The following is a 54,571-nucleotide window of genomic DNA, read 5'->3' as shown; positions in this document are numbered from 1 at the left end:
GCATGGCCCAGTGGGCTGCACTGCGCCAGGTGGTCGACGAGCTCGGCCTGCAGACGCTGGCCGATGCCAGCACCGCCACCAGCAGCGGCGGGTTCGACCTGCGCAGCGACTATGCCGCCATCGACAGCGGTACCGCACCGCTGCCCGGTACCGGCGCGCTCAGCAGCTCGCCATACAGCGCTCCAGCCGCGGTCGGCAGCGGTGGCCACGCACAGCCAGTGGTTGGCGGTGAAGTGGTCTACGCAGGCTTCTGGAAGCGCGTGGCGGCCTACATGATCGACTACTTCGTGCTGGTCATCCCCGGCAGCATCATCGGGGCCATCCTCGGTGCGATCCTGGGCGCCAGCATGGGCGCGGTGGGCAGTGGCGAATCGGCCATCGAGATCGTGGCCCAGCTGGCCAGTGCCCTGATCAACCTCTGCATCGGCATGGCGTACTACACCTGGTTCCATGCCTCGAAGGGCGGCGCCACGCTGGGCAAGATGGCGGTCGGCATCAAGGTCGTCCGCGGCAACGGCGAGCGCCTGACCAAGGCCCGCGCGTTCGGTCGTTACTGGGCCATGCTGCTGAGCAGCTTCACCCTCGGCATCGGCTTCCTGATGGCGGCCTTCACCGAGCGCAAGCAGGGCCTGCACGACATGATCTGCGACACTCTGGTGGTTGACCGCTGGGCCTACACCGACCAGCCCCACCTGCAGCGCCGCGAGCTGGGCACCGTCACCGTGCTGGTACTGGTGTTGACGGCGGTACTGTCGCTGGTGGGCCTGGCGCTGCTGGTGTTCGCGGTCGGCTTCATCGCCAAGATGGCCTCCTGAACGGCCATCCTCACGGCTGGCTGCTTGACACGGGCTGGCCGGGCGTGATTCCTCTAATAAGGTGAAACCTGAACGCCCGGCACATTACCGGGCGTTCAGTTTATGGATTTGCGCGTGGCCGCTTCACTAATGCGGCCATTTGCTCCACCCTAGCGGCCCCTTCCCCACGGTTCGCCCCACAGACCCTGCTGCCATGCCCAAGCACCTGCTCATCGTCGAATCGCCGGCCAAGGCCAAGACGATCAACAAATACCTCGGCAAGGACTACACCGTCCTGGCCTCGTATGGGCATGTGCGTGACCTGATTCCGAAGGAAGGCGCGGTCGACCCGGACAACGGGTTCGCCATGCACTATGACGTGATCGACAAGAACGAGAAGCACGTCGACGCGATCGCCAAGGCCGCCAAGGGCGCCGACGACATCCTGCTGGCGACCGACCCGGATCGCGAGGGTGAAGCGATCAGCTGGCATATCGCCGAGATCCTGAAGGAACGCGGGCTGGTCAAGGACAAGCCGATGCAGCGCGTGGTGTTCACCGAGATCACCCCGCGCGCCATCAAGGAAGCCATCAGCCAGCCGCGCGCGATCGCCAGCGACCTGGTCGATGCCCAGCAGGCGCGCCGCGCGCTGGATTACCTGGTCGGTTTCAACCTGTCGCCGGTGCTGTGGCGCAAGGTCCAGCGCGGCCTGTCCGCCGGCCGCGTGCAGAGCCCGGCGCTGCGCATGATCGTCGAGCGCGAGGAAGAGATCGAAGCCTTCATCGCCCGCGAGTACTGGTCGATCGCCGCCGAGTGCGCGCACCCGTCGCAGCACTTCAACGCCAAGCTGATCAAGCTGGACGGGCAGAAGTTCGAGCAGTTCACCATCACCGATGGCGACACCGCTGAAGCGGCGCGGATGCGCATCCAGCAGGCCGCGCAGGGCACGCTGCACGTCACCGACGTGGCCAGCAAGGAGCGCAAGCGCCGCCCGGCGCCGCCGTTCACCACCTCCACCCTGCAGCAGGAAGCCTCGCGCAAGCTCGGCTTCACCACCCGCAAGACGATGCAGGTGGCGCAGAAGCTGTATGAAGGCGTGGCGATTGGTGACGAAGGCACCGTCGGCCTGATCTCGTACATGCGTACCGACTCGGTGAACCTGTCGCAGGATGCGCTGGCCGAGATCCGCGACGTGATCGCCCGTGACTACGGCATCGCCTCGCTGCCGGACCAGCCCAACACCTACCAGACCAAGTCGAAGAACGCCCAGGAAGCGCACGAAGCGGTGCGCCCGACCTCGGCCCTGCGCACCCCGGCCCAGGTCGCCCGCTTCCTCACCGACGACGAGCGCCGCCTGTACGAACTGATCTGGAAGCGTGCAGTGGCCTGCCAGATGATTCCGGCCACGCTCAACACGGTCAGCGTCGACCTGTCGGCCGGCAGCGAACACGTGTTCCGTGCCAGCGGCACCACCGTGGTCGTGCCAGGCTTCCTGGCCGTGTACGAGGAAGGCAAGGACAACAAGAGTGCCGAGGACGAGGACGAAGGCCGCAAGCTGCCGGCGATGAAGCCCGGCGACCGCGTGCCGCTGGAACGCATACAGGCCGAACAGCATTTCACCCAGCCGCCACCGCGCTACACCGAAGCGGCGCTGGTGAAGGCGCTGGAAGAGTACGGCATCGGCCGTCCCTCGACCTACGCCTCGATCATCCAGACCCTGCTGTTCCGCAAGTACGTGGAAATGGAAGGGCGCAGCTTCCGCCCGTCCGATGTGGGCCGCGCGGTGTCCAAGTTCCTGTCCAGCCACTTCACCCAGTACGTGGATTACGACTTCACCGCCAAGCTTGAAGACGAGCTCGATGCCGTCTCGCGTGGCGAAGAAGACTGGATCCCGTTGATGTCGCGCTTCTGGGAACCGTTCAAGGAACTGGTCGAAGACAAGAAGGAATCGGTCGACCGCGCGGAGGCCAGTGGCGCGCGCGAGCTCGGCACCGACCCCAAGACCGGCAAGCCGGTCAGCGTGCGGTTGGGCCGTTTCGGACCCTATGCCGCCATCGGCAGCACTGCCGAAGATGCCGAGGAGAAGCCGAAGTTCGCTTCGCTGCGCCCCGGCCAGTCGATGCACACCATTTCCCTGGAAGACGCGCTGGAGCTGTTCCTGATGCCGCGCGCACTGGGCGAGGACAACGGCGAGCCGGTCAGCGTCGGCATCGGCCGCTTCGGCCCGTTCGCCAAGCGCGGCAGCACCTATGCCTCGCTGAAGAAGGAGGACGACCCGTACACCATCGACCTGGCCCGCGCCGTGTTCCTGATCGAAGAGAAGGAAGAGATCGCGCGCAACCGGATCATCAAGGAGTTCGAGGGCAGCGACATCCAGGTGTTGAACGGCCGCTTCGGCCCGTACATCAGCGACGGCAGGATGAACGGCAAGATCCCCAAGGATCGCGAACCGGCGTCGCTGACCCTGGCTGAAGTGCAGCAGTTGATGGAAGAAACCGGCAAGCCGGTGCGCAAGGGCTTTGGTGCCAAGAAGGCCGCCGCGAAGAAAGCCCCGGCCAAGAAGGCGGCAGTGAAGAAGGAAGCGGCGCCGAAGAAGGCCGCTGCAAAGAAAGCGCCTGCCAAGAAGGCCGCGGTCAAGAAAGCAGTAAAGAAGGCCGCCGCGAAGAAGGCCCCGGCGAAGAAGGCCGTCAAGAAGGCCGCGAAGTAACTCCACGCCATACGTGGATGAGGGGTAGTGCCGGCCGCTGGCCGGCAACCCCAGAAGCATCAGATGCCGGCCAGCGGCCGGCACTACCGGGTGCCAGGGTCCACCCCTTCTGCACGCAGCAGGGGGATAATGAAGGCCCACGCCGGGCCGGTCGCCGCCATGAAAGAACTCACCCTGGACTCTGCTGTCGCCACGCTCCGCGCGGGCGGCGTGATCGCCTACCCGACCGAAGCGGTCTGGGGCCTGGGCTGTGACCCTTCGCACGAGGCGGCGGTGCACATGGTGCTGCGACTGAAACAGCGCCCGATCGAAAAAGGCATGATTCTGGTCGCGGCCGATCTGGCGCAGCTGGAAGGCTGGGTGCGCCTGCAGGCCCTGCCGGACGCACGCCAGCGCGCGGTGCTGGCCAGCTGGCCCGGCGCCAACACCTGGATCCTGCCGGCCGGACCCCGTGCCCAGCCGTGGGTCACCGGGGAGCACAGCGGCATCGCCGTGCGCATCAGCGCCCACCCGCTGGTGGCCGAACTCTGCCGTGCCTGGGGAGGCCCGCTGGTCTCCACCAGCGCCAACCTGGCCGGCGAACCACCGGCGCGCCGCCGCGAAGAACTGGATCCACGCCTGCTGCGCCTGCTTGATGGCATCCTGGATGGCGAAACCGGCGGCCTGGCCCAGCCCACCCCGATCCGCGACGCGCTCAGCGGCAACGTGCTGCGCTCCTGAGCGGCCGATTGCGCTGCCCCGGACAATCGCGCACCCTGCCGTCATGAACCTGCTGCGCACCGCTTTGGGCCTGTGCCTGCTGCTGCCATCGACGGCACCGGCGGCCGAGGATGTGCGGGTCTACCGCTGCGTCGCCAGCAACGGCGCCGTGGCCCTGCAGGACAGGCCCTGCAACAGCGGCCGCCAGGAAGTCCGCGACCTGCAGCGCCCGCGCGATCCAGCGCCGCGGGTGGTGCGCAGCGATGCGCCGCCCGCACCGCCGGACGAATCTCCGGTGATGCGTGACCGCGAGGTCCGCCACGTCTACATCCAGCCGCCGCAGCCGCTGTACGAATGCGTGCGCGACGATGGCCAGCGCTATACCAGCGACAGCAACGAGGGCAATCCGCGTTGGGTGCCGCTGTGGACCAGCGTCTGGCTGCCACACGGGCATCGGGGCCCATCGTACCCGGGTCCGCGCCCGGCCATCGGCACACCGATCGGTCCGCCCGTCGGCGAGGGTCCCGGTTACCGGCCGCCCGCCGTCGGCGTAGGCGTGCAGGTCCCGGCCGGCAGCGTGCTGGTGCGCGACAGCTGCCACGCGCTGCCGCCACAGGAGGTCTGTGCGCGCCTGCGCGACCGCCGCTGGGAACTGGACCGTCGCTACAACAGCGCATTGCAGAGCGAGCGCACCGCCATCAACAACGAACAGCGTGGCATCGACGCGCGCCTGTCACGCGACTGCCAGCGTTGAGCGCAGCCTGTACGCTGTGAGCATGAACAGACTGATCTGGTTGCTTCTGGCGCTGCTGCCCGGAAGCGCGTTGGCCGAAGAGGCCGTGATCTACCGCTGTACCTCCAGCAGTAGTGACGTCCCTACCCTGCAGCGCACGCCGTGCCCCACCGGCAGCAGGCAGCAGGTGCTGCGCGTGCCCGGCCCGGCCAACCCGCAGCCGGCTGCCGCTGCACCTGTGGCTGCGGAACCTGCACCCGCCCCCGTCGAAACACCCGCGCCGGTGCCGGCCGGGCCGGCCGTTGCCCCTGCGGCCCCAGCGAAACCACGACGCGCGGACGAAGGACGCACCATCATGGAAGCGGGAATGGTTGAACGCGAAGGTGCCAACCAGATTCTCGACAGTGCGACCCTGCGCCGTGATGCCGATGCCCGTGCCAAAGCAGGCAACGGTCCACCGAAGCCGCCGCTTCCCCCGATCTTCCAGTGCACCGACGGACAGGGCGGTGGTTATCTGCACGAGTACGAGGCATCACCTGGTCGCTGCGTACCGATGATGGTGCAGGGCCTGGGCGGGGTCACGCCGATGAACGCGGCCGGCTGCGAAGTCGTACGCGACCACTGCGAGGAACTTCCCGAAGCACAGCGATGCGGCAGCTGGCAGCAGCGCTTCCGCGATGCCCGCGGCCGTGAACGCTTCGCCGCACCGGACAACCGCGATACCGCGCGCGGTGAACGCGAGCGGCTGCAGGCGGTGTTGGAGGCCAGCAACTGCCCGGTACCGGGGTGACCGCCACCCGGTAGTGCCGGCCGCTGGCCGGCAACCACAGGATCTTCAGATGATTGCAGTTGCCGGCCAGCGGCCGGCACTACCCGCGGAAAGATCAGAACCCGTAACGCAGGAAGCCGCCATCCACCGCGATGCACTCACCGGTGACATAGCTGGCTGCCGGCAGGCACAGGAAGCCCACCGCGGCGGCCACTTCCTCCGGCTCGCCGATACGACGCATCGGCGTGCGGTTGATCACCTCCTCGTAGTAATCCGGGTCCGACAACGGACCGGAGGTCCGCCGCGTGCGGATGTACCACGGCGCCACTGCATTGACCCGGATGCCATCCTCGGCCCACTCGACGGCCAGGTTGCGGGTCATCTGGTGCATCGCGGCCTTGCTCATGCCGTAGACCACGCCGCTGCGCACATGGGTCAGGCCGGACACGCTGCCGACGTTGACGATCGACGACGATGCGTGGCGAGCCAGCAGCGGATGCGCGTAGCGCGACAGCTCGAACGCCGAGAACAGGTTGGTCTCGAAGATCTTCCGCCATTCGTCCTCTGAATACTCCGTGGCCGCCTTGGTGACGTTGCCGCCAGCGTTGTTGACCAGGATGTGCAGGCCATCACTGTGGTCTTCCACCCAGTCCAGGATCTGCCGGCGGTCCTCGTCGTCGGAGACATCGGCGGCCAGCGCGTGCACCTGCATCTGCGGATACACATCCAGCAGCTCGTCGCGCGCGGTCTCCAGCATGTCGATATCGCGCCCGACGATCATCAGGTCCGCGCCGAAGCCGGCCAGTTCGTGCGCGATGGCCAGGCCGATACCGGCGCTGGCACCGGTGATCAGGGCGGTCTGCCCGTCCAGGCGCCACCGTTGCTGGGTCATGTGTCCTCCGGGGCCGCGCCCGCTGCATTTCGATGCGGCAAGGATACGCGCTCACGGCGGCCCTCTGCCGAGGATGCGACACTGCACGTACGCCCACTGCGGAGAGCCGCCATGCGCATCCTGACCCTGTTCTCGTCCCTGCTGGCCGGCGTGCTGCTGGTGGCCTGCCAGCGGCCGCCGACGCCGGACCCGGAGAAGCCACCGGTGCCCAAAGCGATGTCGCGTGCGATGCAGGAACCGCTGGACCGCGCCAAGGGCGCGCAGAAAGCGGTGGAAGAAGCCGCCGCACGCGAACGCAAGGACGAGGCCGACGCGACGCAGTGACCTGTGGGGTCAGAGCCCTTTGCGGGGCAAAGGGATCCGACCCCACCAACGAAAACGCCCGGCCAGGGCCGGGCGTTTTCATTCGTCACCGTTGCCGATCAGAACCCGCAGAAGCAGTAGGCCAGCGCCTTCACCGGCGTGCCGTTGCCCTTCTCGCGCGCCGCGTTCTCGACAAAGCGCAGCTGCGTATCCACTTCCGGCATCGTGCGCGCCAGCACCATCCGCGCCATGCCCGAGTCGGACAGCATCCAGGCGCCGGCGCGGCTGCCGGCGAAACCGCTGACGAACTGCGCGAACGGCGTTGCCGCCTTCTCGATGTAGCGCACGCGGTAGGCATCGGCCTTGCCCAGCTTGGCACGGCTGGCGGCATCGGCCACGGCATCCTTCAGGCCACCGAAGGCATCGACCAGGCCACGTTCCTTGGCCTGCGCACCGCTCCACACGCGGCCACGCGCCACTTCGTCGACGGCCTCGACCGGCTTCTTGCGGGCGTCGGCGACGCGACCGGTGAAGTCGGCGTAACCCTTGTTGATCACCGACTGGATGACCTGGCCAACGGCCGGATCCATCGGGCGGGTGACATCGAACGCACCCGCGAAACGGGTGGTGCCGACACCATCGGTGTGCACGCCGATCTTGTCCAGCGCGCGGCTGAAGTTCGGCACCATGCCGAAGATGCCGATCGAACCGGTGATGGTCGACGGATCGGCATAGATGCGATCGGCATTCATGCTGATCCAGTAGCCACCGGAGGCGGCCAGGTCGCCCATCGACACCACCACCGGCTTGCCGGCGGCCTGCAGGGCCACCACTTCGCGGCGGATCTGCTCGGAGGCGAACACTTCACCGCCCGGCGAATCCACGCGCAGCACGACCGCCTTCACGTTCTCGTCGTCACGCGCGGCACGCAGCAGCGCCGAGGTCGATTCGCCACCGATGCGGCCGGCCGGGAGATCGCCGCCGCTGATTTCGCCGGCGGCCACAACCACCGCTACCTGCGGACGGTTGTCCACCGGGTTGCGGCGCGCATCGAGCTGGCCCAGGTAGGTGCCGAAGTCGACGTTGCGGAAACCACCGTCGGCATCGTCGTCGGCCACGCCGCGCTCGATCATCAGATCCTCGAATTCCTCGCGGGTCTTCAGCGCGGTCACCAGCTTCTGCTGCAGGGCGAACTTGGCCAGGTCGCCACCGGCGGCGGCGATGCCTTCCGGCAGCGTGTCGATGCCGGCGGCCAGCTGTGCCGGGTCCAGGCGACGCGCCTTGGCGATGTCCGCCAGATAGCGCTGCCACACGTCGTTCATCCAGAACAGGTCGGCTTCCTTGGAGGCCGGCGAGGCCGCATCGAGCACGTACGGCTCGGCCGCGGACTTGTACTCGCCCACCTTGAACAGGTGCACGTCCACGCCCAGCTTGTCCTGCAGGCCGGTGCGGAAGTACTGGCGGTAGCGGCCCAGGCCCTCGAGCACCACCGACCCCATCGGGTCCAGGTAGACCTCGTCGGCCTGTGCGGCCAGCAGGTACTGCGACTGGCCCATGCTCTCGCTGTAGGCCACCAGCTGCTTGCCGGAGGCACGCAGGTCCTGCAGCGCGGTGGCCACTTCACGCAGCGAAGCGAAGCCGGACGGCTGCAGCTTGTCCAGCTCCAGCACCACGCGCTCGATCTTCTTGTCTTCCTTGGCCGACTCGATCACCCGCAGCAGGTCGCGCAGCTGGATCTCCTCGGCGCCGTTGTCACCCACCGCCTTGGCCAGCGCGCGGCTGACCGGGTCGGCGCTGAACTGCTCGACCAGGCGGCCTTCCGGGGCGATCACCAGGGTGGTGCGGTCCTGCAGCGACTTGCTGGCACCGGCGCCCATGCCCGCCGCGATGACGAACATCACCAGCAGCAGGAACAGCAGGCCGAAGAACAGCAGGTTGAGGATCAACCGGCGGGTGAAGTTCATGACGTCCCACAGCCCGATGAAGAAACTGGCGACGGGGTTGCGACGCGCCGGGGGCAGCGGGGGCACGGGTTGATTCATGGAACGCTCCGGATGGCTTCTTGCCGTGGTACCAGCATAGCCGGTGCCGCGTGATGCGGCATCGGACACAAGTCAGGGGATCGCCCGCCATGGGTCGGCATGACGGGCGCAAAGGTCAGGACAACATCGACTGGCCGATGCGCAGGCTGCTGCGGCGCAGGCGCCAGCCCATCAGGATGGCAGCGGCGGTCAGGCCAACGATCAGGCCGATCCACATGCCCTGCGGGCCCATGCCCAGGCCCAGGCCGAGCCCGGCGCCGAGCGGCATGCCCAGGCCCCAGTACGCGAACATGGCGATGAACATCGGCACGCGGGTGTCTTTCAGGCCGCGCAACGCGCCGGCCGACAGTACCTGGATGCCATCCGGGAACTGGAAGGTGGCCGCGTACAGCAGCAGCGTCGAGGCCAGGCCGGCCACCGCCAGGTCGTTGGTGTAGACACCGACGATGGCATCGTGGCCGAACAGCAGCACCGCCGCCGACAGCGTCTGCGTGCCCATGATGATCGCGTAGCCGGCCCAGGCCGCACGCCGTACGCCGAAGCCATCGCCACGGCCAACCGCATGGCCGACGCGCACGGTGGTGGCCTCGGCCACGCCCATCGGGATCATGAAGCACAGCTGCGCCACGTTGATCGCGATCTGGTGCGCGGCCGCTTCATTCGCACCCAGACGGCCGATCAGCAGCGCCGTGACGATGAACAGGCCGCCTTCCATCAGCACGGTGATGCCGATCGGCAGGCCGGTGCGCAGCAGGTCCCAGATCGCCTTCCAGCGCGGTCCTTCGAAGTGCGAGAACAGCTGCAGGTGGGCGAAGCGCTTGGTGCGCCACAGGTAGAGGGCAAACGCCGTGGCCTGCAGCCACATCATCACCGCCGAAGCGATGCCCAGGCCTTCCGCACCCAGTTCCGGGAAACCGAGCTTGCCGTTGGCCAGCACGTAGCCCATCGGCGCCAGCACCAGCAGGCCGCCGAAGCCGAGCAGCATGGTCGGCAACGTCCAGTGCATGCCTTCGCTCAGGTAACGCATGCAGAAGTACAGGGTCAATGCGGGCCCGCCCCAGCGCACCGCGTGCAGGAACGCGGTCGCCCCCGGCACGATGTCCGGCGCGATCCCGAACGATGGCAGCAGCGGCGGCACCACCGTGAGGAAGGTGAACATGATCAGCCCCAGCCCCAGCGCCAGCCACAGTGCCTGGCGGAACAGCGGGCCGATCTCGCGCTCGCGGCCGGCGCCGTGCAGCTGCGATACCGAGGCGGTGAGGGAGATCAGGGTGCCGATCGGGATCAGCATCGGCAGCCACAACAGCGCCGTGCCGATGGTCACCGCGGCCAGGGTCGCGGTGGCGTGGTGGCCGGCAATGACGTTGTCGACGAAGGAGATCAGACCGGTGGACACATGCCCGAGCACAAGCGGCAGGGCGAGCAGACCGGTGGCGCCGACTTCCTTGCTGAAGCGCGGCGTGGAGGTTGCAGTAGACATAAGGTGCTTGACGCGAACTACGGTTGCGCGCGAAGGGCACAGGCACCGGGTTGCGGCCGGTCATCTTACGCGCGCAGCGCGCGCATTCCCATGACATGGCGTGAATGCTGGGTTCCGGCAGGCCCCGGCATCACGCGTTGCGATCGCGTTACCGGGGGAAAACGCCCGCCCTGTAGAGTCGACTGTCAGTCGACTTCCGCGCGCAGCGCGGGTTTTTCGCGGATCAGTATGAAGAGCAGTCGACCAACAGTCGACGCTACCCCTGGACGCTACGCCTTCCGGTTTACTGCCCCGCCTGGCGCTTGAGCCAAGCATCGCGCTCGGCGGCCGGCACGGCGAGGAACGCGCCTCGCACCGTGTCACGCTCCTGCGGTGGCGTGCGCTGCGCGACCAGGGTCAGCTGGGCCAGCTGCGCCGGGCTGAGCTGGCGCAGCACGGCCAGCGCGGCCTCGCGCTGTTCCGGTGGCACGAAGCCGAACAGGCCGTGCAGCTTGGGGAACTCCAGTCCCAGCTGCGGGCCCAGCCGCCAGCCCTCGCGGAAGGCCTGGTCCTGCGCCTGGAACTGCTCGCGCAGGCGCTGCTGCTGGTCCGCCGGCAGCGCATTGAACCGCGCCGCAGCCTGCCGGATGCGCTCCCGCTCGCTCTCCGGCAGGGCGCGCCAGGCCGCGTAGTCGGCACGGCGCTGACGCTGCTGCTGGGCGTCGAGCTGGGTGAACGCAGCGGGCGTCGTGTTTGTGGTGGCCGGAGCGGGAGCCGCCGGTGAACTGCCCGGCACTGGCGGCGGCAGCGGCACGCTCAAGGTCTGCGGCGCGGCGGACAGCGACAACGGCAGGGCCAGCAGCAGGCTGGCGAACAGGGTCTTATTCATCGGCGGCAGCGGTTTCCAGCGTGGCGCTGGCGGGCTCGGGCCGGCTCGGCCTGGATTGCGATTCGTCCACCGGCAACGGGCCGCCGGCGGCGGTCCAGGCATACAGATCGGCATCGGCCACCAGCGGATAGTCGCGGTCGGCCAGCATCATGGCGTCGTCGGAGGCTTGGGCCGGGGTCGCATCCGGCGTGGCATTGACCTTGCTCGGCGGAAGAGCTTCCACCGTGACCGGGCCAGCTTCGCCCACTACCCCTTCCGGCAGTGGAGCGTCGCTACCGGATGAATGTCCTTGCCAGTAGCGCCAGCCCAGTGCCGCGGCCAACAGCACCGCCACCGTCACCAGCAGGATCACCGGGCCGCGCCAGCGCGGCCTGGCATTGGGACGCCGCCGCTTGCCCTGGGCGGCCGCACGATCGTCGCGCTGCGGTGCGCGCCAGCCCGTCGCGGGAGCTTCATTGCTGGCGGCCGGCGCAGCCGGCTGCTGCAGCTGCTGCAGGCGCTTGGCCGGCAGGTCGCGGATGCGCAGCTGCACCTGTTCGGCCAGCTGGCGCCATGCCGACGCATCGGGCTGGCCGTGCGCATCACGGGGGCAGGCATCGGCCAGCAGGTGCTGGTAGCCCGCTTCGTCCTGGTCGAGCACGCGCATGGCGATACCCTCGTCCAGACTGCCGCCCACCCGCAGCAGGAGCGCCAAGCGCGGCAGCGGCCCCATTTCGCCCAGCGCGGCCAACGGCGGCAGCCACTGGCCGCCCACCGGCTCGCGCAGCGCCTGGCGCTGGCCCAGCAGGGTCCAGAAGCGGATCGGCCACTGCGCCATCGGCAGGTCGCTGGCGACCGCGGCGAAGGCGCGCATCACCGCCACCAGGGTCTGCTCGGCTCGCGCGGCATCGCCGCACTGCAGCTCAGCCACCACCAGGGCGCGGCGCTCGACGCCGCGCAGGAACGCCGACAGCGCGCCGGCCGCGGTCGAGGAAACAGGGGCGGGCACAGCCGTCATCGGTCACTCCAAAGGTCTGCCGGCATGATAGCGGCAGCCCATCGGCACCCGTAGGACTTGCGCGCGCAGGCACTTCGTGCTGCAGGTTGTGCACAGCACCACGCCCGCCTCGGGGAAAACTGCGGCATCCAGCTGAATTCACTCTGTTTCAGCAATGTTTCACACTCAAGTTGTTGATTTTGAATGACTTTGAAGTGTGGCGATTTTTTGACCAACCCAAGCGTGAGCTCGTCGCCATCGGCCTCCTGCGTTCCCGTCGACCGGTAACGCACAACGTTATCCACAGAACATGTGGATAAGACTGAATCTCCAATGGACACCGATATTTAGGTGACATTTATGATTCGACGGAGGCCCCCCGGCAGTCTCTGGCCCCTGCCATCCGCGCGCGCATGGCCCGTTACACTGGCCCGATGCTTTCACCCATTCCGACCCTGCAGGTCGCCCTGCCCGTACCGCTGCCGCGCCTGTTCGACTACCTGTCACCAGAGGGCGATGGCCCCACGGTCGCGGTCGGCTGCCGCCTGAAGGTGCCGTTCGGCAACCGCGAGCTGGTCGGCGTGGTGGTGGGGCACGGCCAGACCGATGACGGCCAGGGACTGCGCCGGGCCTTGGCCTGGTGCGACCCGCAACCGCTGCTCCAGGGCGAGCTGTGGCACAGCCTGCAGTGGCTGGCGCGCTACACCCATGCGCCACTGGGCGAGGTGCTGAGCACCGCCCTGCCGGGCCCGCTGCGCCATGGCGACGCCCTGCCCGACACCCATCACTGGGGCTGGCAGCTGACCGCCGAAGGCCGCGCCCAGCGCGAAAAACTGCGCGCCGGCAGCCGCCCCCGGCAGCTGGCCGAGCTGCTGGCCGACGCCATCGTCGATGAGGACGTGCTGGGCGAACGCATGGACGACTGGCGCACCGCCGCGCGCAGCCTGGCCAAGCGCGAGCTGGCCGAACGCGTGGCGCTGCGCGTCGCCCCGCAGCACGCGCAGCCACTGCCTGGCCCCACCCTCAACACGGAGCAGGCAGAGGCCGTGGCGGCGATCAACGCAGTCGAGGGCTTCCAACCGTTCCTGCTGGATGGCGTAACCGGCAGCGGCAAGACCGAGGTCTACCTGCAGGCCATCATCCACTGCCTAGCCCAGGGCAAGCAGGCGCTGGTGCTGGTGCCGGAAATCGGCCTCACCCCGCAGACCCTGGCACGCTTCCGCGGCCGCCTCGGCATCGCCGTGCATGCACTGCATTCGGGGTTGAACGACAACGAGCGCGCCCGGGTCTGGGCGGCGGCTTCGCGCGGCGAGGCACGGGTGATCGTCGGCACCCGCTCGGGGGTGTTCACGCCGCTGCCGCAGGCCGGCCTGCTGATCGTCGACGAGGAGCATGACGGCAGCTACAAGCAGCAGGACGGCATCCGCTACCACGCACGCGATTTCGCCCTGGTCCGGGGCAAGGCGCTGGGCGTTCCGGTTCTGCTGGGCAGCGCTACGCCTTCACTGGAGACGCTGCACAACGCCTATGCCGGGCGCTACACCCACCTGCGCCTGAAGCAGCGTGCCGGTGATGCGCGGCCACCGCGCGTGCGCATCCTTGATGTGCGCAAGCGACCATTGCATGACGGCCTCTCGGCCGACGTGCTGGCCGGCATTGGCGAGCACCTGCAGCGCGGCCAGCAGGTGCTGGTGTTCAAGAACCGCCGTGGCTATGCGCCGGTACTGCTGTGCCACGACTGCGGCTGGACCGCGCCATGCAACCGCTGCGATGCACCGATGACCGTGCATGGCGGCGGTCGTCGCCTGCAGTGCCATCACTGCGGTGCGCGGCAACCGGCGCCGCTGGCATGCCCCGCGTGCGGGAGTCTGGCGCTGCAACCGCAGGGCATCGGCACCGAGCGCCTGGAAGAACATCTCACCGCCGCCTTCGCCGACTTCCCGGTGGTGCGCATCGACCGCGGCACCACCTCGCGACGCGATGCACTGGAACAACAGCTGGCGAAACTGGGCGACCAGCCCGGCATCCTGGTCGGCACGCAGATCCTGGCCAAGGGCCACGACTTGCCCAAGCTGACCCTGGTGGTGGTGGTCGGCATCGACGAAGGCCTGTTCTCGGCCGACTTCCGCGCCAGCGAGAAACTGGCGCAGCAGCTGATCCAGGTCGCCGGTCGCGCCGGACGCGCGCGCGACCCGGGCGAAGTCTGGCTGCAGACGCATCACCCGGGGCACCCACTGCTGGAAACCCTGGTCAGCGGTGGCTACCACCCGTTCGCGCAGGCCGAGTTGAACCAGCGCCAGGCCGCAGGATTCCCGCCGTTCGCGCATCTGGCGCTGATGCGCGCCGAAGCGCAGCAGGTGGAGCATGCCAATGCATTCCTGCTGGCAGCGCGACAGCTGCTGGGCGAGCAGGACGTGGTGGAGGCCTATGGACCCATGCCGGCGCCGATGCCACGGCGCGCCGGTTATCAGCGCGCCCAGCTGCTGCTGTCTGCCGCGCAGCGGCCACCGCTGCACGGGGTGCTTTCGCAACTGGTACCGCAGCTGTATGCGCTGCCGGAAGCACGCAAGGTGCGCTGGTCGCTGGATGTGGATCCGACGGATCTTTATTGAGGGGTCAGAGCCCACCCGTCGGGTGGGATCCGACCCCGATGCCCTGGGGTCGGATCCCTTTTCGCAGAAAAGGGCTCTGACCCCCGACGCTTTCGCTTACGTCAGCGGCGACATCACGCCGCGCTGGTAGGCGGGGCGCTCGCGAAGACGGGCGTACCAGTCGGCCAGGTGCGGCAGTTCCGGTCGCTGGATCGGCAGTTCGAACCAGGCATAGATCAGCGAGCCCAGCGGGATGTCACCCATCGCGAATGTCTCGCCGGACAGCCACGGCTGCTTGGCCAGGGTGGCATCGGCCATCGCCAGGTAGTCGCCGGCGCGCACGATGGCGGCATTGATCCGCGCTTCGTCGCGGTCGGCCGGGGCGGTGCGCATGATGCCCCAGATCAGGTCGGTGTACAGCGGCGCCATGCGCGAGGTGCTCCAGTCCATCCACTTCTCGGCCTGGGCGCGTTCCATCGGGTCTTCGGCGTACAGCGTGCCCAGCGCGTAGCGCGCACTCAGGTAGCGCACGATGGCGTTCGATTCCCACAGCGGCAGGCCGTGGTCTTCGATCACCGGTACCAGGCCATTGGGATTCATCGCCTGGTATTCCGGCGTCTGCGTGCCGCCGTGGCTGCCACCGACCTCGATGGACTCGTACGGCAGGCCGATTTCCTCGGCACACCACAGCACCTTGCGGACGTTGCTGGAATTGCGACGGCCCCAGATCTTCAACATGCAGTATTCCTTGCTGGCAATGCGAGCGGCAACGATACCCCTGATCGGGCGGGGTGTGTGCATGCCGGATGCGGGATCTGGCATCCGGGGATTGCCGGCCAGCGGCCGGCACTACCGGTTCCTTGCTGGCCAGCGGCCGGCATTACCGGTTCTTTTTCGGCAGCGCGCGCACGTAGGACGACTTGCCATCCTTCTTCAGTTCGAACAGGCCGATCGCCGCCAGCAGATCGCTGAGCTTGCCGTAGCCGTAGTTGCGCGGGTCGAACGACGCCTGGTTGCCGATCTGGCTGCCGACCGGGCCGAGGTGCGACCAGCCATCCTCGCCCTCGGCCGCGGACACCGCGCGGCGCAGCATCTTCACCAGCCGCGTGTCGCTGCGCATTTCCGCACCGCTCTTGCGCGGGCGCGCATCGTCGTTGGCCACCGGCTCGTTCGAGGCCTGTTCGCTGGAGGCCTGTTCGGTATCCGGCACGCTGGCGTGGGTCTGGCCCAGTGCTTCCAGGTAGGTGAATTTCGAGCACGCGTTGACGAACGGCTCGGGTGTTTTCTTCTCGCCGAAACCGTACACCTTCACGCCATCGGTCAACAGGCGCATCACCATCGGGGTGAAGTCCGCATCGCTGGAGACGATGGCAAAGCCATCCAGGTTGCGCGCGTACAGCAGGTCCATGGCATCGATCACCATCGCCATGTCCGAGGCATTCTTGCCCTTGCTGTAGGCGAACTGCTGGATGGGACGGATCGCATACTCATGCAGCACCGCTTCCCACCCCTTCAGTCGCGGGCTCTTCCAGTTGCCATAGGCGCGGCGCACGTTGGCCACCCCATAGCGGGCCACTTCGGCCAACACCTCGTCGATCTTCGAGGCCGGCGCATTGTCGGCGTCGATCAACAGGGCGATGCGCTTTTCCGGTTCGCTCATGGACTCCTCGCGGGCGGTTGCCTGAACCCGAGTATCGCCGATCCACGCGGGCGCTGACGTGACAGGCGGCCGCCGTGCGAAGATGCCAGGCGCTTCCCCCAATGCCCCCACTGGAGTGAGTCGATGAGTCGCGAGCGCGTTCCCCACCTGGTTGTTGTCGGCGGCGGTTTTGCCGGTCTCTGGGCCACCCGTGCCCTGGCCCGCGAGCGCATACGCATCACCCTGGTCGACCGCCGCAACCATCATCTGTTCCAGCCGCTGCTGTACCAGGTGGCCACCGCCGGCCTGTCCGCGCCGGATATCGCTGCACCACTGCGCCATATCCTCGGCCACCAGCGCAACGTGGAAGTCCGCCTCGGCGAAGTGGTCGCCATCGACAAGCAGGCCCGGCAGATCCGCATGGCCGATGGCAGCACGCTGGACTACGACAGCCTGCTGCTGGCCACCGGCGCCACCCACGCCTACTTCGGCAACGACCAGTGGGCCGATGATGCGCCCGGCCTGAAGACGCTGGACGATGCGATCGCGCTGCGCCGCAAGCTGCTGCTGGCGTTCGAGCGTGCCGAAGCAGAACCGGACCCGACGAAGAAGGCCGCATGGCTGAGCTTCGCGGTGGTCGGTGGCGGTCCCACTGGTGTTGAACTGGCCGGCACCCTGGCCGAGATCGCGCGGCATACGTTGCGCAACGAATTCCGCCACATCGACCCGGCCAGCGCCAAGGTGCGGCTGGTCGAGGCCGGCCCGCGCGTGCTGTCCTCGTTCCCGGAAGTACTTTCGCTGAAAGCACGCCGCCAGCTGGAAAAGCTGGGCGTGGAAGTGCTGACCGGCACCCCGGTGAGCGACATCGACAGCCAGGGCTTCACGCTCGGTGACCAGTTCGTACCGGCCCGCACCGTGGTCTGGGCCGCCGGCGTGGCCGCTTCACCGCTGGCGCGCACGCTGGACGTGCCGCTGGACCGCGCCGGCCGCGTGCCGGTGCAACCGGACCTGACCCTGCCCGATCACCCGGAGCTGTTCGTGGCCGGTGACCTGGCCGCACTGAGCCAGGCCGACGGCAAGCCGGTACCCGGCGTGGCACCCGCTGCCAAGCAGATGGGCAAATACGTGGCCGAGGTGATCCGCGCACGCCTGCACGGCAAGCCCGAGCCCGGCCCGTTCAAGTACGCCGACTACGGCAACCTGGCCACCATCGGTCGCATGGCCGCGATCGTGCACCTGGGGCGGCTGCAGCTGTCGGGCGTGCTGGCCTGGTGGTTCTGGCTGGCCGCGCACGTGTTCTTCCTGATCGGCTTCCGCAACCGCATCGTAGTGCTGCTGAACTGGGCCGTGGCGTACTGGAGCTACCAGCGCAGCGCGCGCATCATCTTCGGTGATGACCAGGAAGACCGGCGACCCCGACGGTAGTGCCGGCCGCTGGCCGGCTGCCGCGCGGTCCGTCCCCTCTCCGCAGGAAAGGGCTCTGACTCCGTCAACATCATCCATGCATGGCGTGGATCTACCGCTTCATCGGGCCGCCGGGCGCCCGCCGTTTCGACCATGCGCGGCAGAAGTCCTCCTTCCTTGCGGTGTCGGCAATCTGCGCGGCACTCCAGTTGCGGGTAATCCAGATCGTCAGTGCCGTGCTGCTCAGATGCCAGCGCAGCATGTCGTGCCGTGGCTGCCGCCAAAGATGGCGGCGGGCAATCCAGAACGCCTCCCGTTCCACCTCTGGCACCTTCTTCTTCATCGCGTCGTCGTCGAAGAACTGCGCGGCGAAACTCCAGGGATTCATCGGCTGAAATCCTGTTCGCGGTTCACTGCTGCACGCTGCCACACCACTGGGCGCACGGTCTGCTGGCTTCGGCCAACCGCCCACCAGGGCAAGCCCGAGCAGGTACAGCAGGCCAGGCAGCAGTGCGATGCCGGCGGCCAGTACAACGATGGCGAACCCCGCGCGGCCGGCAGCGCGCATGGGTTACTGCACCTTCGGCTTGGGATACCACAACGCGTTGACGATGACCCAGCGCTGGTCGAAGCGCCCCATGTGGAAGTAATCGACGAACCACGGCGTTTCCAATCGCACCGAGGCGGCATTGCCGGTCACGTCCAGCACCGTGCAGCGGCGGTCCCATTGATCCTTCGGGGTCTTCAACGCGCCCTGCTTCGTCAACGAGACCAGTTCTTCCTTCGACATACGGCGCAGGCCCAGCCGCTCGTCGGGCGTATCGCCGAGGACCGCGCGCTTGGCCAGGTCCGGGTGCAGGGAGCGGGCGACGCGCTGCGGGTCGGCCTCCAGCTGGCCGTCGACGTAGTCATGGCAGGTGGCTTCGATGGCCGCGAGGGTGGCCGGGTCGGCAGCGGGACTGGTTGACGCGGAGAGAGCGAACAACAGGGCGACGGTGGACATCCGGGTCTCCAGCGCTGAGGGCTGGGCGATCATGGCATATGCAAGCCGCATCCACGCATGGCGTGGATCTACGGCATCAGGCCCATTTCGTCGGTGCCCAGCTGCATGTACATGAACGCAGCGGCTTCTTCAGACATGGGCTGCCCCTGCGGGAAGCTGTCCAACCAGGCGGTGATGCGCGCATGGCGCCCCGCCAGCGCATCCGTCAATGCCTGCTTTTCCGCGTCAGTGACGCGCTCCCGCATTTCATTGCGAAGCACGTCATCGCCGATCCCCCACTTTTCCGCGAACGGGATCAGATCGACCAGATCGGGAGGGACCCGGTCACGACGCAGGTGGATCGGTTCGGGTGTCCTCGGGCCATACGCAGCCAGCTCAGCAGCGGTGCCGATCTGCCCATGCTGCAGTGGCGGTGGCGACGGTGCTTGGGTGCAGGCCAGAAGGGCCGCGCAGGCAGTCAACAGCAGTATCCCGCAGTTCTTCATCGGACGGATCCATGTGTCGATGGGTGTGGCGATCATGGCATGACTGGAAGCGCCCATCCACGCATGGCGTGGATCTACTGTAGAGCCGGGTCCATGCTCGGCTTCACCATCAGGCAGCAGCAACAACAGCCGAGCGTGGGCTCGGCTTTACAGAAGCGCAGGATCCGGCGCCTGCAGCCAGGCCAGCTTGCGTTCGCGCGGCTGCTGCTTGAGCTGCCATTCGGCCCGCGAGGCGGCGGCCCGGTCCGGGTACTCGCGCACGGCCAGCACCCGCAGCGGCGGCCGGGCCCGGGTGTAGCGCGCACCCTTGCCAGCCTGGTGGGCGGCGAAACGCGCGTCCACGTCGGTGCTGATGCCAGCGTAATAGCTGCCATCGCGGCATTCGAGCAGGTACAGGAACCACGGGCGGAGGGACGGGGCCATGCCTGGATTATGCCGTGCTGCACTGCAGCGGATATACTGGCGCCCGAATGCAGGAGAGAGGCGCCGCGCTGGCGCCCGCCGAAGGCGCAGGCTCCCATGATCGCTCAGGCCGGTGGGCTGGAATCCCACCAACCATGCATTCGACTCGCCGAGCTGGAGAGAGGTCACCGGGCACGCCCGGGACGATCCGCCGAAGGGGCACGCGGCCCATGCCGCTGAACTCTCAGGCAAAAGGACAGCGGGAGCGGCACCGGTCATCGTCATCCCATCATTGCGCAGGCAGTGGCGGTAGTCGCGCATGGCCGGCCCCACCGCGCCCGGAGCCTGCCCCATGCTGCTGTCCATCATCTACCTGATCGCCATTTCCGCCGAAGCCATGACCGGCGCACTGTCCGCCGGCCGCCGCCGCATGGACCTGTTCGGCGTGGTCATGATCGCCTGCGTCACCGCCCTCGGTGGTGGTTCACTGCGCGACATCCTGCTCGGCCACTACCCGCTGGGCTGGGTGAAGCATCCCGAGTACCTGGGCTTCACCGTGTGCGCGGCGCTGATCGCCACCTGGGTCGCACGCTGGATGCACCACTTCCGCCGCACCTTCCTGGTGCTCGATGGCCTGGGCCTGATCGCCTTCACCCTGATCGGCTGCTCGATCGCGCGCGAAGCCGGCCATGCGATGCCGATCGTGCTGATCGCCGGCATGCTGACCGGCGCGTTCGGCGGCGTGCTGCGCGACATCCTCTGCAACGAGGTGCCGCTGATCTTCCAGAAGGAGCTGTACGCGATCATCGCGCTGCTGACCGGCGCGGCCTACCTGTTGCTGCTGCACTGGGGCGTGGCCGACGCCACCGCGATCCTGTGCTGCCTCGGCGGCGGCTTCGCGCTACGCCTGCTGGCGATCCACTACCGCTGGGAAATGCCGAAGTTCGTGTACCACGACGAAGTGCATTGAGGTTCGCGCGGCGGAATCCGCACCACCCCGGCGATGTACCTGGCGCTGTCGCTCATGCGCAGCGCCAGGCGCATCGCCGGTGCAGATGGGCCGGTCTCCAACTCCGACCGGCCCTGATCGCGGCCGCACCCCCGCAGGCGCTGGCCGCCATCCACACACGTGCCGCACTCAAGCGGCTTCGGACACCTTCACTTCGCGACGGGCGCGCACGGCCGCGGCCAGTCGCTCCAGCACCGTCACGGTGGTGTCCCAGTCGATGCAGCCATCGGTGATGCTCTGCCCGTAGACCAGCGGTTGGCCTTCCACCAGTTCCTGGCGACCACCGACCAGATGGCTCTCGATCATCACACCGACGATGCGCTGTTCACCGTCTTCCAACTGAACGGCGATGTCCTCGATCACCTTCGGCTGGTTGTCCGGGTTCTTCAGGCTGTTGGCATGGCTGGCGTCGATCATCAGGCGCGTCGGCAGCTTGGCCTTGGCCAGCGCCTGGCAGGCCTCGGCGACACTGCCTGCATCGTAGTTCGGCTGCTTGCCGCCGCGCAGGATCACATGGCAGTCCGGGTTGCCAGTGGTCGACACGATGGCGGTGCCGCCCTGCTTGGTGACCGACAGGAAGTGATGCGGATTGGAGGCCGCACCCACCGCGTCGGCGGCGATCTTCACGTTGCCATCGGTGCCGTTCTTGAAGCCGACCGGGCACGACAGCCCCGAGGCCAGTTCGCGGTGCACCTGGCTTTCGGTGGTGCGCGCACCAATGGCGCCCCAGGCCACCAGATCGGCGATGTATTGCGGCGAGATCACGTCGAGGAACTCGACGCCGGCCGGCAGGCCGAGCTTGTTGATGTCGCGCAGCAGGCCACGGGCGATGCGCAGGCCCTTGTCGATCCTGAAGCTGCCGTCCAGGTCCGGATCGTTGATCAGGCCCTTCCAGCCCACCGTGGTACGCGGCTTCTCGAAGTACACGCGCATCACGATTTCAAGTTCCCCGGCCAGCGCGTCACGCAGCGGCTTCAGGCGCTGGGCGTACTCGATGGCGGCCTTCGGGTCGTGGATCGAGCATGGGCCAACCACCACTGCCAGGCGGTCGTCACGGCCATGCAGGATCTGGTGCAGGGCCGCGCGCGAGGCGCTGACGGTGTCGGAGGCTTCATCGTCACACGGCAGCATCGCCAGCAGCTGGGCAGGCGGTGTCAGCGGTTCGATGGTGCGGATACGCAGGTCGTCGGTGTGCGGGGGCATTGGGGGAGGTCTCCGGAACGTTGGGGGTCCCCAGCGTGGCGGCATGAAAAAAGCCGCCAGGTTCGCTGGCGGCTTTCGGGAATGCGTCTGAAGCTTTCTTCAGGGTGAGCGCAGTCCTTCCTCCGCCAGTGGCTTCGGAAAGTAATACCAGTAAAAGCGGGTGGCGGCTGCGTTCATGGGTTGTATTGATAGCACAGCTTTTGCGCAGTGCAAAATGTTTCATCCGCAACTGGGGACGCGGTTCAGCGAGATGCGCGCCGGCCCTGCCCACGCGGCGGCAACCACGCAACGTCGCTCATTTGCCATGCACTTCCACATCCAGCAGCAGGCCCTCATGGATGTCGGCCCAGCGTTCCAGCACGCGATCCAGTTCCTGCCGGGCCTCGTCCAGCTGCTCGGGGTTGAGCAGGGAACGCGCGGTGTAGAGATCGGAAACCAAGCGCCGTAGGGCCGATTCCGGGATGGCCACCGACGGCCCCTCCAGCCCCGGCAACTGCAACGCCGGGCTGTCGCCAAGAGGGCCGAACAGCGTGACCTGGAGCGTGCTCTGCATGATCGACCTTCCTGCGGATGGACATGGGCAATGTCCTGTTTACCGCGTCTGGGTGACAGGCGCATGTGCCACCCATGCCCAGCACCGGGATCTGCCGGCGTCTGCCGCCCCGCTACAAGGCGGCCAGGTCGGCAAGGTGCTGGGCCATGCTGTCCATCGCGCCTACCGCCTGGGTGGTGGTGAAGTACTCATGCCAGCCGGTAGCGGCAATGCCGGCCATCAACGCATCGACCTCCTCGCGGCTTGCGCAGCGCCAGACCGCATAGAACTGCTCATCGCTGCCGTGCGGTACGCCCGAGGCAATGCGGCCCATCGCCAGCGGCGTGATGCGGACCGGATCGAACTGCTGCATGCCGGCGCCGATACGGGCGAAGAAGGCGTTCCGCTGCTCGGGCGGAAGTGTGGTCCAGGCAGGGGTGGCGGTGTAGAGCTCGATGAAGGTGTGCGACATGGTGGTTCTTCCTTGAGGGTTCGGGGGTTGCCGGCCAGCGGCCGGCACTACCGGAGCGAGCGCAGCGCGCGTTTGCGGATGTAGGCGTTGGCGTCGCTGTGGCGCCCATGCTGCCAACGCGTACACAGCTGGCGCAGCCACTGCGGCTGGGTCTTGCCGGCATCGTTGAGCCAGTTTCCGACCGAATCCTGCACATAGCGTTCCGGATCGTCGGCCAGTGCTTCCAGCAGCGCGGATGCATGTTCCGGGTGCTGCTTGAACAGTGCGATATGCGTGGCCCAGACACCGCGCGGACGCAGTGCTTCGCAGGCGAAGCGGCGCAGGTACGGCGATGTTTCCTGTGACCACGGTTGCAGGCAATCAAGCGCCTGCATCGGCGCGGCAACGATGTCCGTGCGTAGTGCCAGCCATGCCCATTCGCGCACACCGAAGTGGGGGTCATCGGCCAGTGTGCGCATCTGCTGCAGCTTCCCCGCCAGCGTTGCGCGGGCATCGCTGCCGATCAGGTAGCAGGCCCAGCCGCGCACGGTATCGGAGCTGTGATGCCGCCAGAGCGCAGGCGCCCCCTGCCCCGCCTCACGCAGCAGTTGCGCAGCCAGGGCCATGCGCAGCGTGATGCCCTTGCCTGAGGCGTCCCGCATGCGCTGCAGCGCCTCCGGTGCAAGCGCAGGCGCGACCACCTGCAGCAGCGCGGCAAAATCCACTGCCAGACATTCGGCCAGATGGGTGGCGGGGACGCGGCCGGTGTTGAGTGCTTGCCGGCGTTCCTCAGGAAGGGCCGTGCTCATGCTGCGGATTCCCGCCCGGCGTCCGTGTGCTGCCAGACCTTGCGCAGCAGCTGTGACAGCTGCTGCTGTTCATCAGCATCCAGGCCGTTGAACAGCCCACCGATCCATTGCGTGTGCTGCTCGAACAGCGATTCGGCCAAACGCTTTCCCGGTGCGGTCAGCACGATCTGCAGGCGGCGGCCATCCCCGTCATCGTTGCGACGCTGCAGCAGGCCTTCGCACTGCAGGCCGTCGAGCAGGCCGCTGATGGTGGCGCGGGTCACGCCGGCGCGTTCGGCCAGCACATGCGGCGGCAGTGCGCCACCGGCCCCGTGCAACAGGAACAGCACGATGAAGCGACCCTCGCTGAGCCCATGCGGTGCCAGCCGCGCGGCGCAGTCGCGATCGATCGACGAGGACAGCGAGAGCAGCTGGAAACACAGGCGCAGCGGCGCGATGTTGGCGTGACCGCGTCGCTGCGCTTCCTCGATCAGGGCATGGTGCTTGGCTTCGATCATCTCACGCACGCGATATGGTTAGGCGCCTAATCATACAGTCGAACAGCCGCTACCTGTAAACCACAGCCGATATCAGGTGAACTTTCCCAGCAGCAGGCACGCAACCAGCCCGCCGCCCTCCCGGTGCAGCAGCTGCAGTTCGCCCGCGTGCCGCCTCGCCACATTGGCGGCCACTGCCAGCCCAAGTCCCGCTCCACCGGTGGTGCGACTACGAGAACGCTCGCTGCGCTGGAACGGTTGCAGCAGGCGTACTCGGTCGCCCTCGGCGATACCTGGGCCGCGATCCATCACCTCCAGCTGGACCCCTCGCTCAACCACGGCAAGCCGCAGCTCCACCGCCCCGGCATAGCGATCGGCATTGTCGATAAGGTTGTCAAACGCGCGCCGAAGCAGCAGCGCGTCGCCGTGCCAGGGCAGACTGTCCGGCCCCTGGATGGAGATCTCGACACCGCGCAGCAACGCTGCCTGCACGCACTCCTCCAGCAGCGCGGCCAGATCCAGCGGGCGCATCTGCAACGGCTGCAGTTCACCGCGTGCGTAATCGAGCACCTGCTCGATCATCGTGTCCATGCGCTCGATGTCCGCCACCATCCGGGCCGCCTGTGGTGTGGGCGCGAACTCGGCGCGCAGTCGCAGGCCGGTCAATGGTGTGCGCAGGTCATGCGCCACTGCAGCCAGCATATGGGTCATGTCCTGGGCCTGCGCACGCAGGCGCTCTCGACCGGTGCCGATCGCGGCGGCCAGCATCTGTACCTCGCGCGGGCCATCATCCGGCAGGGGCGTGTCGGCTTGCAGGTCCACACGTGCACTGGCATCGGCCAAGCGTCGTAGTGGACGCCCCAGCCGGATCGATGCCCACGCCGCCAGCGGCGCCAGCAACACGGCACCGCCCAGCAGCGCCAGTATCACCTGTCGCCGCCAAGCTGCCAGATCACTGTGATCGCTGCCGACCACCCGCCAGCGGCCATCGGTCTGGCGCACGCCCAGTTCAAACGGCGGCCATTGCATCGCGGTCAGCAGCGCGGCCTGCGCCTTCAGTACACCGACCCGCGCCGTGCCGTCGAGCACAGCGCCGCCTTCGATGACCTGCACATCAGGCGCCTTGCCCTGCCCGCTCCAGACCAGGCGCACCTCCTTCGCCGGCAAACCCATCTGCAGCGCCGCCAACTGGGTGAGCCAGTCACTGGCACTGCCCTGTGGTGGCGCATCCTGCGTCGCCAGATGCAGGCCCAGTGGTGCCGCGGCCCGTTCCCCTCGCAGCACCTGCACGGCCTGGTCCAGCCGCATCGGTGGCGGCGCGGGCCGAGGCATCCAGCCAACCACGGCCACGCTGACCAGTGTCGCCAGCAGCAGGCTGGCCAGGGCCAGCATCGTGATCCAACGCGCGGTCGGCCACCGGCTGCTCACAGCACCTGTACCTCGGCGTGGAAGCGATAGCCTTCGCCACGCGATGTCTGCACCAGGGCTTCCGCACCGGGTGAGGCCTGCCCGAGCTTGCGGCGCAGGCGGCTGATCGCCAGGTCGACCGCGCGGTCGACGCTGTCACTCGGCTCGCCACGGCTCAGCTGCAGCAGCTGCTCGCGCCCCAGCACCCGTCCGGGGCGTTCGGCCAGCGCCAGCAACAGGCTGAATTCACCACGGCTGAGCAGCAGCTCGTTCCCATCCGGCGCCAGCAGGCGACGTTGTTCCGGCAGCAACCGCCAACCAGAAAAGCGCAGTTCACTGGCTACCTGCGCGCGCAGCTTGTCCTGCCGGCGCAGCAGCGCGCGTACCCGCGCCAGCAGCTCGCGCGGGTCGAACGGCTTGGCCAGGTAGTCGTCCGCGCCCATCTCCAGGCCGATCACCCTGTCCGGTGCGCTGCCCATCGCCGACAGCATCAGGATCGGAATGGCCCGTGCCTGCAGCCGGCGGCAGACCGACAGGCCATCCTCACCGGGCATCATCCAGTCGAGGATGATCACGTCCGGGCGATCGACCTGCAGCAGCACGTCCAGCGCCGTCGCGTCCGCTGCCACCCGTACCTGGTAGCCATGCAGCAACAGGCAATCGGCGATGGCATCACGGATGCTGGCGTCGTCATCGACAACGATGACACGGGCGGGAGTTGTCATGCAGGCAGTATCAGGCAGGTCTGTATCAGGACGGTATCAACGCCGATATTCCCGCGATACGCCGCTGCGCGCCAATGGTCACCCATGATCACTGCGGAGACTTGCCTTGCGCCTCATCCCATTCGTCCTGCTTGCTGCCCCGCTGGCTGCGCTGGCGTCCGATTCCCCCGAACACATCCTGCCGATGTGGATGCAGGGCGGTCATCCGGCCGTGGCCGTGTCGCTGGACGGGCGTGCCGAACCGCTGCGCTTCGTGGTCGACAGCGCGGCAGGCGCCACCCTGGTCGATGACCGCGTCGTGCGGCGCTACGGTCTGGGGGATGCGGATGCGGAGGTATCACAGGCCCAAGGGGCAAGTGCAGCCTCCGCGCAGCTGCAGCGCATACGCAGAACGTCCTGGCAGCTGGGCAGTTGGCAGCTGCAGGCCCAAGCCATGAAGGTCGATCTGTCGTCGTTGCCGAAGGACGATGATCCGGCCATTGACGGCTTGATCGGCAACGATCTGACCGGACGCTGGGACACCCGTTGGGACTTCGGCCGCAATCAACTGGCGCTGTGGACACCCGGCGGATTGAACCTGGAAGGACCGGGTTGCCAGCCCAATGCGCTGCCCGGACGCACTGACGGCCTGCGCCAGTTCGGTTTCATCATGCTTGGACTGGGCGCGCCCGCGGTGGACGCCATCGCCGTGGTCGACACCGGTGCCGCGCAGACCGTCCTCAACGCCGAAGCAGCCCGCGCACTGGGGCTGCGCACCGACGGCAGCGACGCACGGGTGCGGGTGCGTGAAAAGGGCACCGAAGGCCTGGGCGGCGGAAAGCAGGCAACCTGGCTGTACACCCTGCCCGGCATGGCCGGCAACGGCTGGCAGCACCCCTCGATGGAGGTCCGCATCAGCGAACTGCCAGTGTTCAAGGCGATCGGCCTGGAGGCCCGGCCGGCGCTGATCCTTGGTGCGGATGCAATGCGCGGCGGCCAGGTGGACATCGGTGCCGGCGCGTCCCGGATCTGCCTGCGCCGGCCGCAGGCCAGCTGACATCCGGCAATGACGCCAGCGGCAGCCTGGCGTAGCATCACCGTGCGCCCGACCAGGAGTTCCACGCATGTGCCGTGCTGCCCTGATGTTGCTGACGCTGTTCCCGCTGGCCGTGTTGGCTGCACCTCCCCCGGTACCCTCGCCGGCCCGCATCGATGCCGAAGCGCAGCGGTTGATGCAGGCCGCACAGGCGCGCGGCATGGCACTGGCGGTGATCGACGGCGGCAAGGTGGTGCACGTCGCCGCCTACGGCGAGCGCAATACCGCAGGCGAACCACTGCGCACCGATACGGTGATGTACGCCGCCTCGCTGACCAAGATGGCATTCGGCCATCTGGTCGCGCAGCTGGCGCAGGACCGCAGGATCGATCTGGATGGCAGCATCGCCGCAGCGCTGGACAAGCCGTTGCCGGACTATCCGCCCGAAACGAAGAAGTACGCCGACTACCGCGTGCTGGCCGATGATGCGCGCTGGCGCCAGCTCACCCCTCGCCTGCTGCTCAACCACGCCAGTGGCTTTGCCAACTTCGGGTTTCTTGAACCGGACGGCCGGCTGAAGTTCCACTTCGATCCAGGCAGCCGCTACGGCTATTCCGGCGAAGGGCTGATCCTGCTGCAGTTCGTGATCGAACGCGGACGGCTGGGCGAGGATGTGGGTGCGTTGATGCAGCAGCGGGTATTCGACCGCTTCGGCATGACCCGCACCAGCATGATGTGGCGCGGGGACTTCGCCACCAACCTGGCCGACGGCTGGACCATGGAGGGCACCGCCGAGCCGCACGATGAGCGCAGCCGCGTACGCGCGGCCGGTTCGATGGATACCACCATCGCCGACATGGCCCGTTTCGCCGCCGGCTACATGCGCGGCGATGGGCTGTCAGCGACGATGCGCAAGGAGCTGGTGCGGCCGCAGCTGCCGATCACCACCGCCAGCCAGTTCCCCACCCTGCAGCCGGAGCTGCCGAAGGCGCTGCAGCGCAAGGACCTGGCGGCCGGCCTGGGGGTGGTGACGTTCCGTGGCCCGCAAGGCGCGGGCTTCTACAAGGGCGGCCACGATGATGCAGTCGGTAATACGCTGGTGTGCGTCGAGCAGCAGCAGCGCTGCGTGGTGATCCTGGGCAACGATGTGCGCGCCGAGGCGACCTTCCCGGCGCTGGTGGCCTTCGTGCTCGGCGACATCGGCGTACCGTGGCAGTGGGAGTACGGCGCAGCGAAGGCATTCGTGAAGTAGATCCACGCGATGCGTGGATGACCTCCCTTCAACGCGCCTGCTCGAAGAACATCAGGTAGACCAGCCGCCCATTCTCCGGCCGGTCGCCGAAGGCCGGGCCGGCGGTATGCCAGAACCACGGGCGCAGCAGCACCAGGCGGTTGAAGCGCATCGGGATGCGCATGGTCATTTCCCACTGGCTGTCGTCGACGCTGTCGCGCTCGATGATGTCCCGATGCATGTCGCCGCCGTTGGCGTAGCCCAGCGCAGCCAGCTCGTGGGCGTTCAGCGCCATGCGCTCGGTGTTGGTGCGGCGATGGCGGAAGAACTCGGTACCCCCTTCGCAGTGCTCCGGGGCGCTGAGGTAGAGGATGCCGGACCAGTGCGAATGGTCGGTGTGCACCTTGGCGCGACCCACATCGCTGGCCAGGGTCAGCCGGAACTTGCCGTGCGACTGCAACGGATTGACCGGCCGCAGCGGCTCGTTGACCAACCGCGACGCGGCCTCGGACAGGCCGTCCAGCTCCAGCCGTTCGAGCGAATTACGCCCGGGGAATGCCCCCTCCTGCGCCGGATAGGTCAGGCCCAGGCCGGCCTGGCGCAGGCCGTGTGCATCGGCTGGAGAGAGGAAGTCGTCGACGACGATGAACGAGGTAGGCATGGTCTGCGAGCGTAGCGACGCGGCGCCATGGCGGCAACCGGACAACAAAAAAACCCCGCCTCGCGGCGGGGTTTTTCCTTGCATCGGGGAGACGCGCCGACCAGGGCCGGCAACGTCCGACGCGGGCGTGGACCTTAGAAGTCCATGCCGCCCATGCCACCCATGCCGCCCATGCCACCGGCGCCGCCCATGGCCGGCTCGTCCTTCTTCGGAGCTTCGGCAACCATGGCTTCGGTGGTGATCATCAGGCCAGCGATCGAGGCCGCGTTCTGCAGCGCCGAACGGGTCACCTTGGTCGGGTCCAGGATGCCGAACTGCAGCATGTCGCCGAACTCGCCGGTAGCGGCGTTGTAGCCGAAGCTGCCGGTGCCTTCCTTGACCTTGTTGATGATGACCGACGGCTCGTCACCGGCGTTGGCAACGATCTCGCGCAGCGGGGCTTCCATCGCACGCAGGGCGATCTGGATGCCGTGGTTCTGGTCTTCGTTGGCGCCCTTCAGGCCGGCCAGCGCGGTGATCGCGCGGACCAGGGCAACGCCGCCGCCCGGAACCACGCCTTCTTCAACGGCCGCACGGGTGGCGTGCAGGGCGTCGTCGACGCGATCCTTCTTTTCCTTCATTTCGATTTCGGTCGAGGCGCCGACCTTGATCACGGCAACACCGCCGGCCAGCTTGGCCACGCGTTCCTGCAGCTTCTCGCGGTCGTAATCCGAGGAGGTGTCCTGGATCTGGGTCTTGATCTGCGCCACGCGTGCATCAACGTTGGCCTTGTCGCCGACGCCGTCGATGATGGTGGTGTTCTCCTTGGAGACCTGCACCTTCTTGGCGCGGCCCAGGTCCTTGATGGTGGCCTTCTCCAGCGACAGGCCGACTTCTTCGGAGATCACGGTGCCGCCGGTCAGCACGGCCATGTCTTCCAGCATCGCCTTGCGACGATCGCCGAAGCCCGGGGCCTTGACGGCCACGACCTTGACGATGCCACGGATGGTGTTGACGACCAGGGTGGCCAGCGCTTCGCCTTCAACTTCCTCGGCCACGATCAGCAGCGGCTTGCCGGCCTTGGCGACGCCTTCCAGCACCGGCAGCAGGTCACGGACGTTGGAGATCTTCTTGTCGTGCAGCAGGATGAACGGGTCATCCAGGTCAGCGGTCTGCGACTGCTGGTTGTTGATGAAGTACGGCGACAGGTAGCCGCGGTCGAACTGCATGCCCTTGACCACGTCCAGCTCGTTGTCCAGGCCCGAGCCTTCTTCAACGGTGATGACGCCTTCCTTGCCGACTTCCTTCATCGCGTCAGCGATGATCTGGCCGATCGACTCGTCCGAGTTGGCCGAGATGGTACCGACCTGGGCGATCGCCTTGTCGTCGGCGGTCGGCTTGGAGATGTTCTTCAGCTCGGCGACGGCGGCCGAAACGGCCTTGTCGATACCGCGCTTGAGGTCCATCGGGTTCATGCCGGCGGCAACGGCCTTGGCGCCTTCGCGGATCAGGGCCTGGGCCAGCACGGTGGCGGTGGTGGTGCCGTCGCCGGCATCGTCGTTGGTGCGCGAAGCAACTTCCTTCACCATCTGCGCGCCCATGTTCTCGAACTTGTCAGCCAGTTCGATTTCCTTGGCGACGGAGACGCCGTCCTTGGTGATGGTCGGGGCGCCGAAGCTCTTTTCCAGCACGACGTTGCGGCCCTTCGGACCCAGGGTGGCCTTGACGGCATTGGCGAGAACGTTGACGCCGCGCACCATGCGCGAACGGGCGTCTTCACCGAAACGAATATCCTTGGCAGCCATTGCATTTACCTCATTGGTAGCGCCGGACGATGCCCGGCGGCTGGGAGTTTGGGATCAGGTTGAAACAGGTCGCGCCGAGGCTCAGCCGATGACGGCGAGCACGTCGTCTTCGCGCAGGACCTTGTATTCGACGCCTTCGCTCTTGTACGAGCTGCCGGCGTACTGGCCATAGATGACCTTGTCGCCGACCTTCAGCGACGGCGCGCGCACGTTGCCGTTGTCCAGCGGCTTGCCCGGGCCGACGGCCACGACCTCACCCTTGGTGGACTTTTCCTTGGCCGAGTCGGGGATGACGATGCCACCGGCGGAGATTTCGTCGGCTTCGATCGGCTTGACCACAACGCGGTCGTGCAGCGGCTTGATGCTCATAGGAGACCTCTTAAGTGATTGATTGGTCTAAAAAAGTCCGGCGATGTTAGCACTCACCCCAGGCGAGTGCCAGAACCGCACGTGAAGAAACCCGACAACGTCGGGAGCAGGGCAGAGATGGAGCCCCGCCGCCCCCTTTCAAGGGCGGAATGAAAAAATTTTTTCCACCCGCGCGCCTCGGCCAAGGCGTCGGTCCTGGACAATTTCGGTGACAAGCGTCGCACTGTCAGATATCTGACGTTCATTTACGACAAAGTGTCACTGGATCGGCCTTAGGCTCGGTCAGGCATTCCCAATCACAAGGAGTAGTCGATGCGATTGCTGTCCCCGCTTGCCGCCGCCTGCCTGCTGGCACTGGCCGCGGCGCCGGCCCAGGCCGAGGTCTTCATCAACGAACTGCACTACGACGACAGCACCGCCGCCGGTGACGTCGGCGAAGCCATCGAAGTGGTCGCTACCGCAGGTGAAGACCTGTCCGGCTACCGCCTCTACCTCTACAACGGCAGCAATCCTTCGGCCGCCACGGTCTACGCCAACAACCCGGTCCCGGCCGGCACCGCCGCCGGTTGCGGCAGCGCCAGCATCGCCGTGGTCAACTACCCGACCAACGGCATCCAGAACGGCCCCAACGACGGCATCGCCCTGGTCGACGCCAGCGGCAAGGTGGTCCAGTTCCTCAGCTACGAGGGCGCCATCACCGCCTCCGGTGGCCCTGCCGCCGGCATGACCAGCCAGAACATTCCGGTGGCCGAGACCAACAGCACGGCGCCGGGCACCTCGCTGCAGCTGACCGGCAGCGGCAGCCAGTACGCCCACTTCACCTGGGCCGAGTCGGCCAGGCAGACCTTCGGCAGCTGCAACAACGGCCAGACCTTCAGTGGCGGCGGCACTCCGGGCCCGAACACGCCGCCGTCGGTGTCCACCACCACCCCGGCGCAGGGCAGCAGCACCTTCCCGGCCGCGGCCGATCTGGAAGTGGTGTTCAGCGAGACGGTGAACCTGGCCAGCGGCGCGTTCGCGCTGAGCTGCGGTACCTCCGGCAGCGTGCCGCTGACCTTCCCGGCCAGCGGGCGCAGCGTGAAGCTGTCCACCAACACCGCGCTGGTGGCCGGTGAAGCCTGCCGCTTCGACATCCGCGCCGCGCGCATCACCGACCTGCAGGGCGCACACCCGGCGGCCGACAGCCGCATCGCCTTCACCGTGGCCAGCACCGGCGGCAATCCGGACCCGGGCAACCCGGGTGTGCCGGCCGGCTACTACTCCAAGGTCAACACCTCCAGCCCGAGCCAGCTGCGCTGCTCGCTGCACGCGACAATCAAGGGCCACACCGCCTACCCGTACAGCGGCTCGGGCACCAGTACCTGGACCATCCTGGAGATCGCAGACGAGGACCCGAACAACCCGAACCGCATCCTCGACGCGTATCGCAACCGCAGCTACGCCAAGGTGACCGATCGCGCCGGCAGCGGCAGTGGCCTGAAGTACAACCGCGAGCACACCTGGCCGAACTCGCTGGGTTTTGCCACCACCACGGGTGACAAGGGCCTGCCGTACGCGCCGTATACCGACACCCACATGCTGTACCTGACCGATGCACAGTGGAACGCCGACCGTGGCAACAAGCCGTTCGGCAAGTGCGACGCCAGCTGCGGCGAGCGCGCCACCGAGGCCAACAACGGCCAGGGTGGCGGCAGTGGTGGCTATCCGGGCAACTCCAACTGGGTGCGCACGCCGGACGGCAACACCGGCACGTTCGAGGTGTGGGGCAAGCGCAAGGGCGACATGGCGCGTGCGGTGATGTACATGGCGATCCGCTACGAGGGCGGCAAGGATGCAGCCACTGGCCAGTCCGAGCCGGACCTGGAGCTGACCGACGACCGCAGCAGGATCGTCAAGACCAGCAGCTCGCCGGCCTACATGGGCCTGCTGTCGACGCTGATCGACTGGCACCTGTCCGACCCGCCGGATGCTGCCGAGCGTGCGCGCAATGACGTGATCTACAGCTTCCAGGGCAACCGCAACCCGTTCATCGACCACCCCGAGTGGGCGACCCCTGGCCTGTTCACCTCGGCCAAGCCGGCCACCTGCCAGCTGGCCAACTGACCGCGCAACGCAGCGGTCCACGGCCGCCGCCGGGTCCTGACCCGGCGGCGGCCCTATACTCGACGGTCATGTCGACCGTCGATCCCGTCCTGCTGCTGTTGACCACCTGCCCGGACCGGGCCAGTGCCGAGCGCATCGCGCACGCGCTGGTTGGCGAGCGCCTGGCCGCGTGCGTGACCCGCCTCGATGGCGCGCAGTCGACCTACCGCTGGCAGGGCGAGGTGACCACCGACGCCGAGCTGCAGCTGCTGGTCAAGACCACCGCGAGTCGCGTCAATGACGCAATCGCCCGGATCCTCGAACTGCATCCGTATGAACTCCCGGAGTGCATCGCGGTCGAAACCCGGGCCGGCCTGCCGGCGTATCTGGATTGGATCCGGGCACAGACCCGGGAGGACACTGATTGAAGACTCTGTTTGCGCGTGGCGCCGCCCTGTGCGCCCTGTTGTGGCTCTCGCTGCCGGCGTTCGCCCTGGATGAGAAAGACCTGCTGCCGGTGGACCAGGCGTTCGCGCTGACCGCCACCGCCCCCGAACGTGGCCAGGTGCAACTGCAGTTCAAGATCGCGCCCGGCTATTACCTGTATCGCCACCGCACCAGCGTCAAGGCCGACCCGGCCTTCAATGCCGGCGCGCTGCAGATGCCCAAGGGCGACAAGCACCACGACGATTTCTTCGGCGAGGTCGAAACCTATCGCGAGCGCCTGCAGGCCACCCTGCCCGGCACGCCGACCGAGGCCGCCGGCACCATCAGCCTGGAAGTGCGTTACCAGGGCTGCGCAGATGCCGGTGTCTGTTACCCGCCGCAGAAGCGCGTGGTGCAGGTCACCCTGCCCGGCAGCGGTGCACAGGCCGCGGCCCCTGCCGCGCGCGCCGGTGCGGCCAGTCCGTTCAACAACCCGCTGGCCGGTGCCGGCAACAGCGGCGGCCTGCGCCTGCCAGGTGCGGCCAGCAACAGCCAGGCGCTGCCGCTGCCGTCGGAGCAGGCGTTCGGCTTCGATGCCATCGCCAGCGACGGCAACACCCTGCTGCTGCGCTTCAGTCCGGCACCGGGCTACTACCTGTATCGCGACCGCACCTCGCTGAAGCTGGAAGGCAGCACCGGCGTGCAGGCCGGCACGCCGCGCTGGCCGGCCGCGCAATCGCATCGCGACGAGCACTTCGGCGATGTCTCGGTGTACTTCAACCAAGTGGAAGTGCCGCTGCCGTTGCGGCGCACGGTTGCCGACGCGGTTGACGGCACCCTCGTGGTGACCTTCCAGGGCTGCCAGACCGATGGCATCTGCTACCCGCCAATGACCCGCCGGGTGAAGCTGTCGATCCCGGCCGGCAAGGTCAGCGCCAGCGCCGACCAGGCACCGCCGCGCAACGAGGTAATCAGCCCGTTGGCTGTGGCGCCACGCGAAGGCGCCAACGGCGCCCCCCTGCGCCTGCTGCCGACGGTGCCCAATACGGATGCCGCCCCCCCGGCCGTCGCAGGCACCGTGGACGGCAATGAATTCGCCGCCGATGCGCGCGGTGACAACGCGCTGCGTACGCGCCCGCCGGCGACCACACCGAACCCGGACCGTTCGTTCGTCTGGGTGCTGCTGCTGGCGCTGGCCGGCGGCCTGGTGTTGAACCTGATGCCCTGCGTGCTGCCGATCCTGTCGCTGAAGGTCCTGAGCCTGGCGCAGAGTGGCGAAAGCCCGCAGCGCGCACGCAGCCACGCGCTCTGGTACACCTTGGGCGTGCTGGTCGCATTCGCGGTGATCGGTGCGTTGATGGTGGGCCTGCGCGCAATCGGCAACGCCGTCGGCATCGGCTTCCAGCTGCAGCACCCGGGCGTGGTGGCGGCGCTGGCCTACATCATGTTCGCGGTAGGCCTGAGCCTGTCCGGCGTGTTCACCCTGGGCGGCGGCATCGGCAACCTGGGCCAGTCGCTGGCCAGCCGCAGCGGCCCGGCCGGTGACTTCTTCACCGGTGCGCTGGCCTGCGTGGTCGGCAGTGCCTGCGTCGGCCCGTTCATGGGTGGCGCGATCGCCTACGCGTTCATTGCCCCGCCGCTGAAGGCGATGACCGTGTTCCTGTTCCTCGGCCTGGGCCTGGCGCTGCCGTTCCTGCTGATCGGCTTCGTGCCGGCGCTGGCGCGCCGCCTGCCCAAGCCCGGCCCGTGGATGGAAACGCTCAAGCACGTGCTGGCCTTCCCGATGTACGCCACCGCGCTGTGGCTGCTGTGGGTGCTGGGCAAGCAGCGCGGCGTGGACGGCATGGCGCTGGTGCTGGGTGGCCTGTTGCTGTTCGCCTTCGGCCTGTGGCTGTTCGAGCGCAACCGCTGGACCGGCTCGCGTGCAGTGACGCTGCTCGGAGTGCTGCTGGCGATCGGCGCATTGGTACCGGCCTGGGGCGTGACCCAGCTGGCACCGCCGGCACGCGCCGCACAGGCCGCCAGCGACAACGTGGTGGAGTATTCGCCGCAGTTGCTGGACCGCCTGCGCGCCGACAACCGCGTGGTGTTCGTCAACATGACCGCCGACTGGTGCGTGAGCTGCAAGGCCAACGAGCGTGCCGTGCTGTCGCGGCCGGAGTTCAAGGACCTGCTCAAGCGCACCAACGCGGTGTACATGCGCGGTGACTACACCAACGTCGATCCGCAGATCACCACGTTCCTGGAAGAGCACAAAGCCGTCGGCGTGCCGCTGTACGTGGTGTACGGCCCCGGCGCACCGCCGACCGTGCTGCCGACCCTGCTGACCCAGGCGGTGGTGGAGGAAGCGCTGCTGCGCACGGCACGATGAAGTGGCAACGGCCAGCGCTGCTGTGGACTGCGGTGCTGGCCGCCGGCCTTGGCCTGTGGGCCGGGCATCGATTGGCTCCTGCGCCGGTTGGGCCTGAGGCAACGCCAGCGGCACCTGCTGCCGCGGCTGCGGCACCGGTCCTGCAGGTTGGCGACAGTCTGCCCGCATTGTCGCTGCCCGATCTTGAAGGCCGTCCGCTGGACCTGCGCCAGCACGCTGGCGGTCGCCCGCTGTTGATCAATGTCTGGGCCAGCTGGTGCGCGCCCTGCGTGGAAGAAATGCCCGAACTGGCGCGTTTCGCACATATCCAGGGCGAGCACGGTTTGCAGGTGCTGGGACTGGCGCTGGATACGCCGGAAGACGTGCGCGGTTTCCTGCAGCGGGTACCGGTGGATTATCCGATCGTGATCGAGACCCCGGGGCCGCGCGATGCCAGCGTGCAGCTGGGCAATACCCAGGGCCTGCTGCCCTACAGCGTGCTGTTCGATGCGCAGGGGCGGCTGGTGAAGGCCAAGCTGGGACCGTTCGCCCACGGCGAGATCGACAGCTGGGTGAAGGGAGGGTGTTTTTTGCAGGGCTTGCAGCCCTGCACCCTGCTCAATGCAACGGCAACAGCCAAAGCCAAAGCGGGCATTCCGTGGGATGGCGGGGCGGTGTCGGAGTGCGGGGACGCTGCAAGTACGTCCCTGTAAGCTTGGCAGCCGCATCCATGCGGCTGACACCCCGCACTCCGACACCGCCCCGCCTCTGACAGATCTTCGCGGCTGTTGGTAGGTGTCGACCTTGGTCGACACATCTGTCAGATATCGATATTCAGAACGGAATCAGACCCCGTGCCGACCAACGGTCGGTACCTACCAAAGCAGAACGCCGTTCCGACAGATCGCAGGAAACTGTCGAAGGCGGGGTGGGTCCGGTTGAGGGGGCGTGAGCCGCATGGATGCGGCGACCGAGCTTACATGGGTGAGGGCGCTTTGCTTGCGAAGCACTGCTTCGCAAGCGCCCGAACGCCCAGCCGCCAGCGGCTGGGCCGGGCCCCGGAGGGGGACTTGCAGCGTCCCCCTCAACCGGACCCACCCCGCCAACCCACGGAAAGCCAGCTTTTGACGTTGACGTTGCTCCGGCTTGTAGCGGGTGCAGGGCTGCAAAGCCCTGCAACAAAACCCTCCTTGACCGTAGCCCGTCCGCCACGGAGAATTCCGCGACTAATTCTCATTTGCTGTTGCGCAGGATGCGGGCGGCAGCCTTCCAGGCCCTCCTCCTTCCATGTTCAAGAACGTCCTGTTCCAACTGCACTGGCTGCTGGGCATCACCGCCGGTGCCGTATTGGCCGTGATGGGCCTCAGCGGCGCCGCGCTGTCCTTCGAGGACGAACTGCTGCGCGCGGCCAACCCCGGCTTCGCCGAAATCGCCGAGCACCATGCCGACGGCCAGCTTCCGCTTGAACTCAGCGAACTGGTGCCGCTGCTGCAGGCCGGCAGTGATCGCCCCCTGCAGCGCCTGCGCGTGGACGCCACCGGGCAGCGGCCCTCGGTGGCACGCTTCGCTGGTGGCAAGGAACACTGGGTCTACTTCGACCCGTACAGCGGCGAGCGCTTCAGTGCCTTGCGTGGGCAGGCGTTCTTCGACTTCGTCGAGGACCTGCACCGCCACCTCGCCGCGGGCGAGCGCGGCAAGTGGATCACCGGCAGCTGTGCGATCGCGCTGCTGTTCTTCACCCTGTCCGGTCTTTACCTGCGCTGGCCGCGCCACTGGTGGCACTGGCGCAGCTGGCTGGCGGTGGAATGGAAACGCAGCGGCCGTGGCTTCCTGTGGAGCCTGCACTCGGTGGTCGGCACCTGGATGCTGCTGATCTACCTGATGAGTGCGCTGACCGGCCTGTGGTGGTCCTTCGACTGGTATCGCAGTGCCGCCAATACGCTGCTGGGCGTCGCACCGGCCGCCAAGCACAAGGTCGCCACCGGCGCCGCCCTGAACCTGGAGCGCATCGAAGCCACGCTGTATGCCCTGCCCGGCGTGCACACCGGCTACATCGACCTGCGCCTGCCGGAAAAGCCTGGCCAGGCGCTCAACGTGCGGGTGATGGCTGGCGATCCGTCACAGCGCGGTGGCCACCATGACCGTGCACATGATCTGCTGCAGCTGGATCCGGCCAGCGGGGCAATCCTCGATTCGCGCCCCTACGCGCGCCAGGGCGCCGGCGCGCAGCTGGCCACCAGCGTGTTCGCATTGCACTCGGGCAGCTACTTCGGCATGCCCGGGCGTGTCGTGGTGATGCTCAGCAGTCTGGCCATGAGCCTGTTCTTCATCACCGGCTGGATGCTGTACCTGGACCGCCGCCTCAGCCAGCGTGCCGCGCGCGGGCTGCGCCGGCCGCTGCCGGTTGCCACCGATGATGGCCGCGCACCTTGGCTGGTCGTGCATGCCAGCCAGAGCGGGCTGGGCGAGCAGCTGGCCTGGCGTGCCGCCGCGCCGCTGCAGGCCGCTGGCCATGGCGTGCAGGTACTGCCATTGGCCCGGGTCGATGCCACGCAGCTCGCGCGCACTGCGCAGGCATTGTTCGTGCTGAGCACCTTCGGCGATGGCGAGCCGCCGGATGCGGCACGGGGCGCTGCGCGGCGGCTGCTGGCACAAGCGCCCGATCTGTCGGGCCTGCAGTTCGGCCTGCTCGCCCTGGGTGACCGCCAGTACCCGCATTACTGCGGCTTTGGCCGCCAATTCGATGGCTGGCTGCTGGGCAACGGCGCACGTGCGCTGTTCGAGCGCATCGATGTCGATGCCGCCGCGATACCGGCGCTGCGCCAGTGGCAGCAACATCTCGGCGCGCTGACCGGCATCGCCACCGATGACAGCGTGTTGCCGGCCGCGACGCAGATGCACGAGTGGCGCCTGCTCGGCCGTGACCGCCTCAATCCAGGCAGCGTGGGCGGCGCCATCTGGCACATCCGTCTTGCGCCACCGGCCGATGTGCAGTGGCAGGCGGGCGACATCCTGCACATCGCGCCCCGCCACAACGTGCGGCACGCCGCTGCGGTGCTGAAGGCACATGGGCTGGATCCCCAGCAGCCGTTGCTGACTGACGGCCAGCCACGCACGCTGTTGGCGCTGGCCAGCGAGCGCGAGCTGCCCGATGCCGATGCTGCGCTGGCGGTGCAGGATGCGTGGCTCTGGCTGGCAGGGCTGCCACTGCTGCCGGGGCGCGAGTACTCCATCGCATCCTGTACGGATGACGGTGCGGTCGAACTGGTGGTGCGGCTGGTCCATGACGAAACCGGACGCACCGGCCTGGGTTCGGGCTGGCTGTCGCTGCATGCGCCGGTCGGTGCCAGCATCGTGGCCCGCGTGCACCGCAACCCCGGTTTCCATCGCGTTGGCGGTGCGCCGATGGTGCTGATCGGCAATGGCACCGGCATCGCGGGCCTGCGCAGCCTGCTGCGCGAAGCCGCGCATGCAGGTGAGCACGGGCACTGGCTGCTGTTCGGCGAACGCCAGCGCGCGCACGACTTCCTGTTCGCCGATGAGATCGAAGCGTGGCAGGCCGATGGCCATCTCGCGCGGGTGGATCTGGCGTTCTCGCGCGATGGTGAGGGCGGTTATGTGCAGGATCGCCTGCGTGCAGCAGCCGATGCCCTGCGCGACTGGATGCAGCGTGGTGCGGTCATCCACGTCTGCGGTTCGCTGCTGGGCATGGCCGAAGGCGTGGACCAGGTGCTGCGCGAAGCGCTGGGTGATGAAGAAGTGGAAACGCTGCTGGAGACAGGGCGCTACCGTCGCGACGTGTATTGAGCCACAAGGGTAGTACCGGCCGCCGGCCGGCATGATCAGGGGCGTGCCGGCCAGCGGCCGGCACTACCGGAGCACGATCAGGCCGCAGCCCGCGCCTGTGGCATCGACTGCAACTGGAACGCGCCCACCGCTTCGGTCAGCGCGTGTACCTGCGCCTGCATCTGCGCGGTGGAGGCACCAGCCTCTTCCACCAGGCTGGCGTTGCGCTGGGTGTTGGCTTCCATCTGCACGATCGTCTGCTTCACCTGCGCGATGCCGGCATGCTGGTCCTGCGATGCACTGCGGATACTGGCCAGCAGCTCGGCCAGCTGCTGCACGCTGCCAACGATCTCGCCCATCGTGATGCCCGCCTGCTCGGCCTGCTGGCTGCCCTGGCCAACACGCGCCACCGAATCCTCGATCAGTCCTTTGATCTGCTTGGCCGCTTCGGCACTGCGCTGGGCCAGCAGGCGCACTTCCGCAGCCACCACGGCGAAGCTGCGGCCCTGCTCACCTGCACGCGCGGCTTCCACCGCGGCATTCAGCGCGAGGATGTTGGTCTGGAAAGCGATGCCATCGATCAGCTGGGTGATGTCGCCGATCCGCCGCGAGGCCTCGCTGATGCCATGCATGGTCGCGACCACCTGGCCGACGGCCTCGCCACCGCGCTGGGCCACCGCGGCCGCCCCCTGCACCAGGGCATCTGCGCGGCCCGCGGCATCGGCATTGCGGCCAACCGTGTCGGTCAACTCGTGCATCGACGCTGCCGTCTCTTCCAGGTTGGCCGCCTGCTGTTCGGTACGCTGCGACAGATCATGGTGCCCGGCAACGATCTCACCAACGCCGGTGTCGAGGCTGGACGTCGCCTGCTGGATGCGGGTGACGATGCGGCCCAGTTGCGCGACCGTGGCGTTGGCATCGTCGCGCATGCGTGCGAACACGCCCTGCAGCTCACCTTCCATGCGCACGCTGAGGTCACCACGGGCCAGCGCCGCCAGAAGCGCCTGCAGATCGCCGAGGTTGGTCTCGAAGGTCGCCAGCAGGCGGTTGATGCTGGTCGACAACGTGCGCACGAAGCCCTGTTTTCCCTCCAGCGCGATGCGGCCGTGCAGGTCGCCATGTGCGGCGGCGTCGACCAGTGCTGCCACTTCGGTTTCCAGCAGCGTTTCCAGCGCGCGGCTGCGCCACTCCACTGCCACGCCGAGGAAATGCCCTTCGTCGGTGATGGCATTGGCGATCAACTGGTAGCGGACGCCGGCATGACCGATCTCGCGCTCCTCGCGCTGGCGCACGCCAGCCAGGCTGGCCAGTGCCGGATGCAGGCGTACCGCATCGCTCCCCACCAGATCTTCAAGCCGGAGTGCAAGCTGCTCCAGCAGTGCCGGATTGGCGTACGCCACCAGGCCTTCGGCATCGATCACCATCAAGCCGGCCTGTGCGCTGTCCAATGCCTGGCGCACGCGGGTGTTGCCGCGGGCCACCGCACGCTCGGTCTCGATGCGCGCGCGCAGGCGCTGCTGCATGTCGACCAGGCGCTGGGCCAGCTGGCCGATTTCATCGTTGGCGTTGTAGACGCGCAGGGTGGTGTCGAGGCGGTCGTCGGCGATGTCGCTGGCGAAACGCAGGGTGTCATGGATCGGCTGGCGCACCGCACGCAGCACCAGCACCAGGCTGGTGATCAGCACGCCGGCCACCAGCAGCAGGGTCAGTGCGAACACCACGCTCATGGTGCGCGCGCCGGCCCGCTGGCGTGCCTGCGCCCTGGCCAGCGCCGCCACCTGTGCCTGCTGGAATGCGGCCAACGCCGGCGCTACGCCCGTGGCGGTATCCAGCAGCGACTGCGCTTCCACATCCAGGCCGACGCGGGCAGCGGTATACCCCAGCAGTGCGGCCTGATACGCCTCCATCCCGGTGCGCAGGGTGTCCTGCACATCCGCAGGCAGGCCCGCCAGCGCGAGGTCGAACGGCAGCTTCTCCTCGCTGGCGCGGTCGGCGTGGGTGGAATCACCGTCGAGCAGCAGCATTGCCTCCTGCCTTCGCATCTTCTGCAGGGACAGCGCCAGCGCAGGCCGCTGCTGCACATCCACCTGCGCCTGCAGGGTGTCGGCGGCCTGCTGCAGCTGCGCAGCGAGGCCAGCATCACCACGGCCCATCTCGTCGACCCGTTCGAACAGGGCGGCCACACCCTGCGAGAACGCGTCGGCGGCTTCGGTCAGCGCCTGCAGGGCCTTGCGCCGGCCCGCATCCATCGGCATCGCGCGCAGCGCCTGCAGATCGGTCTGCAACGCCTTCTGCGTGGCCAACAGCTGCGCGCGGTCGGCATCATCGAAACTGCGTGCATACTGGGTCTGCAGGCGACGCGCTTCGGCCACCCGCGTGGACAGGCTGGCAGCCAGATCGCTGCCGCGCTGGTAGCTGGCCTGGCTGCGCGCAGCCAGTGCGTTGGCATGGCCAGTCCAAGCGTAGACAGCAGCGATCGCCACCAGGCCCAGGCCGCAGATCCACAGTGTGGCCTTGAGCTTGTTGGCCACGCTGAGCCGATGTGGCTGCAGCCAGCGCAGCAGCCCGGGGGACGCCGAGTGCAACGCAGCAAGGCGCGTGCGCAGGGACCGGAGGTGGGGGACAACGGCCGACATGACAGACTCCAGGCGGAAGGACGCACCTGTATCGGCCTGACTCAGGACAACTTTAGCGCTTTCTTCGTCTGCGTCCCCCCCATCGCTGGTGGACGCGGCCTTTGTACCGGGTGCAGGCGACGGAGGCATGACACGGCCGCCGCGCTTGACCTCAACCCCGGTTGGGGGAGCACAGTGGACATCCCTCCCCCGCCCGCTGCCTCGATGACGACGCTCGATGTCCCCCGCTACCTGCAGCGCCTGCAGCTGGATGCGCCGCCACCGCGGACCCTGGCCGGCCTGACCCTGCTGCAGCAGCGCCACAACGCACTGCTGCCCTTCGAGACCCTCAGCTGCCTGCTGCGCGATGCGGTGCCGATCGACCTGGACAGCGTGCAGCGCAAGCTGCTCGACGAGCGCCGCGGTGGTTACTGCTTCGAACTCAATGGCGGGTTGCTGGCGCTGCTGCAGGCATTGGGCTTCGATGCGCAGCCATTGAGCGCGCGGGTACTGCTGACCGCCCAGGACGGCGAACTGACCGCGCGTACCCACCTGCTGCTGCGCGTGAACGTAGACAGCGACGATTGGCTGGTGGATGCCGGTTTCGGCAGCCTGACCCCGACCGTGCCGCTGCGCCTGCATGATCCGCAGCCGCAGGCCACGCCGCACGAACGCTATCTGCTGCAGCGCCTGCACGACGAGGGTGATTTCGTGCTGTCGGCCGAGTCCAACGATGGTTGGCGGGCGATGTATCGGTTCGACCTGCAGGCGCCGGCACCGATCGACAACGTGGTTGGCAACTGGTACGTGTGCACCCATCCCGATTCCAGTTTCCCCGGGCAGCTGCGCGCGTCGCTGACCGGGCCGGACTGGCGCCGCACCATCGGCAGCGGCAACTACACCGAGTATCGCCCCGGGCAGGCACCGGACAAGCGCCCGCTGCATGATGTGGGTGATGTGCGTGCCGTGCTGCAACAGCGCTTCGGCATGCAGCTACCGGACGACCCGCGACTGGACCCGGCCATCAATGACTGGCTGCAGCGCTCGCGCGCCGCGACCTTGTAGGGCCGAGCCCATGCTCGGCTGAGCTGGAGCGGCTGGGCCAACAGCAGCCGAGCGTGGTCTCGGCTCTACAGAGCAGCGCGCGCCTGCAGCGCAATGCGGTTGCCTTCGCTGTCGCGGATCTCGGCCACGCGCCAGTCGCCCGCATCGGCGGGTCCGAAGCGCAGCTCGGCGCCCGCTTGCAGTGCTCGCCCCAGGCTCGCATCCAGGTCATCGACGCCGATGTAGACGCGCGCCCCCTGTTCGGAAGGCCGGTAGTCCGCGCCGAGCACCAGCGCAATGCTGGCACCGGCGGCCTCATCGGAGAACGGCAGGTAGGCCATCCGGCAGTCGTGCAGCACGACAGGTTCGTCCACCGCGACCTGCAGCCACCGCTGGTAGAACGTGATGGCACGGTCCAGGTCACTGGCCGGGATTTCCACATGCAGGATCGGGTTCACTGGCACTCCTTGCTCGGTCCACTCAGATGATGCGCAGGGTAATCGCCTTCAGCACCGCACGGGTGCGATCGCGGGTGCCCAGCTTGTCGAGTATGGCGGACACGTAGTTCTTCACCGTGCCCTCGGCCAGGAACAGGCTGCGCGCGATCTCCTTGTTGCTGTAGCCACCGGCCAGCAAGCGCAGGATCGCCACCTCGCGTTCCCCGAAGGTATCGGTGGGCGGTGCTTCATCGTGGAAGCGGTAGCGGGCGCGTACCGGCTCGGTGCTGACCGGCAGCAGCAGGGTTTCGCCAGCGGCGACGCGCTCGATCGCCTCGCGCAGGTCTGCGGGTGCGGCGTCCTTGAGCAGGAAGCCCTGTGCGCCGGCCTCGCTGGCGCGCAGCAGCAGGTCACTTTCATCAAAGGTCGTCAGCAGCAGCCACGGCGTGGCATCGCCGCGCGCGCGCAGCTGGCGCACTGCCTCGATGCCGTCCATCCCGGGCATGCGGATGTCACTGAGCACAACATCCACGCGCTGGGTGGACAGCGCGTCCAGCAACGCCTGGCCCTCCTCGGCCTCCAGCGCCACGTCCACGCCCAACCCCTGCAACAACGCACGCAGCCCGGCGCGGACCAGCGCCTGGTCGTCGGCGAGGGCAACACGGATCGCGCTGCCGTTCATGCCGGCACCCAGGCGGTCAGGTGCATGCCGCCCTGTGCGGTGCGGGCCAGTTCCAACTGGCCACGCACTGCGGCCAGGCGCTCGCGCATGCCGGCGATGCCGTTGCCCTCGCGGATACGTTCGGCGCGCTGGCCGTCGTCACGGATGTCGATACGCAACCGGGAATCCTCCTCGTTGATCGTCAGCCATACGGTGTCTGCGTTGCCATGCCGGGCGGCATTGGTCAGCGCTTCCTGTACCAGGCGCAGCACGGTCTCGGCCATCAGCGGGTCAACCACGCGCACGCACTCGCCGATCTGCAGCTGCAGCTTCGGGCGCGGGAACGGCGCGGCCAGCGCGTGCAATGCGGTGGCCAGATCGAGGCCGCGATCATCGCGCATCGATTGCACCACCTGGCGGATGTCGGCCAGCAACTCGCCGGACAGCTGCTCGGCCAGCACCAATCCTTCGCGCTTGGCCAGCATAGGGTCGGCCGCAAGGGCACGCAGGTTCAAGCGCATCGCCGTGAGCTTGTGCCCGGCCACATCGTGCAGTTCGCGGGCCAGTCGCAGGCGCTCGGCGTCGCGTGCACTGTCGGCCAGCAGCGCGCGGGTAGCCAGCAGGTCGGCATTGACGCGGGCCAGGTCATCGCGGGCCAGCGCGGTGCTGCGGGCATAGTGTGCGGTCAGTGCGGCAAAGGCCTGGAAGCCGCCATAGAGCAGCACCACCAGCAGCGGCTGGCTGAAGCCGCAGTAGCGCAGCACGAGATACATGGCGAGGTTGGCCAGCAGTGCAACAGCCAGCACGAAGCGCGGTGGCCAATGCTCGGCCAGCTGCGCCACCAGCACCACCAGCAGTACCGGTGCGGTGCCGGTACGCGGCTGCAGCGCAACCAGCACGACCGCCAGCAACGCCTGCAACACCGCCGCGACAGCGCGCACGCGGGATGGCACCGACGCCCAGCCGTGCACCACGAACAGCAGCAGGAACACGGCAAGCAGCAGCAGGCTCAGCCCGGCACCGTTGCGCTGCACCGCGAATGACAGGCCCACCACCAGCACGGTGGCCAGACCGGCGAGGCTGAGGGGACGCAACAGATGGCGGAACAGGCTGGGCATGGCCAGATGCTGACCGCCGCACACGCCGGCGGCAATGGGTCCGGCGCAGAAAGTGACTTCTGGCACGTCGAATCGATGACCACTGGCCCTGAACCCGGTGCAGCGCCGCACGCAGACTGGCGCCACACCGCCACACACACTTCCGGAGCCACTGCCATGATCCGCACCGCCCTGCTCAGCACCGCCCTGACTGCCCTGGCCCTGGCCGGCAGTGCCCACGCCGCCGACCTGGCCGTGACCGTGCACGACGTCCGCGTGCAGACCGGCACCCTGCGCGTTGCGCTGGTCGACAGCGCCGCCGCCTGGGACGGCAAGGCCAGGCCCGTGCAGGCCCAGCAGGCGGCGCCCAGCGGCGACAGCGCCCACTTCACGTTCAAGGGCGTTCCGGCCGGCAGCTATGCCGTGCTGCTCACCCACGACGAGAACGACAACGGCAAGCTCGACACCAACCTGGTCGGCATGCCGGTGGAGGGCTACGGCTTCAGCAACAACCCGCAGGTGATGCGCAAGCCGACCTTCGACGAGGCGCGCGTCGACGTACCGGCCGCCGGCACCGCCATCGACATCACCCTGCGCTGATTCCTGCATCCAGACCCGAGGCCACCATGGACCGTCGCCGCTTCCTTCGTACCCTGCTCAGCAGCAGTGCCTGTCTGGCCCTGGGCACCACCGTGCTGCGCAGCGCTCCCGCCTTCGCCGGCGACCCGGCGCGGTTCGCGCAGGGCATGCAGGAACACCCTTGGCTGCTCGGCTGGCGCAGCGTCGGCAGCGAAAGCCTCGGTCCGGCCACCGTGCAGTTGCAGGGAAAGCTGCCGTCAGGCCTGGCTGGCACGCTGTACCGCAACGGTCCGGCCTGGACCGAGCGCGATGGCTTCCGCTACGACCACTGGTTCGACAGCGACGGCATGGTGCATGGCTGGCGCTTCAATGGTGATGGCAGCCTGACCCATCACGGGCGCATGGTTGCCACGCCGAAATTCACCCGTGAACAGAAGGCCGGCCGCTTCCAGTATCCGGCCGCCGGCACCAGCATTCCCGGTGCGCTGGCGGTACGCAACAACGATGATGCCAACGTGGCCAACACCTCGGTGACGATGATCAATGGCCGCCTGTTCGCCCTGTGCGAATCCGGTTCGGCGTTCGAAGTGGACCCGGATTCGCTGCAGACGCTTGGCCCTGTCACCTGGCGTCCGGACCTGGCGGCGCTGCCGTTCTCGGCGCACCCGCTGACCGACCACGACGGCAGCCTCTGGAACTTCGGCTCGATCAGCCTGATGGGGGGCCATGGCCTGCTGGTCTGGCACATCGGTGCGGACGGCCAGCTGCGCAGCGCCAATGTGATCGAAACACCCGAGCATGGCTACCTGCATGCCTTCGCGATGACCGACCAGCACCTGGTTTTCGTGATGATGCCGTTCGATTTCACCGGCGCAGGTGGCAGCTTCTTCGAGCGCATGCAGTTCGCACCACAGCGTCCGGTGCGCATCGCGGTGGTCGCCAAGGATGCGCCGGACAAGGCGCAATGGTTCGAGGCCCCGTTCGCGGCGATCTACCACTTCGGCGACGCGTTCACCCGCGATGGCGGCATCGTGCTGCGCGCAGTGCGCCACGACGACATCAACGAGGCGCGCTCGCCGATGAAGGAAGCGATGGCCGGTGATGGCGCACACGCGGCCAACAGTGGCGCCAGCCTGGTCGAGCTGCATCTGGACCTGCGTCGTGGACAGGCCCGCTGGCAGACGTTGGGCATCAGCGCGGTGGAGTTCCCGTTGTTCGACCCGCGCTCGGCGAACACACGTGGCGCACGGCTGTATGCGCCGACAATCGACGGCACGGCCACTGCGCCGTACTTCAACGCGGTGGCCGCGTTCGAGATCGAGCACGGGCGCCGCCAACTCTGGAACTACGGGGCGGACATCATGGCCGAAGAGCATGTGTTCGTACCGCGCCCGGGCAGCCGCAACGCCGATGACGGCTGGCTGATCGGCACCCTGCTCGATCCGGTGAACCAGCGCAGCGGCCTGGCCGTGCTGGATGCGCGCCATGTGGATGACGGTCCGCTGGCCCAGGCGTGGCTGCCGTATGCGGTGCCACTGGGCTTCCACGGCACCTTCGCCGCGCGCGGCTGAGTCCACGCCACGCGGACACCGTTGTTGGCATGCTGGGTCTCCCCCGCCCCGTGGAGTCCTGCATGTCCCTGGCCGACCACCGACGTACGCTGGCACCGCACGGTTTCCTGCGCGTGGCGATCAACCTGGGCAACCCGGTGCTGGCACAGGGCGATGCGCGCTCACCGCGCGGCCCCTCGCTGGAACTGGCTACCGCGTTGGCGCAACGGATGGGGGTGCAGGCACGCTTCACCTGCCACGATGCCGCAGCCTCGGTGGTCGCCGCAGCGGGCGAAGACGGCTGGGATCTGGCCTTCCTGGCGATCGATCCGGCGCGTGCCGACCGCATCGCCTTCAGCGCTCCGTATGTGGAGATCGAAGGCACTTACCTGGTGCGCGAAGACAGCCCGGCGCAGCAAGTGGCCGACCTCGACCGCGAGGGACTGCGCATCGCGGTGGGGCATGGCGCGGCCTATGACCTGTTCCTGAGCCGGGAACTGCGCCATGCCACGATCGAGCGGGCGGACACCTCGGCAGCGGCCATCGCCCTGTTCGACCAGCACCGCCTGGATGCCGCCGCCGGTGTACGCCAGCCGCTGGCGGCCTGGGCGAAGGCACATCCCGGCCATCGGGTGCTGGCCGATCGCTTCACCGCGATCCAGCAGGCAGTAGCGGCACCGGCCTCACGCCCGGCCAATGCGCTGCGGGCGCTGTTTGAGGAAGTGGAAGCGATCAAGGCGGGCCCGTTGCTGGAGGAAGCGTTCGCGCGTGCCGGGCAGGCGGTCACCCTTGTGCAGTGACTGTAGAGTCGAGATCGAGCACCGCGCGGCGTTACAGATGCGCGTCCGCCATGTGCTGCACATGCTCGGCGGCCTGCGCATGCAGCCAGTCGCGGAACGCGAGGAAGCCGCGATGGCTGGCCGAGCGCTGCGGGTACACCAGCCAATGCGGCCACGCCGTCTTCAGGCGCTGGCTGGACAGCGCGACCAGCTGGCCGGATTCCAGCAGCAGGCGTGCCCGGGTCACCCGGCCAAGGGCCACGCCTACGCCATCCAGTGCGGCGCGATGGTGCGCCTCCGAATCATCCAGCACCGCCACGAAGCGCGATGGCGGGCTCTGCCCGCTCAACGCGAACCAGGCGCCCCACGCGCCGTCGGGATCACCGAGCAGCGGCCACTGGGTCAGCGGTACACGGTCGATGCCCCCCATGCGCTCGATCAGCGCGGGGCTCGCCATCGGCACCAGCCACTCGTCGAACAGCGGTTCCACCACCAGGCCCGGCCATTGCCCGCTGCCCAGCCGCAGCGCGGCGTCGAACTGGCGCTGCCGCTCGAAATCAATCAGGCGCTCACTCGACTGCAGGTTGATCTCGATCTGCGGATGCTCAGCCACGAAGTGACCCAGGCGCGGCACCAGCCAGGCCGATGCCATCGATGGCACCGCACTGATCGTCAGCACGTGCTCGGCACGCGCGGCATAGGGCTGGAAGGCTTCGTTTATCGCATCCAGATGCGGCCCCACCTGCTCGAGCAGGCGCTGCCCCTCAAGGGTAAGGGTGATACCACGCGGCTGGCGGATCAGCAGCGGCTGCCCGAGCCGTTCTTCCAGCTGCCTCATCTGGTGGCTGAGCGCGCTGACGGTCAGGTTCATCGACGCCGCCGCGCGCGACAGGTTGCCAAGCCGGGCGGCAGCCACGAAGCCTTGGAGGGCATGGAGCGGAGGGCGGGACATAAGGCTTGAAATTCTCTCAAGTCATGCTTGCGGAAATGTCGCTTTTTGCCCGTCCATGCTGCCCGTATCGTGCAATCCACTCAAGTGGAGGCACGCTCATGAACATCTTCGGCGGCTTGTTGTTCCTGCAGGGCCACGTAGCCAGCGCCGAGCTGGCACGCCAGCTGGCCAGCCCGTCCACACCTGCCCCGCAGTGCGCGCGGCAACCGGCCGCGCCGGTTCAGCCGCCGCGAGCCCGTTGAACGCTCCTCAACCTGCATACCAGCGTTGGACGTGTTCAGGCAGCCACGGGATCGGATCGATGCCCAATGCCTGACAACCATCGAGGGTGTCACGCAGCGCTCTTTCGCCGGGGCCACCGGGGATCCGCAGGCCTTCCTCTTCGGGAAGCTGCACCGCAGCCCAGTCGTGCAACCGGTCCATGCGCAGGCGAAGCGCGGCTCGCAGCCACCCCTTCAGTGGATAGCAGCGATAGCCCTGTTCGCCCAGGCCGGCAACCGCAAGCGACAAAGCGTGGTTGGCACCACGTACCCATTCGGTGCGGCCTCCAGCCTTGTCCTGGACCGTCATCGGCGCCGGGGCGCGGTGCGCCTTGAACGGCGAACGCAGCTGCAGCTCCAGATCCCGCGCATCGCGCTCGCTTTCCGCTTCCACCAGCGCACCGGCGTCGAGATCGAAGAACTCGAACCAACGCCGGTGCAATGCGCTGATGCGCCCAAGCGGATCACGTGAGAAACCAATCTTCGCGTAGTCTTCCCACGCACAGGGGAAGACGTAGGCGAAGACACGACCGTCGATGCGGATATCCGACTGCATGTACGCAGGCTGCCTCGACAACAGCCCGCGTGCAACCGGGCGTTACCGTGGACGCTGCAGCGCTTCCTGCACTGCGGCAGCCACGTCGGTATTGTCGATGTAGCTGCCGTCGTTCCAGCGCACGTGCTGACGGTAGCCGGCATCGACGCCCCGCACGCGCTTGCCCAGCAGCTCCGCGCCGGCGCCCCTGGCCCACAGCGGCACCAGCGCGTTGGAGTGGTTGCCGGTGGGGCGGAAGCTGATTCCGGGCATGCGGCCGCGACCGTTGTTGCGTACCGGCGCGAAAGCCACGTCCTGTGCATCCGGGCCCATCGGCATGCTGTTGTCGTGGTCGGTGGTGACGATCAACAGGTTGCGCTCCCAGCCACCGTTGCGCTCGATCCAGTCGACCACCGCCTCCACCGCGTCATTGAACTCCACGGTCTCTTCGATCAGCCGGCCATACTGCGGCTGATCGCTGCACTGGCCGTAATGCCATTCGGTGCCGCACGCACTGGTATGTGCGGCCCAGTCGGTGGCGCCGCCTTCCACCATCAGGTACAGCCCCTTGGACGAGCGCTGCTGCAGGAACTGCAGTGCGCCACGCGTCATCGTCGCCAGATCGGGCACGCTGTCGATCTTCCTCACTCCCGAAGGCGTGGCTGCATCCTTGCCCAGCACCTGCAGCTGGCGCGCCTGCTGCAGTGTGTTGGCCACGCGCGGTACACCGATCAGCGGCCGGTCGGCCGGCAACCGTCCCTGCGCCAGTGCGGCGAACGCTTCCTTGCTGCGGATCAGGCGCCACGGTCCCGCCGGATTGCCGCCGATGGTGCTGCCCGCTTCCAGCTGCTGCCAATCCTGCTGCGACACCCACTCCCATGGATTCGCACAGCCCTCCGCCTTCGCCGCGTCCGTACCTTCATGGCAGGCGCGGCCGTCGACACTGTAGCCCGGGCCACCCGTGCCCATCACCAAGTCCATGTGGCCCTGCGCCAGCATCTGGTGTGCGATGGCGTGATGGTTGCTGCGCGATTGGTTCTGCGCCGCGAACGCGGCCGGCGTGGCATGCGCGAACGGCACCGAGGTGACCACGCCGGTGGCCATGCCCAGGCGCTTGGCGCGCAGCGTATTGAACTCGACCGGCTGGCCATCGTTGTTGAAGTTGATGGCGTTGTTGTAGGTCTTGATCCCCGAGGACAGCGCAGTGCCCGCCGCCGCACTGTCGGTAGCCACCGCGGCCAGGTACTGGTAGCCCGCAAAGGGCAGGTCCTGCGCAGGAACCGGCGCGTCATCCCAGGCCTTGCCCGGGTCGTAGCCAAGCGTCTGCGCGTTGTCACCGGTCGGCTGGCTGCTCGCGTTCAACGGAAAGGTGGTCACCGCCAGGCGCAGTGGGAAATCCGCATAGGGTGCGCCTTCACGGCTGCCGTACTGCCAGTAGGCGGCGGCGTCCCAGGTACCCCAGCCGGCACCGTCGTTGATCATCACGATCACATTGAGCGGACCGGCTTCGGCGCTGGAAACAGCCTCGGCGCGCAGGTTGGGCTGGCAACCGCCAAGTGCGGCCAGCGCGAGCAGCAACGAAGAATGAAGCCAGCGGCGTGGAATGCGTGCAGTCATCGGATGTCCCGTCGGGCCATCGGCGGCCCACAATGACGATACGTTATATCGTTTCAATATTTCAGCTTCGTGCAGCCGCCGCACACTATCCTCCTGGGTTCCCACTGCCATCGTCGCTTCCATGCCGTCTCCTGCTCCTGCGCGTGCACCGCTGTCGTCCATCACCCTCGATGCGGCAACTTTCGCGGTGATTCACCAGCACAACGCGGATATCGCCAGGCAGCCGGCCTCGCTGACCAAGCTGATGACCGCCTACGCGGCTTACGAATGTGTCGAGGAGCACGGGCGCTCGTGGGGCGACGAAGTCACCATCGCCGCCGACGACGTGCATGCGGTCGCCGACGATGAAACGCGCATGGGCCTGGTGCCCGGCGAAACGGTCACGCTCGCGCGCCTGCTGGAAGGGTTGATGATCGTCTCCGGCAATGACGCGGCGTTGGCCATCGCGCGCCACCTGGACGGATCGCAGCCTGCGTTGCTGGAGCGCATGAACCGGCACGCACGCCAGCTCGGCCTGCGCAGCAGCTGGTTCGCCAGCGTCTCCGGCATCACCACGCCGCACCATGCGTCCAGCGCGCGCGACATGGCGGTGCTGGCCGCCTGCCTGCTGAATGACCATCCGCAGATACGGGCAATCACCGCGCAGCGCGCGTTCGTGCATGGCAGCTTCAGCCGCAACAACCAGAATGCGCTGCTTGGCGATGACGGCGTGGATGGATTGAAGACCGGCTACACCCAGGCAGCAGGCTTCTGCCTGGCCGCCACCGCATGCCGGGCAGTGCCCGGGCGGGATCAGCCGGTACGCCTGATCACCGTGGTATTGGGTTCTGAAAGCCGCGACGCGCGCGACGCACTGGTGCGCGATCAGCTGGCGGCAGGATTCGCCACGCTGGCCAGCAGCACCGCCGGGGCCTGACGCCCGAAGCCGCTCAGCGCCGCTTGACCGTCGCCACGATCAGCCGCTGCAGCTCGGCCTCGGCGTTGGTCTTGTCCAGCGCACCTGCCGCCACGGCTTCGGACAGGGCTTCAGCCGCACCGAGAATCGCCCAGCGCCCAGCAAGTGGCACCGTGCCATCGGCGGCAAACGGACCCAGCCATGCGTCGCAGTTGTCGATGAAGTCCTGCTGGTAACGCCGCCGCACCTCGTGCAGTTCCGGCGCTCCCACCAGCGCGGCGAGGATGCCCTGCACTTCACTGCCCTGGCTGAGGATGCAGTCGATGTAGCCGGAGGCGATGGCCGCCGCACGGTCGGCCAGCTGCGCGCGGGCGCGGCCGATACGCTCGTGGAATACCACCGTCTGGCGCCCGTCATAGTCATCGTAGAGCGCGGCCAGCAGGCCGTTGCGGGTCACGAAGTGATCGTAGGCCACCGGCTTGGTCACGCCCGCCGCCTCGGCCAGCCGACCCAGCGTCAACGCGTCGGTGCCTTCTTCACCCACCAGCGCCCAGGCCACGTCCAGCAACTGGCGGGCGCGTTGCTCGCGGGTCAATCGGCGGCGCGTGGGAGCGGCGTTGGCAGGCATCGGCGGAACACGGCGATCAGCGCATCGGGGTGCCTATTTTACGGCCGATCGCCAGCGCGGTCTGCAGATGCGCTCCGGCCGCACCGGTATCGGCATCCAGCAGCAGGTCGGACGTCAGCACGCGCGCGCCGCAGTAGTCGAAGATGCCCATGTCGATCTGCGTCTTCATCGCCGCATCGTAGCCACGACGTTCAACCATCGCTGCATCGGCGCCGCCCAGCCCCACCAGATGCACGTTCAGGCGCTGCAGCTTCTTCACCAGCTTGCCCTGCGCATCCTGTGCGTAGGCCCATTCGTTGGTGAAGACCCGGTCGATCCAGCCCTTCAGCAGTGCCGGGAACGACCACCAGTACAACGGGAACACCAGCACCAGTGCATCGGTCGCCTCCAGCCGTGCGTGCTCGGCGGCGATGTCGGCCGGTACCGCGCCAGTGCTGCGGAACAAAGCCTGGTCCTGGGCGTTGAAGCGTGGATCGAAGCCTTCGGCCATCAGATCGGCGTAGGCCACGGTGTTGCCGGCGTCGGCAGCAGTGATGGCATCGCCGATGCGATGTGCCATCGCATGGGTCAGCGAACCGGATTCAGGGTGGGCGATGACAATGAGGCTGTGCATGGGGGGTCTCCAGAAATCAATACCTACCAATAGTAAGTAGTGATTTACAGGATACCAGCGCCATCGATGGGACGCTGTTTTCGCATCCACCGTATAGTGCGACGGTGCCCCGTGAGACACCCGAACATGGATCGACGCCTGCCCCTGACGATGCTGATGCTGCTGTCGCTGTTGCTGTTGCTGTTGCTGCCATCCGCCTTCGCAGG

52 protein-coding genes, 1 pseudogene and 2 riboswitches (2 of these 55 running past the window's edge) are annotated in these 54,571 nt (G+C 67.7%); of the genes and pseudogenes, 23 read left to right on the top strand and 30 right to left on the bottom strand.

Annotated elements, in window-relative coordinates; genetic code table 11:
* The 5 genes from JLDANKMP_RS20830 to JLDANKMP_RS20810 form a co-directional block, all read left to right on the top strand.
* Nucleotides 1–815, top strand: partial view of an RDD family protein gene (locus tag JLDANKMP_RS20830; RefSeq protein WP_212562006.1) — the 3' portion only. 118 nt of this gene lie to the left of the window's left edge; the window shows 815 of its 933 coding nt (coding positions 119–933); its start codon lies off the left edge, out of view; its stop codon occupies nt 813–815.
* A 193-nt stretch (nt 816–1,008) separates the two neighbouring features.
* Nucleotides 1,009–3,501 (top strand): DNA topoisomerase I, encoded by a 2,493-nt coding sequence (locus JLDANKMP_RS20825; RefSeq protein ID WP_212562005.1) that lies wholly within the window; start codon nt 1,009–1,011, stop codon nt 3,499–3,501.
* Nucleotides 3,502–3,630: 129 nt separating this feature from the next.
* Entirely contained in the window at nt 3,631–4,221 is a 591-nt protein-coding gene (locus JLDANKMP_RS20820) for a Sua5/YciO/YrdC/YwlC family protein (protein WP_005411199.1), read from the top strand.
* A gap of 43 nt (nt 4,222–4,264) precedes the next feature.
* A complete protein-coding gene (locus JLDANKMP_RS20815) occupies nt 4,265–4,954 on the top strand; it encodes a DUF4124 domain-containing protein (RefSeq protein WP_043034572.1) in 690 nt (229 codons plus the stop codon).
* 22 nt (nt 4,955–4,976) lie between these two features.
* Nucleotides 4,977–5,723, top strand: a complete 747-nt coding sequence (locus JLDANKMP_RS20810) for a hypothetical protein (RefSeq protein ID WP_212562004.1) — start codon at nt 4,977–4,979, stop codon at nt 5,721–5,723.
* A gap of 94 nt (nt 5,724–5,817) precedes the next feature.
* On the opposite strand, the gene JLDANKMP_RS20805 is transcribed toward JLDANKMP_RS20810, so the two are convergent.
* Nucleotides 5,818–6,594, bottom strand: coding sequence for an SDR family oxidoreductase (locus tag JLDANKMP_RS20805; RefSeq protein WP_005411202.1), 777 nt, complete (start codon nt 6,592–6,594; stop codon nt 5,818–5,820).
* 111 nt (nt 6,595–6,705) lie between these two features.
* On the opposite strand from JLDANKMP_RS20805, the gene JLDANKMP_RS20800 reads away from it, so the two are divergent.
* Nucleotides 6,706–6,918 carry a hypothetical protein gene (locus JLDANKMP_RS20800; protein WP_212562003.1) on the top strand — a complete coding sequence of 71 codons (213 nt, stop codon included), beginning with the start codon at nt 6,706–6,708 and terminating at the stop codon, nt 6,916–6,918.
* A gap of 98 nt (nt 6,919–7,016) precedes the next feature.
* On the opposite strand, the gene sppA is transcribed toward JLDANKMP_RS20800, so the two are convergent.
* The 4 genes from sppA to JLDANKMP_RS20780 all read right to left on the bottom strand — a co-directional run bounded on the left by sppA (nt 7,017) and on the right by JLDANKMP_RS20780 (nt 12,284).
* Nucleotides 7,017–8,939 (bottom strand): signal peptide peptidase SppA, encoded by a 1,923-nt coding sequence (sppA, locus tag JLDANKMP_RS20795; protein ID WP_005411204.1) that lies wholly within the window; start codon nt 8,937–8,939, stop codon nt 7,017–7,019.
* 115 nt (nt 8,940–9,054) lie between these two features.
* Nucleotides 9,055–10,419, bottom strand: coding sequence for an MATE family efflux transporter (locus JLDANKMP_RS20790; protein WP_005414611.1), 1,365 nt, complete (start codon nt 10,417–10,419; stop codon nt 9,055–9,057).
* 283 nt (nt 10,420–10,702) lie between these two features.
* Nucleotides 10,703–11,287, bottom strand: a complete 585-nt coding sequence (locus tag JLDANKMP_RS20785; RefSeq protein WP_005414612.1) for a DUF3106 domain-containing protein — start codon at nt 11,285–11,287, stop codon at nt 10,703–10,705.
* Nucleotides 11,280–12,284: a hypothetical protein gene (locus JLDANKMP_RS20780; RefSeq protein WP_049460254.1), complete on the bottom strand. Its 1,005-nt coding sequence runs from the start codon at nt 12,282–12,284 to the stop codon at nt 11,280–11,282. Before JLDANKMP_RS20780 ends, JLDANKMP_RS20785 begins: the two co-directional genes overlap by 8 nt.
* 413 nt (nt 12,285–12,697) lie before the next feature.
* On the opposite strand from JLDANKMP_RS20780, the gene JLDANKMP_RS20775 reads away from it, so the two are divergent.
* Nucleotides 12,698–14,875: a primosomal protein N' gene (locus JLDANKMP_RS20775; protein WP_212562018.1), complete on the top strand. Its 2,178-nt coding sequence runs from the start codon at nt 12,698–12,700 to the stop codon at nt 14,873–14,875.
* A 96-nt stretch (nt 14,876–14,971) separates the two neighbouring features.
* Here JLDANKMP_RS20775 and JLDANKMP_RS20770 read toward each other — a convergent pair whose 3' ends face one another.
* Nucleotides 14,972–15,592, bottom strand: coding sequence for a glutathione S-transferase (locus JLDANKMP_RS20770; protein WP_005414615.1), 621 nt, complete (start codon nt 15,590–15,592; stop codon nt 14,972–14,974).
* Between the two features lie 142 nt (nt 15,593–15,734).
* A complete protein-coding gene (locus JLDANKMP_RS20765; RefSeq protein WP_005411210.1) occupies nt 15,735–16,514 on the bottom strand; it encodes an NYN domain-containing protein in 780 nt (259 codons plus the stop codon).
* A gap of 123 nt (nt 16,515–16,637) precedes the next feature.
* Between JLDANKMP_RS20765 and JLDANKMP_RS20760 the strand changes: the two genes are divergently transcribed.
* Nucleotides 16,638–17,918, top strand: a complete 1,281-nt coding sequence (locus tag JLDANKMP_RS20760) for an NAD(P)/FAD-dependent oxidoreductase (RefSeq protein ID WP_212562002.1) — start codon at nt 16,638–16,640, stop codon at nt 17,916–17,918.
* Between the two features lie 91 nt (nt 17,919–18,009).
* Here the strand turns inward: JLDANKMP_RS20760 and JLDANKMP_RS20755 are convergent, their stop codons facing one another.
* The 4 genes from JLDANKMP_RS20755 to JLDANKMP_RS20740 form a co-directional block, all read right to left on the bottom strand.
* Nucleotides 18,010–18,465, bottom strand: coding sequence for a hypothetical protein (locus tag JLDANKMP_RS20755; protein WP_212562001.1), 456 nt, complete (start codon nt 18,463–18,465; stop codon nt 18,010–18,012).
* A 3-nt stretch (nt 18,466–18,468) separates the two neighbouring features.
* Nucleotides 18,469–18,900 carry a nuclear transport factor 2 family protein gene (locus JLDANKMP_RS20750; protein ID WP_212562000.1) on the bottom strand — a complete coding sequence of 144 codons (432 nt, stop codon included), beginning with the start codon at nt 18,898–18,900 and terminating at the stop codon, nt 18,469–18,471.
* Nucleotides 18,901–18,968: 68 nt separating this feature from the next.
* Nucleotides 18,969–19,385: a hypothetical protein gene (locus JLDANKMP_RS20745; protein ID WP_212561999.1), complete on the bottom strand. Its 417-nt coding sequence runs from the start codon at nt 19,383–19,385 to the stop codon at nt 18,969–18,971.
* Between the two features lie 147 nt (nt 19,386–19,532).
* The gene (locus JLDANKMP_RS20740) at nt 19,533–19,808 is read right to left on the bottom strand and encodes a GIY-YIG nuclease family protein (protein ID WP_012481382.1); all 276 of its coding nucleotides are present in this window, start codon (nt 19,806–19,808) and stop codon (nt 19,533–19,535) included.
* A gap of 40 nt (nt 19,809–19,848) precedes the next feature.
* Nucleotides 19,849–19,938, top strand: a riboswitch (glycine riboswitch).
* A gap of 13 nt (nt 19,939–19,951) precedes the next feature.
* Nucleotides 19,952–20,055, top strand: a riboswitch (glycine riboswitch).
* Nucleotides 20,056–20,139: 84 nt separating this feature from the next.
* Between JLDANKMP_RS20740 and JLDANKMP_RS20735 the strand changes: the two genes are divergently transcribed.
* On the top strand, nt 20,140–20,757 hold the full coding sequence (locus JLDANKMP_RS20735; RefSeq protein WP_005411215.1) for a trimeric intracellular cation channel family protein: 618 nt from the start codon (nt 20,140–20,142) through the stop codon (nt 20,755–20,757).
* A gap of 168 nt (nt 20,758–20,925) precedes the next feature.
* On the opposite strand, the gene JLDANKMP_RS20730 is transcribed toward JLDANKMP_RS20735, so the two are convergent.
* From JLDANKMP_RS20730 to JLDANKMP_RS20700, 7 genes are all read right to left on the bottom strand, one after another.
* On the bottom strand, nt 20,926–21,999 hold the full coding sequence (locus JLDANKMP_RS20730) for a 3-deoxy-7-phosphoheptulonate synthase (RefSeq protein WP_049460250.1): 1,074 nt from the start codon (nt 21,997–21,999) through the stop codon (nt 20,926–20,928).
* Between the two features lie 295 nt (nt 22,000–22,294).
* On the bottom strand, nt 22,295–22,552 hold the full coding sequence (locus tag JLDANKMP_RS20725; RefSeq protein ID WP_005414620.1) for a hypothetical protein: 258 nt from the start codon (nt 22,550–22,552) through the stop codon (nt 22,295–22,297).
* A 112-nt stretch (nt 22,553–22,664) separates the two neighbouring features.
* Nucleotides 22,665–23,003 (bottom strand): DUF6616 family protein, encoded by a 339-nt coding sequence (locus JLDANKMP_RS20720; RefSeq protein ID WP_005411218.1) that lies wholly within the window; start codon nt 23,001–23,003, stop codon nt 22,665–22,667.
* 47 nt (nt 23,004–23,050) lie between these two features.
* A complete protein-coding gene (locus JLDANKMP_RS20715; protein ID WP_212561998.1) occupies nt 23,051–23,791 on the bottom strand; it encodes a DNA alkylation repair protein in 741 nt (246 codons plus the stop codon).
* Nucleotides 23,788–24,288, bottom strand: coding sequence for a MarR family transcriptional regulator (locus JLDANKMP_RS20710; RefSeq protein WP_212562017.1), 501 nt, complete (start codon nt 24,286–24,288; stop codon nt 23,788–23,790). Before JLDANKMP_RS20710 ends, JLDANKMP_RS20715 begins: the two co-directional genes overlap by 4 nt.
* Nucleotides 24,289–24,360: 72 nt before the next feature.
* Nucleotides 24,361–25,659, bottom strand: a complete 1,299-nt coding sequence (locus tag JLDANKMP_RS20705; protein WP_212561997.1) for a HAMP domain-containing sensor histidine kinase — start codon at nt 25,657–25,659, stop codon at nt 24,361–24,363.
* Nucleotides 25,660–25,691: 32 nt separating this feature from the next.
* Nucleotides 25,692–26,399, bottom strand: a complete 708-nt coding sequence (locus tag JLDANKMP_RS20700) for a response regulator transcription factor (RefSeq protein WP_111174074.1) — start codon at nt 26,397–26,399, stop codon at nt 25,692–25,694.
* Nucleotides 26,400–26,505: 106 nt separating this feature from the next.
* On the opposite strand from JLDANKMP_RS20700, the gene JLDANKMP_RS20695 reads away from it, so the two are divergent.
* Together JLDANKMP_RS20695 and JLDANKMP_RS20690 are read left to right on the top strand one after the other, a co-directional pair.
* Entirely contained in the window at nt 26,506–27,435 is a 930-nt protein-coding gene (locus JLDANKMP_RS20695) for a pepsin/retropepsin-like aspartic protease family protein (protein WP_212561996.1), read from the top strand.
* Nucleotides 27,436–27,502: 67 nt separating this feature from the next.
* Entirely contained in the window at nt 27,503–28,666 is a 1,164-nt protein-coding gene (locus tag JLDANKMP_RS20690; RefSeq protein WP_212561995.1) for a serine hydrolase domain-containing protein, read from the top strand.
* A gap of 28 nt (nt 28,667–28,694) precedes the next feature.
* Here JLDANKMP_RS20690 and JLDANKMP_RS20685 read toward each other — a convergent pair whose 3' ends face one another.
* From JLDANKMP_RS20685 to JLDANKMP_RS20675, 3 genes are all read right to left on the bottom strand, one after another.
* On the bottom strand, nt 28,695–29,306 hold the full coding sequence (locus JLDANKMP_RS20685; RefSeq protein ID WP_005411225.1) for a DUF6445 family protein: 612 nt from the start codon (nt 29,304–29,306) through the stop codon (nt 28,695–28,697).
* 134 nt (nt 29,307–29,440) lie between these two features.
* Complete coding sequence (gene groL / locus JLDANKMP_RS20680; RefSeq protein WP_005411226.1) at nt 29,441–31,090, bottom strand: chaperonin GroEL; 1,650 nt, start codon at nt 31,088–31,090, stop codon at nt 29,441–29,443.
* An 81-nt stretch (nt 31,091–31,171) separates the two neighbouring features.
* Nucleotides 31,172–31,459 (bottom strand): co-chaperone GroES, encoded by a 288-nt coding sequence (locus tag JLDANKMP_RS20675; RefSeq protein WP_005411227.1) that lies wholly within the window; start codon nt 31,457–31,459, stop codon nt 31,172–31,174.
* Nucleotides 31,460–31,771: 312 nt separating this feature from the next.
* Between JLDANKMP_RS20675 and JLDANKMP_RS20670 the strand changes: the two genes are divergently transcribed.
* The 5 genes and pseudogenes from JLDANKMP_RS20670 to JLDANKMP_RS20650 all read left to right on the top strand — a co-directional run bounded on the left by JLDANKMP_RS20670 (nt 31,772) and on the right by JLDANKMP_RS20650 (nt 40,124).
* Nucleotides 31,772–33,562, top strand: coding sequence for an endonuclease (locus JLDANKMP_RS20670; protein WP_100443412.1), 1,791 nt, complete (start codon nt 31,772–31,774; stop codon nt 33,560–33,562).
* Nucleotides 33,563–33,630: 68 nt separating this feature from the next.
* Nucleotides 33,631–33,969: a divalent-cation tolerance protein CutA gene (gene cutA, locus JLDANKMP_RS20665; protein ID WP_212561994.1), complete on the top strand. Its 339-nt coding sequence runs from the start codon at nt 33,631–33,633 to the stop codon at nt 33,967–33,969.
* Nucleotides 33,966–36,338, top strand: a complete 2,373-nt coding sequence (locus JLDANKMP_RS20660) for a protein-disulfide reductase DsbD (protein WP_133050260.1) — start codon at nt 33,966–33,968, stop codon at nt 36,336–36,338. Before cutA ends, JLDANKMP_RS20660 begins: the two co-directional genes overlap by 4 nt.
* Nucleotides 36,335–36,895: pseudogene (locus JLDANKMP_RS20655) on the top strand (TlpA disulfide reductase family protein); the annotation flags it as partial. The gene JLDANKMP_RS20660 and the pseudogene JLDANKMP_RS20655, both read left to right, overlap by 4 nt.
* A 709-nt stretch (nt 36,896–37,604) precedes the next feature.
* Entirely contained in the window at nt 37,605–40,124 is a 2,520-nt protein-coding gene (locus JLDANKMP_RS20650) for a sulfite reductase flavoprotein subunit alpha (protein ID WP_212561993.1), read from the top strand.
* Nucleotides 40,125–40,201: 77 nt separating this feature from the next.
* Here JLDANKMP_RS20650 and JLDANKMP_RS20645 read toward each other — a convergent pair whose 3' ends face one another.
* On the bottom strand, nt 40,202–42,739 hold the full coding sequence (locus tag JLDANKMP_RS20645; protein WP_212561992.1) for a methyl-accepting chemotaxis protein: 2,538 nt from the start codon (nt 42,737–42,739) through the stop codon (nt 40,202–40,204).
* 204 nt (nt 42,740–42,943) lie between these two features.
* Between JLDANKMP_RS20645 and JLDANKMP_RS20640 the strand changes: the two genes are divergently transcribed.
* On the top strand, nt 42,944–43,783 hold the full coding sequence (locus JLDANKMP_RS20640; protein ID WP_111687739.1) for an arylamine N-acetyltransferase: 840 nt from the start codon (nt 42,944–42,946) through the stop codon (nt 43,781–43,783).
* A gap of 65 nt (nt 43,784–43,848) precedes the next feature.
* Here the strand turns inward: JLDANKMP_RS20640 and JLDANKMP_RS20635 are convergent, their stop codons facing one another.
* Genes JLDANKMP_RS20635 through JLDANKMP_RS20625 form a run of 3 tightly spaced genes read right to left on the bottom strand, consistent with a single transcriptional unit; the run spans nt 43,849 to nt 45,978 of the window.
* Nucleotides 43,849–44,220, bottom strand: a complete 372-nt coding sequence (locus JLDANKMP_RS20635) for a VOC family protein (RefSeq protein WP_164208496.1) — start codon at nt 44,218–44,220, stop codon at nt 43,849–43,851.
* Nucleotides 44,221–44,242: 22 nt separating this feature from the next.
* A complete protein-coding gene (locus tag JLDANKMP_RS20630; protein WP_005411236.1) occupies nt 44,243–44,881 on the bottom strand; it encodes a response regulator transcription factor in 639 nt (212 codons plus the stop codon).
* The gene (locus tag JLDANKMP_RS20625) at nt 44,878–45,978 is read right to left on the bottom strand and encodes a histidine kinase (RefSeq protein WP_212561991.1); all 1,101 of its coding nucleotides are present in this window, start codon (nt 45,976–45,978) and stop codon (nt 44,878–44,880) included. The genes JLDANKMP_RS20630 and JLDANKMP_RS20625 overlap by 4 nt, the downstream gene beginning before the upstream one ends.
* A 156-nt stretch (nt 45,979–46,134) precedes the next feature.
* Between JLDANKMP_RS20625 and JLDANKMP_RS20620 the strand changes: the two genes are divergently transcribed.
* From JLDANKMP_RS20620 to JLDANKMP_RS20610, 3 genes are all read left to right on the top strand, one after another.
* A complete protein-coding gene (locus tag JLDANKMP_RS20620; protein ID WP_012481398.1) occupies nt 46,135–46,557 on the top strand; it encodes a DUF2141 domain-containing protein in 423 nt (140 codons plus the stop codon).
* A gap of 26 nt (nt 46,558–46,583) precedes the next feature.
* On the top strand, nt 46,584–48,107 hold the full coding sequence (locus tag JLDANKMP_RS20615) for a carotenoid oxygenase family protein (RefSeq protein ID WP_212561990.1): 1,524 nt from the start codon (nt 46,584–46,586) through the stop codon (nt 48,105–48,107).
* A gap of 62 nt (nt 48,108–48,169) precedes the next feature.
* Nucleotides 48,170–48,886: an ABC transporter substrate-binding protein gene (locus tag JLDANKMP_RS20610; protein ID WP_212561989.1), complete on the top strand. Its 717-nt coding sequence runs from the start codon at nt 48,170–48,172 to the stop codon at nt 48,884–48,886.
* A 31-nt stretch (nt 48,887–48,917) separates the two neighbouring features.
* Here the strand turns inward: JLDANKMP_RS20610 and JLDANKMP_RS20605 are convergent, their stop codons facing one another.
* Nucleotides 48,918–49,817, bottom strand: a complete 900-nt coding sequence (locus JLDANKMP_RS20605) for a LysR substrate-binding domain-containing protein (RefSeq protein WP_005411241.1) — start codon at nt 49,815–49,817, stop codon at nt 48,918–48,920.
* Between the two features lie 98 nt (nt 49,818–49,915).
* On the opposite strand from JLDANKMP_RS20605, the gene JLDANKMP_RS20600 reads away from it, so the two are divergent.
* Nucleotides 49,916–50,059, top strand: a complete 144-nt coding sequence (locus JLDANKMP_RS20600) for a hypothetical protein (RefSeq protein ID WP_164281572.1) — start codon at nt 49,916–49,918, stop codon at nt 50,057–50,059.
* Nucleotides 50,060–50,066: 7 nt separating this feature from the next.
* On the opposite strand, the gene JLDANKMP_RS20595 is transcribed toward JLDANKMP_RS20600, so the two are convergent.
* Both JLDANKMP_RS20595 and JLDANKMP_RS20590 read right to left on the bottom strand, forming a co-directional pair.
* Nucleotides 50,067–50,633 carry a GIY-YIG nuclease family protein gene (locus JLDANKMP_RS20595; RefSeq protein WP_111151069.1) on the bottom strand — a complete coding sequence of 189 codons (567 nt, stop codon included), beginning with the start codon at nt 50,631–50,633 and terminating at the stop codon, nt 50,067–50,069.
* A 42-nt stretch (nt 50,634–50,675) separates the two neighbouring features.
* On the bottom strand, nt 50,676–52,229 hold the full coding sequence (locus tag JLDANKMP_RS20590) for an alkaline phosphatase (RefSeq protein ID WP_212561988.1): 1,554 nt from the start codon (nt 52,227–52,229) through the stop codon (nt 50,676–50,678).
* A gap of 121 nt (nt 52,230–52,350) precedes the next feature.
* Here JLDANKMP_RS20590 and JLDANKMP_RS20585 point away from each other — a divergent pair, with 121 nt between their 5' ends.
* Nucleotides 52,351–53,145: a D-alanyl-D-alanine carboxypeptidase family protein gene (locus JLDANKMP_RS20585; RefSeq protein ID WP_212561987.1), complete on the top strand. Its 795-nt coding sequence runs from the start codon at nt 52,351–52,353 to the stop codon at nt 53,143–53,145.
* A gap of 13 nt (nt 53,146–53,158) precedes the next feature.
* Here the strand turns inward: JLDANKMP_RS20585 and JLDANKMP_RS20580 are convergent, their stop codons facing one another.
* Both JLDANKMP_RS20580 and JLDANKMP_RS20575 read right to left on the bottom strand, forming a co-directional pair.
* A complete protein-coding gene (locus tag JLDANKMP_RS20580) occupies nt 53,159–53,752 on the bottom strand; it encodes a TetR/AcrR family transcriptional regulator (protein ID WP_005411246.1) in 594 nt (197 codons plus the stop codon).
* 16 nt (nt 53,753–53,768) lie between these two features.
* Nucleotides 53,769–54,365 (bottom strand): NAD(P)H-dependent oxidoreductase, encoded by a 597-nt coding sequence (locus JLDANKMP_RS20575; RefSeq protein WP_212561986.1) that lies wholly within the window; start codon nt 54,363–54,365, stop codon nt 53,769–53,771.
* Between the two features lie 126 nt (nt 54,366–54,491).
* On the opposite strand from JLDANKMP_RS20575, the gene JLDANKMP_RS20570 reads away from it, so the two are divergent.
* On the top strand, nt 54,492–54,571 hold the 5' portion of the coding sequence (locus JLDANKMP_RS20570) for a hypothetical protein (protein ID WP_099561444.1). 463 nt of this gene lie beyond the right edge of the window; the window shows 80 of its 543 coding nt (coding positions 1–80); its start codon is at nt 54,492–54,494; the stop codon falls past the right edge of the window.

Origin of the sequence: Stenotrophomonas sp. PE591 (assembly GCF_018320795.1) — a bacterium.
Lineage (GTDB): Bacteria > Pseudomonadota > Gammaproteobacteria > Xanthomonadales > Xanthomonadaceae > Stenotrophomonas > Stenotrophomonas maltophilia.
Note: the sequence above shows the minus strand (reverse complement) of the source record. Positions and strands in the feature narration are given on the sequence as shown.

Excerpts from the sequence above, each read along its gene's own strand:
- JLDANKMP_RS20825 (WP_212562005.1), top strand. The coding sequence starts at position 1,009 with ATGCCCAAGCACCTGCTCATCGTCGAATCGCCGGCCAAGGCCAAGACG.
- JLDANKMP_RS20820 (WP_005411199.1), top strand. The coding sequence starts at position 3,631 with ATGAAGGCCCACGCCGGGCCGGTCGCCGCCATGAAAGAACTCACCCTG.
- JLDANKMP_RS20815 (WP_043034572.1), top strand. The coding sequence starts at position 4,265 with ATGAACCTGCTGCGCACCGCTTTGGGCCTGTGCCTGCTGCTGCCATCG.
- JLDANKMP_RS20810 (WP_212562004.1), top strand. The coding sequence starts at position 4,977 with ATGAACAGACTGATCTGGTTGCTTCTGGCGCTGCTGCCCGGAAGCGCG.
- JLDANKMP_RS20805 (WP_005411202.1), bottom strand. The coding sequence starts at position 6,594 with ATGACCCAGCAACGGTGGCGCCTGGACGGGCAGACCGCCCTGATCACC.
- JLDANKMP_RS20800 (WP_212562003.1), top strand. The coding sequence starts at position 6,706 with ATGCGCATCCTGACCCTGTTCTCGTCCCTGCTGGCCGGCGTGCTGCTG.
- sppA (WP_005411204.1), bottom strand. The coding sequence starts at position 8,939 with ATGAATCAACCCGTGCCCCCGCTGCCCCCGGCGCGTCGCAACCCCGTC.
- JLDANKMP_RS20790 (WP_005414611.1), bottom strand. The coding sequence starts at position 10,419 with ATGTCTACTGCAACCTCCACGCCGCGCTTCAGCAAGGAAGTCGGCGCC.
- JLDANKMP_RS20785 (WP_005414612.1), bottom strand. The coding sequence starts at position 11,287 with ATGAATAAGACCCTGTTCGCCAGCCTGCTGCTGGCCCTGCCGTTGTCG.
- JLDANKMP_RS20780 (WP_049460254.1), bottom strand. The coding sequence starts at position 12,284 with ATGACGGCTGTGCCCGCCCCTGTTTCCTCGACCGCGGCCGGCGCGCTG.
- JLDANKMP_RS20775 (WP_212562018.1), top strand. The coding sequence starts at position 12,698 with ATGCTTTCACCCATTCCGACCCTGCAGGTCGCCCTGCCCGTACCGCTG.
- JLDANKMP_RS20770 (WP_005414615.1), bottom strand. The coding sequence starts at position 15,592 with ATGTTGAAGATCTGGGGCCGTCGCAATTCCAGCAACGTCCGCAAGGTG.
- JLDANKMP_RS20765 (WP_005411210.1), bottom strand. The coding sequence starts at position 16,514 with ATGAGCGAACCGGAAAAGCGCATCGCCCTGTTGATCGACGCCGACAAT.
- JLDANKMP_RS20760 (WP_212562002.1), top strand. The coding sequence starts at position 16,638 with ATGAGTCGCGAGCGCGTTCCCCACCTGGTTGTTGTCGGCGGCGGTTTT.
- JLDANKMP_RS20755 (WP_212562001.1), bottom strand. The coding sequence starts at position 18,465 with ATGCGCGCTGCCGGCCGCGCGGGGTTCGCCATCGTTGTACTGGCCGCC.
- JLDANKMP_RS20750 (WP_212562000.1), bottom strand. The coding sequence starts at position 18,900 with ATGTCCACCGTCGCCCTGTTGTTCGCTCTCTCCGCGTCAACCAGTCCC.
- JLDANKMP_RS20745 (WP_212561999.1), bottom strand. The coding sequence starts at position 19,385 with ATGAAGAACTGCGGGATACTGCTGTTGACTGCCTGCGCGGCCCTTCTG.
- JLDANKMP_RS20740 (WP_012481382.1), bottom strand. The coding sequence starts at position 19,808 with ATGGCCCCGTCCCTCCGCCCGTGGTTCCTGTACCTGCTCGAATGCCGC.
- JLDANKMP_RS20735 (WP_005411215.1), top strand. The coding sequence starts at position 20,140 with ATGCTGCTGTCCATCATCTACCTGATCGCCATTTCCGCCGAAGCCATG.
- JLDANKMP_RS20730 (WP_049460250.1), bottom strand. The coding sequence starts at position 21,999 with ATGCCCCCGCACACCGACGACCTGCGTATCCGCACCATCGAACCGCTG.
- JLDANKMP_RS20725 (WP_005414620.1), bottom strand. The coding sequence starts at position 22,552 with ATGCAGAGCACGCTCCAGGTCACGCTGTTCGGCCCTCTTGGCGACAGC.
- JLDANKMP_RS20720 (WP_005411218.1), bottom strand. The coding sequence starts at position 23,003 with ATGTCGCACACCTTCATCGAGCTCTACACCGCCACCCCTGCCTGGACC.
- JLDANKMP_RS20715 (WP_212561998.1), bottom strand. The coding sequence starts at position 23,791 with ATGAGCACGGCCCTTCCTGAGGAACGCCGGCAAGCACTCAACACCGGC.
- JLDANKMP_RS20710 (WP_212562017.1), bottom strand. The coding sequence starts at position 24,288 with ATGATCGAAGCCAAGCACCATGCCCTGATCGAGGAAGCGCAGCGACGC.
- JLDANKMP_RS20705 (WP_212561997.1), bottom strand. The coding sequence starts at position 25,659 with ATGCTGGCCCTGGCCAGCCTGCTGCTGGCGACACTGGTCAGCGTGGCC.
- JLDANKMP_RS20700 (WP_111174074.1), bottom strand. The coding sequence starts at position 26,399 with ATGACAACTCCCGCCCGTGTCATCGTTGTCGATGACGACGCCAGCATC.
- JLDANKMP_RS20690 (WP_212561995.1), top strand. The coding sequence starts at position 27,503 with ATGTGCCGTGCTGCCCTGATGTTGCTGACGCTGTTCCCGCTGGCCGTG.
- JLDANKMP_RS20685 (WP_005411225.1), bottom strand. The coding sequence starts at position 29,306 with ATGCCTACCTCGTTCATCGTCGTCGACGACTTCCTCTCTCCAGCCGAT.
- groL (WP_005411226.1), bottom strand. The coding sequence starts at position 31,090 with ATGGCTGCCAAGGATATTCGTTTCGGTGAAGACGCCCGTTCGCGCATG.
- JLDANKMP_RS20675 (WP_005411227.1), bottom strand. The coding sequence starts at position 31,459 with ATGAGCATCAAGCCGCTGCACGACCGCGTTGTGGTCAAGCCGATCGAA.
- JLDANKMP_RS20670 (WP_100443412.1), top strand. The coding sequence starts at position 31,772 with ATGCGATTGCTGTCCCCGCTTGCCGCCGCCTGCCTGCTGGCACTGGCC.
- cutA (WP_212561994.1), top strand. The coding sequence starts at position 33,631 with ATGTCGACCGTCGATCCCGTCCTGCTGCTGTTGACCACCTGCCCGGAC.
- JLDANKMP_RS20650 (WP_212561993.1), top strand. The coding sequence starts at position 37,605 with ATGTTCAAGAACGTCCTGTTCCAACTGCACTGGCTGCTGGGCATCACC.
- JLDANKMP_RS20645 (WP_212561992.1), bottom strand. The coding sequence starts at position 42,739 with ATGTCGGCCGTTGTCCCCCACCTCCGGTCCCTGCGCACGCGCCTTGCT.
- JLDANKMP_RS20640 (WP_111687739.1), top strand. The coding sequence starts at position 42,944 with ATGACGACGCTCGATGTCCCCCGCTACCTGCAGCGCCTGCAGCTGGAT.
- JLDANKMP_RS20630 (WP_005411236.1), bottom strand. The coding sequence starts at position 44,881 with ATGAACGGCAGCGCGATCCGTGTTGCCCTCGCCGACGACCAGGCGCTG.
- JLDANKMP_RS20625 (WP_212561991.1), bottom strand. The coding sequence starts at position 45,978 with ATGCCCAGCCTGTTCCGCCATCTGTTGCGTCCCCTCAGCCTCGCCGGT.
- JLDANKMP_RS20620 (WP_012481398.1), top strand. The coding sequence starts at position 46,135 with ATGATCCGCACCGCCCTGCTCAGCACCGCCCTGACTGCCCTGGCCCTG.
- JLDANKMP_RS20615 (WP_212561990.1), top strand. The coding sequence starts at position 46,584 with ATGGACCGTCGCCGCTTCCTTCGTACCCTGCTCAGCAGCAGTGCCTGT.
- JLDANKMP_RS20610 (WP_212561989.1), top strand. The coding sequence starts at position 48,170 with ATGTCCCTGGCCGACCACCGACGTACGCTGGCACCGCACGGTTTCCTG.
- JLDANKMP_RS20605 (WP_005411241.1), bottom strand. The coding sequence starts at position 49,817 with ATGTCCCGCCCTCCGCTCCATGCCCTCCAAGGCTTCGTGGCTGCCGCC.
- JLDANKMP_RS20600 (WP_164281572.1), top strand. The coding sequence starts at position 49,916 with ATGAACATCTTCGGCGGCTTGTTGTTCCTGCAGGGCCACGTAGCCAGC.
- JLDANKMP_RS20595 (WP_111151069.1), bottom strand. The coding sequence starts at position 50,633 with ATGCAGTCGGATATCCGCATCGACGGTCGTGTCTTCGCCTACGTCTTC.
- JLDANKMP_RS20590 (WP_212561988.1), bottom strand. The coding sequence starts at position 52,229 with ATGACTGCACGCATTCCACGCCGCTGGCTTCATTCTTCGTTGCTGCTC.
- JLDANKMP_RS20585 (WP_212561987.1), top strand. The coding sequence starts at position 52,351 with ATGCCGTCTCCTGCTCCTGCGCGTGCACCGCTGTCGTCCATCACCCTC.
- JLDANKMP_RS20580 (WP_005411246.1), bottom strand. The coding sequence starts at position 53,752 with ATGCCTGCCAACGCCGCTCCCACGCGCCGCCGATTGACCCGCGAGCAA.
- JLDANKMP_RS20575 (WP_212561986.1), bottom strand. The coding sequence starts at position 54,365 with ATGCACAGCCTCATTGTCATCGCCCACCCTGAATCCGGTTCGCTGACC.